Here is a 57,251-nt window from a genome sequence, read left to right as displayed (position 1 = left end):
ACGATAGGAGCATTCGAGGGAAAAATGATCTGAATCACACCTCCGTTGCTGCCAAATTGTACACATGAAGTGAAAATGAAATGATGAATAAACAAGTAGCAGACGCCATTAAAATGAGGCTAGTCGGTCGTATAATGCCATTAGAAGCAAGGAGGAGGCATCCAATAAGTGCCATAATATTAGACAAAAGTCTTATTTTCGACCCTTCATTCGAATACATGTCCTTCGTTACCATGGCAGCGATAAATATACTGAAAGCGATTTGTTCCCATACGATTGGTCCGATAAAGTTTCCTGCCATGGCTACTATTCTTTAGCGGATGAGCTATACTACTTGTTTCGGTATGAGGAGAGACCGTGATGTTCCCATTCCAGGGCTAGCATAATCTCGGAAATACGACCCTTTCGTATACAGCGCTGCTTCTTCAACCCTCTGTTCGTGGTAATCATCCAGATTCTCTACCACATAGCAAGTCCCCGAAAATGCTGCCCAACCCGTAGCAACTACTCCTTCATCCAATGGAATCACGTCCTTTAACGAAGCGGCAGTCAATACCGGAAATACAACCTTATTTCCGAGTTCGCAGATCTCCTCTCGTCTTTTCGCATCTTTCTTACTCCACCCCTCTAGTTCGGGATAATTTTCTAAGGTACAAGCGGACCAATCTCTTGCGTATGCACAGTCGCCCCAATCCTTCTCATAGCTACCTGAATCGCATTGTAGACAACTCGTAGAACCGAGCACGGTGTCTACTCCTGTTGTCGACCCTATTCCCGCCGCGATTGTCGTCAGATACTTCCTTCGATTCATTTTACTTTTCCAGAAACGTATTCCATGATCCCCCAATATAAATTTTATACTTTATCTCATATATAAATTTGTAATGTAATTATAGAGTAATATATAGCGATTAGATATGCGAATTTCTTTAGATGCCTATAGCGAAACGCCACGTATGGATTCGGCCGCGCCCGCCCGGCGATACTACGACGCGCTCGACGATCACAACTACGAGGCGCTCGTAGACGTCCTCACACCCGACTTCACCCAACGTCGTCCCGATCGTACGTTCGACGACCGCGACGCCTTCGTCGAATTCATGCGTGAGCAGCGGCCGAACCCGGACACCGACCACGAACTCGAGTCGCTCGTCGCCGCGGACGAGCAGGTCGCGGTCCGGGGCCGCGTGATCGAGGGCGGGACGACGCTCTTCGAGTTCGCGGACTTCTTCGAACTCGAAGGCGAGCAGATTCATCGCCTCGAGACGTACTCGCGATAACTCAGGCGGAACAGTTGTTCGGCCCTAACTCGAGTTCCACCCGTTCCTCGGGCGGAATCTTAGTTGCGCCGCGGTTGTACGCGATGATCTCCTCGTAATTTGACGGCTTCTCGCCGGCGTCGGCCATGCGGTCGACGAACGCGTCCTCCTCGAGATCGAGTAGGTCGATCCCCGTCCGGGCGTCGCGGATCGTCGTCCGGATCGGCTCGCCGGGCGCGCCGTGTTCGAACTCGCCGTCCGCGGTGACCGTCACGTGTCCCGGGAGAACGACGAGGCGCTCGGGTTCGGCCAGGATCGTTCGATGGAGCGTCTCGTAGAGCAGTTTCGCCCCTCGATCGCCTTCGTCCTCGTTGAACTCGAGTTCCGTCCGACCCGTCGAGTCGACGTGCAGCGTGTCCGCGGTCAACAGCGCGCGGTCGTCCACCAGCAGATTGATCATCTCGCTCGTGTGACCGGGCGCGAACACCGCTTTCACCTCGCGCTCGCCGACTGAGAGAACCTCGTTCCGCTCGAGCGGCGTGTACTCGCGTTCCACGTCGCGTTCGCTGGCGCGTTCGCCGAGGTAGTAGGGGACGCCGAGGTCGTCGGCCACTCCACGACCACCTGAAATGTGGTCGGCGTGAACGTGCGTGTCGATCGCGCCGACGATCGAGAGGTCGTGCTCCTCGGCGGCGACCTCGTATTCGTCGGTGTCTGCGGTCGGATCGACGACGACGGCCTCGCCCGTCTCGGCGCAACCGACGACGTACCCGAGACAGCCCTTCGCGCGCCGCTGGATCTGTACGATCGTCAGATCGCCGCCGACGTCGATTTCGACGTGGTCGTAGACGCCGCTCCAGCCCTTCATTCCGCCGTCGACCGCTGCGACGTCGAACTCGTCAGTGGCCGACTCGAGGCGCGTCGCCAGATTACTCGAGGAAATTCCCTTCGCGCAGACGGCGATCACGCGGTCGGCATCACCGACGGTCTCCTCTAAGTCCTCGAGGCGGCCGTCGAGTTCCTCCTCGGGGCCGAACGGAAAGTGGATCGCACCCGCGATGTGCCAGGCTTCGTAGCTGTCTTCGGGCCGGGTATCGACGAGGACGTAGTCGGCGTCCTCGTCTTGCAGTTCGGCGAGTCGACTGGGTGAAATTGTGGTAACCATGCACTTCTATAACGGAGCGAGCGACGTAAACGCTGGCACGTCACTTCCAAGGTCGGTGGCTGTACAGCCGACGGTGATCGTCGGCGTCGCCTATCTCACGCTCGCCAAGAGGGTTCATTTAACTGATAGCCGTTCGAAGGAGACGATATGGCTCTATCCGATTACGTCGCTGCTTCAGTCGCCGTTCTTCGCCGTCGACCCGGTGATATCCTCCCGATATACCTGCTCGGATCTGCGATTCCGGCGATCGTCCGCGTCGTTCCGTTCCTCGCGGTCGCCGTCGCCTACGCCTTTCTGGCGACGACCGGCCGACTCGCGGCGATTCAGACCGATCTCGCCCAACTGGAATCGCCGCCGAGCGCCAGCGCCGACCCCGAAGCGTTCGAGGCGTGGGCCAGCGGCCTCGATCCGATCGTCGATCAACTCGCCGCACCGCCGCTTTTCGCCCTCGCTGCAGGAGCCGCTCTCATCAGTTTCCTGCTGTTCGTCGGTCTGACGGCAGTCGTCGCCGCGGGACAGCTCGCGACCTGTTACAGCCGGCTGCGCGACAACCGCGGCCTCCTCGCCGGACTCGACGGTGCGCGCCGCTACTGGCTCCGGTTTCTCGGGCTGTTCGTCCTCGAGTTCATCTGCTGGGCCGTAGTGCTCACCGGTATCGGGATCATGACGGCGCTAATGGCCGGCGTCGCCGCGATCACGGGCGGCTCGTCCGCGGCGGCCGTCCCCGTCGTTCTACTGGCGGGCGTTGTCGCACTCGCGATTCTCCTTCCCATCCGTGCGGTGTTTGCGTTCGCACCGGTCGCGGTCGTCGTCGACGACGCGGGCGTCTTCGGCTCGCTGCGGAACACGCTCGGGTTCGTCCGCGCACGGCCGGGCGGCGCGGTGTTTTACTATCTCGTCGCGCTCGTGACGATCGTCGCCTTCTCGATCGTTACCAGATTGCTCTCGGTCGTCGACATCGTCACCGTCGGGTCGCTATTGACCGCACTGGTCGTGTTTCCGGCACTCGATCTGCTGAAAACGGCCGTCTACTGTGACTATCGGGAACGGCTCACACCGCCGGCTCCGCCGGAGCGATCGGTCCGACAACAGCTGCGAAACGGACTCCGACGCGGCTGGGACGACATGCTGTCGTTCGTCCGGTCGACACCGGGCACTCACGGGCTCGTCGTCGTCCTCGGCCTCGCCGGCTTTGGAGCAGGCTGGGTGGCCGCCGACCCCTTCGCCGGCACGTTCCAGGCGTCGATTACGGCCCGCCTCGACGGCCGGCTGCCGCCGACGATGGCGATCGACCTGTTCGGCAACAACTGGCTGGTCGCGCTCACAACGGCCTACGCCGGCCTGGCGTTCGCGATCCCGGCGATCGTCTCGTTGCTGTTCAACGGCGTCTTCCTGGGGATCTACGCCCGCCTCGAGGCCGATCCGCTGGAACTGGCCGCCTTCGTCGTCCCCCACGGAATCTTCGAGATTCCGGCGATCCTCGTTGCCAGCGCGCTCGGTATTTCAGTGGGCGTCACGTCCTGGCGGACGTGGCGCGGCCGCGCGACTCGAACCGACCTCGCCGACGCGCTCCAGCGGGCGTTCTGGGTGCTGATCGGCGTCGGAATCGTGTTAGCGATCGCGGCGTTCATCGAGGGGTTCGTCAGTCCGTACTACTATCGGCTATTCCTGTAGAACGACCGGCCCTCGCTACCGATACGCTTCGAATTCCTCGCCGAAGACGAGGAAGTAGGCCGTCCCGAGCAGTCCGATCGCCGTCGCGGCGGTGAACGCGAGCGTCGGATCGCCCGCGAACGCCTGTGTGCCGGTCAGCGGGTTCGCGAACCCGTCCCAGAGCAGGCCGCCGACCGCGGCGCTCGGGATGACGATCACGTTCCGCAGGAGGTAGTACGCGCCGGTCACGCGACCGCCGGCGCCGCGCTCGGCCGGGCCGACGATCAGCGCCTTGTGGGCGGGCAACCCGGCGAACCGAAGCCCGGAGAAGGCGAACAACACCGCAAAGATAGCCGGATCAGGGGGCGCGCTAATGAGCAAAACGGGGAAGAGAGCGTACACCGCGAACCCGAGCGCAACGACCGGCTTGAGTCCGACGCGCTCGGCGGCCTTCGCGACCGGCACCATCGTCAGCAGCGCGACCAGCATCTCGAGGCCCAACAGGAGTCCGAAGTACGATTGCGGCGAGAACGCGACGGTGCCGATCGCCGGCAGAGAGACGGTAAGGCCGACCTCACGAAACCGGGTCACGACGATCACGAAAAAGACGTAGACCATGCCATTCGCGAACCTGACGAGGGTATCGCCCACCAGCAGCGGACGGAGCTCGTCGGGCATCGCCCGGAGGTCGGCGAGCAGTTGGGAGACGCCCTCGAACGCTGTGCCGATATCGTCCTCGTCGGCGCGGTAGAGGACGTGCTGGGCGACCGTTCCGAGGACGCCGAAGACGACGGCGACGAGCAAAATGACTTGGAAGGCCGTGACGACTTCGCCGCTGCTCGAGCCGAACGGATAGAAGAGCGCAGCGGCGACCAACGGGCCGACGAGGAAGGCGGTGCGCCGAAACGTCTCGGTGCTCGCGAAGCCGGCGGCCAAATGCGAGGGAGCAACAGATTGCTTGACGATCGCAAACGTTGCACCGAGCCCGAACGATTTCCACCCCTGAGCGAGCAATAGGCCGGCGAAGATGGCGACGATCGACAGCGACACCGGTCCGATCGAGACGCCCGCGAGCGCAGGGGCAGCGAGCCAGACGCCGAAGCCGAGCGTCGAACAGAGCCCGAACGCGGTCAGTGCGTACCGCGAGCCGATTCGGTCGGAAATCGCACCGCCCGGATAGGGGTAGACGGCGCTGACCACGTTGCTGACCGTCCCGAACAGGCCGATGACGACCACCGACGCGCCCAGCGCAGACATGTACTCGGCCATGTACCGGCTGGTCATCTGGAAGCCGAGGCTGAACGCGAACATCGCCGCCGAAAGAACGAGCACGTCCCGCTCGAGCGCGAAGAACTGCCGGAAGGCGTCCAGCGGATCGGCCTCCTCGTCGGCCGGCTCCTGCTCGAGGCTCATACGCACGACTGCTCACCGAACCGGCTTGAAATTTGGTCTGCCGGTCGGTGGCACGGCGCGCTCAGCGGCGACGGCCCACTGGCACAGCGTCCGCGTTCCGCCCGATAGTATCGCCACCGACCACCGAAGCTATCGCCGGCACGGTCGGCGGCGCATACGATAAAGGGAAGCGCTCATTAGCCAGTAGTGTGAGGTGACGGACATGGCTTCGTGGAAGCGGGATTTCGCGAGCGGGCTCATCGTCCTCGGCCCCATTCTCATCACGCTCTATGCGATCTACTGGCTCTACGGACTTGTCTCGGGTTTGACACCCGGTCTCATTCTCGACCCCGGCGCCCTCAAACCGCTTCTTCCCGGCTCGAGTGCGCAGGCCGTCCAGACGCGCGACCAACTCGCGCAGTTCCTCCGCGTGATCGTCGCGCTGACCGTCTTCGTTATCCTCACCTTCTCCGTCGGCTATCTTATGCGAACGACCGTCGGCGGCCTCGTCGAACGGCTTGTCGACAACATCGCAAACCGCGTGCCGGTGATCCGCGTCGTCTACAACGCCTCGAAGATGGCCGCCGAGACCGCCTTCGGCGAACAGGAGTCGCTCCAGAAACCGGTCAAGATCGAAACCTGGGACGGACTTCGGATGACCGCCTTCAAGACCGGCAAAGTGACCAGCGACGGCCGCGAGGTGCTCTTTCTGCCAACTTCGCCGAACATCACGACCGGCTACGTCGTCGAAGTCGAACCCGACGAGATCACCGAACTCGAGGAGGACGTCGAAGACGCGCTGACCCGCGTGCTAAGCGCTGGCTTCGGCGACGCTAACAAACGCGGCATGGACGCCGGCGTCGCGATCGACGTCATCGACGAGGCTCGAGCCGACCGCGCCGACGGGGACGGGTCGGCAGACCGGGACGACCGGCCGGATCAGGTCGAGCGGGCGAACGACGACTGAACGACGACCTTTTGCGCTGCGGTCTACCGCGCTGACGGCAGCATAGCTGCCGCACAGCGCGATGTCCCTCGGCAAAAGGTCGATCAAAAGCCTCCTCCCTCCCCGACGGGTCGGTCGTCGGCCCGCTCGCTCGTTTCACTCGCTCGCGGTCGGTGACGGGCGACCGCCTGCCCTCCCCCGGGTCGCGCGCCTCTCGCGGTGCTCAAGGCGCGCTCCCGGCCACGCAAATCACTGTAGAAAGAAGCGAATCGCGTCAACGTTCGGTCGCTATCTCGGGGTCGAGTAGGCAGACGCGTTCGGACCGAGAACCGCTCTCAGACGTCGACGTACTCGAACCACTCGTCGTATTCTTCGGGGGCTTCCTCGACGATCTCGAAGAATCGCTGCTGGATCTCCTCGGTGACGGGGCCGCGGGAGCCGTCGCCGATGACGACGTTGTCGACTTTCCGAATGGGCGTGACCTCGGCCGCGGAGCCGGTGAAGAATAGTTCGTCGGCCGTGTTGAGTTCGCCCCGCGAGATGGAGACGTTGTCGTGGACGGTGTAGCCTAACTCTTCGGCGATCCGGATGACGGAGTCGCGAGTGATGCCGTCGAGGATCGACTCCGAGAGCCCGGGCGTGTAGAGTTCGCCGTCGCGCACGAGGAAGACGTTCTCACCGGGGCCCTCCGCGACGTTGCCCTCCTTGTTGAGCACGATCGCTTCGGCGTAGCCGTTCCGGCGGGCTTCCTCGCCGGCGAGCATGCTGTTGACGTAGAGGCCGGTGGTCTTGGCGTTAGTCGGAATCTGGCTCGAGGCGTGTTTCCGCCACGAGGAGATCATCACGTCGATGCCGTTCTCTAAGGCCTCTTCGCCGAGGTAAGCGCCCCACGGCCAGACGGCGACGGCGGTCCGTGTCGGACAGTCCTTGGGGCTGACGCCCAGCGAGTTGTAGCCGTAGAAGGCGATCGGCCGCACGTAACAGGAGGGCAGTTCCTGGCGCTTGATGAGCGCTTTCGTCGCCTCGGTGAGCTCGTCTTTCGTGTACTCGATATCTAGCTCGTACGGCTTTGCGGACTGGAACAGGCGCTCTAGGTGCTCCTCCCAGCGAAAGAGCGCGGGGCCGTTTTCAGTGTCGTAACACCGCGCGCCCTCGAAGACGCCGCTGCCGTAGTGGAGTCCGTGCGTGAGGACGTGGACTTGCGCGTCGTCCCAGTCGACGAACTCGCCGTCCATCCAGATCGTATCGACGTCCATCTCGTCGAATCCCATTATCGAACGTGTTGCAAGCCCCTGTACTAAGTGTTCGCGATTCCGGGCGCGACTGTCTATCAGGCCCCATCACCGACCGATCGATCGAGTAATACACTCGCCCGCGACGGGTTCGGGGTTGGACCCGGCCTCGAGCGACGGATCGGCGACCACTCGGCGATTCGACGAGGCGCGGACCGTTACGCGAGTCGCTCGAGTACGTCTCGCCCCTCGAGATACGCAAAGCCGTGTCGGTCGGCGTAGGCGCGGGCGTCGGCGGGGGACAGCGCCTCGCCGGTCTCGTCGTCGAGCATCTCGCAGACGACGACGGCGGGGGCGAGGTCGGCAGCGTCGGCGAGTGCGAGGCCGAGTTCGGTGTGGCCCTCGCGCTGGGCGAGCAGGTCGGGCGCGGCCTTGAGCAGGTGGACGTGGCCGGGGACCCGGAACTCGTCGGCGAAGTCGGTCGCGTCGGGGGTGATAGCGGCCTCGCCGAGCGCCCGGATCGTCGTCGAGCGGTCCTCGTCGGTGATCCCGGTGTAGGTGTCGCGGTGGTTGACTGTCAGCGAGAACGACGACCGGTCGTCGTAGCCGAGTTCGTGGTCGGCCGTCGCGGGGTGGTCGACGGCCTCCGAGTAGAAGGGGAGGTCGAACGCTTCGGCGATGTCGTGGCCGAGCGCGACGCAGATCAGCCCGCCCGCGTCGTTGCGCAGTCGGGCGACGGCCTCGGGGGTGACGGCGTCGGCGTGGTAGATCAGATCCGTCTCCCCTTCGCGGTCGGCCGCGTCGTGGACGAGGATCGGCTCACCGGCCCGCAGCGACTCGAGCGCCCGGTCGAACGCACTCGCGGACGCGTTCGGACTCGAGCCCGTCGTCCCGCCGTCGGCGTTCGACTGCGGCCCGGCGTGGTGGCCCGTCATTCGCGATCACCCACGGAGACGGTGACGTGGTCGCCGTCTTCGAGATCGAGTTCCTCGCGGAGCTTGTCGGGGGCGATGACCTCGAGCTGGTCGTCGTCGTGGTGGGTGCGCTCGGGGGCGATGGTGTGTGCGTTCTCGTAGACCGTGCCGTCGGCGGTCTCGATCGTCGCGGCGTAACAGACCGCGGGGCCGTACGTTCGCTCGTCGGACTCCCAGCCGTCGATGGGGACCGGCTCGAGCGAGGCCATGGCGCTGCGCCGGCGGACGCTGTCCTCGCGGAGGTCGACGTTCAGCGTGCCGGGGAACGGCTCGTAGCCGAGTCGGTCCTCGAACTGGCGCTGGTAACCCGACAGGGAGATGTAGTGACGACCCTCGCCCATCCCGCTGGTGACGGTGCCCTCGAGTTCGATCGTCGAGTCCGTCTCGAAGATGCGCCGATAGTCCTCGTACTCCCCGTGAAGGGTTCGCTCGCCCGTCTCGGTGATCGCGACCCACTGACCGTCGCTGACGGTGTCGCGCTCGAGCAGATCCGCGCTTTCGAGGCGCTGCAGCCGTCGCGAGGCGGTCTGGTTCGATGCGTCGAGGCGTTCGGCGAGGTGAGAACAGGAGATCTTGACGTCGCCCTCGAGCCCCCCCTCGAGTGCGAGGAGTTTGAGCACGGCGAGTTCGTCGTGCCCGACCGCGGACTCGGCTATCACAGACATACGTGGAGGTATAGCGCGCCTCCCTAAAAGCATACCGAATATGGCATGCGTAACAAAACTGTGATGAGGTTTCCGAGCGTTTATCGCGTGCTCGGCTATTCCGAGCTGGATGGAAAAAGACTCCGGTCCGGCGACCAGATCGGCGATTGTTGGGGGTACTTTTCATACCTTTCAATGGTAAGCCATCGGATTTTGACCGGGTCCGTTGAGCGTTGAGGCGTACTCGTATGAAGCGTCTCGTCGAGGCCCTGTTCGGATTACTCGCACTGACGGGCCTTCCGTACTTGCTCTACCTCGGAATATATTACCTCCGACGGCCGTCCGGCACGCCGGCCGACACGTGGCCGGACGAACCCTCGGTGAGCATCGTCCTCCCAACGTACAACGAGAGCGCGATCGTCGAATCGAAACTCGAGGAACTGGTCGAACTCGACTACCCCATGGAGAAGGTCGAAATCGTCGTCGTCGACTCGAGCGACGACGGCACGGCCGATGTAGTCGAGGGCTTCTTCGCGGGCCGATCGGCACCGGACCTGACGCTCATCCGCGAGGACGAGCGTCGCGGGCTCGCGACCGCACTGAACGAGGCCTACGCCGCCGCGGACAACGATGTCGTCGTCAAGACCGACTGCGACTCTCGAATCGCGCCCGACGCGGTCCGGAAAGCCGCGGCGAACCTCGCCGACCCAGACGTGGCGGGAGTGACCGGTCGCAACGCCGAGGTCATCGGCGACAGCGAGGTCGAGCGGGGCTACCGCGACCTCCAGACGATGATTCAGGTCCTCGAGTCTCACATCGACTCGACGCTGATCTTCCACGGCCCGTTCTCGGCGTTCGAGCGCGACGCGATTGTCCCGATCGACGAGGACTCGATCGCCGACGACAGCGAACTCGCGCTCAAGATCCGGCGCAACGGCGGTCGAGTGATCTTCGATCCCAATATCCACTACAAGGAGGCCGCTCACTCCGCGTTCGGCAAGCGCCGCGAGCAGAAAGACCGGCGCGCGATGGGACTGTTGCGGCTGCTGTGGCGACAGCGCGACGCGTTGGGCCGCCACGGGGCCTACGGCCGCGTCGTTCTGCCATTCAACTGGTGGTTCATGGTGGTCTCGCCGTGGCTCGTCGCGACCGGCGTCGCGCTGGCGACGATCGGTTCGATGGCCGTCCTCGGGCCGTTCGGCCTGGCGACGCCGGCCGGCGTCCTCGCCTTCACGGCGCTCGGCTCTCGCGACGCGCTCGGGCCGCTCCAGCCGTTTTACTCGCTGTTCGACACCCAGATCTCGCTGTTGCGCGCGAGCGTCTCGCTGCTCCGCGCTCGAGCAAGCGGCGACGCGGAGACCCACGACGGCACGTGGTCTCCCGACCGCGAACTCAGGGAGGTGTTACAGTGACCGACGTCGCGATCCTCCACGACCGCTTCCCCGGTATCGGCGGCGGCGAGGAGTTCGCCATCGAGGCCGCGCGCGTCCTCGATGCGCCGATCTACACCACCTACGTCGCCGAGGGGACCGAGATTCCCGACGACGTGTCCGTCTTCCCGTTCCGTCAGGAGAAATACACCTCGCTGCCGTGGCGACCCTTCCTCGAGTGGAAAAACGAGGGGATGAACCCGCTCGAGACGCTCAACGTGGCGCTCGACATGACTGACGCGCACCCGGATCTGGCCCACTACGACGTGGTCGTAGAGAGCGCGCCGCTGTCGAAGTACTACGTCCCCGAAGTCGACCAGCGGATCGTCCACTACCCCCACAGCCCGCCGCGGTGGCTCTACGACCTCTACCGCGACCGGCTCTCGGGCTTCCGGAAGCCGTTCGTCGAGGCCGGCGTCAAGGCCTACGCGAAGGGGTGGCGGGCGCTGGACAAGGAGGCCAACGACTACGTCGATCAGTTCGTCGCGAACAGCGAACTGGTCCGCGACCGGATCCGTCGGTTCTACGACCGCGACGCGACGGTCGTCTATCCGCCGGTGACCGGCGACTGGCACACCGAGGGCGACGACGGCTACTTCGTCACCTGGTCCAGACTCGCCCCCGAGAAGCGGATCGATCTGATCGCGAAGGCCTTCGCAGGGCTGGACGAACGACTCGTGATCGCCGGCGACGGGCAACAGCGCGAGCGACTCGAGGAGTTCGCGGCCCGCCACGACAACATCGAAGTGCGGGGCTACGTCGAGGACATCGAGTCGCTCGTCGCGCGGGCCACCGCGGTCGTCTACGCGCCAAAACAGGAGGACTTCGGCCTCGTCGGGGCGGAGACCATGATGGCCGGCAAACCCCTGCTCGGCGTCGACGAGGGGTTCACTCGCTACCAGGTTCAGAGCGGCCGGACGGGGCTGCTCTTCGACCCCACTGTCGAATCGATTCGGGACGCAGTTCGGCGGTTCGATCCCGCCGACTTCGACCCGGTCGAGATCCGACAGGCCGCCAGACGATACGAGTACGACCGCTTCGCGGAGAATCTCCGCGCCGTCGTCGCGGAGACGGCGGCCGCCGACATCGGTGCGCCGGACCTCCAGCCGGACCGCCCGCCGGCATCCGAACGGGCGGCCGGATCGCGATCGGCCGAGCCCGACCGCGAGCGCGATGAACGGCAGCCACAGACTCTCGAGGAACTAACACAATCCGTCGACGCCGACGACGCCGACCTCGAGGGGGTGACCGATCAGTGATGGCGACCGCGGACCGCTCCCTGTTGCGGCCGGTCGAGCATCCCAACCCCGCTGTCACCGTGATCGTCCCGACGATTCCCGACAACGACCACAGCGCGGTCGTCGCGAGCCTTGCGCGCCAGACCGCCGACGCCTACGACGTGATCGTCGTGACCGATCCCGACCTTGGCGTCTGCGAGGCCCGGAATCTGGGCCTCGAGCGCGCCGACGGCGATATCGTCGCCTTCACCGACGACGACTGCCGGCCGCCCGCCGGCTGGGTCGAGGCGATCCGCCGGGCCTTCGACGAGCGCGAGGACCTCGTCGTCCTCGAGGGGCCCGTCGAGGGCGGGATGACCTACGAGGGCCGGCGCAAGTACCCCACCTGCAACCTCGCGGTCGACCGCGAGGCGGCCCTCGACGCCGGCGGCTTCGACGAGCGTTTCGAGTACTGGCGCGAGGACACCGAGTTCGGCTGGCGACTCGAGGAGCGCGGGACCGCCGCCTACGACGAGCGCGTCCGCATGGTCCACCCCGAGCGGCCGCGCTCGTCGATCGTCCAGAAAAACGAGGCCCTGCTCAAGCGGCGCTACCCGGAGAAGTACGAGGACGTGATCGTTCCGGACACGCTGTCGGGCCGAGTCAACGACTGGCTCTGGCGCAAGGGCGTCTGGGACGCCGTCGATTCCGTCCGCTACGGCTCGGGGGTGAGCGGCCGTGGCTGACGTGCTTATGCTCCACCAGTTCCACCAGCCCCACCACGCACACCGCGTCTTCGGCGACGCCGTCGACGCCGACTACCGCCACTTCGAGACGGGCGCGGCGATCGGCGGCCCTGAGGAGAATCGCGACTCGATGCTCGCGCGGCTACGAACCGCCGTCGACCTCGAGTCCTACGACGTGGTGATCGGCGAGGGGACGACGCCGATCTACACGCTGTTGTTCTACAAGCTGCTGAACCGGTGGGACGCCCGGGTCGTCCCGCTGATCGCCGACGAGACGTTCCTGAAGATCCGCGACCAGCGAACTCACTCCCTCTGGCGGTCGATTCTCGGACCGGTGATGAGCCGCGTCGTCGCCGGGGCCATCGCTGTCGGCGATCTCGCGCGCTCGTGGGCACGAAAATACCTCGAGGTGCCGTTCGATATCGTCCACCCGCCGATCGCCGACGCGAAGTACGACGCGCTCGAGCCGATCGGCCGCGGGCTCGAGGCGGCCGGTTCGGACGCCGAGGGAGCCGATGCCACGACAGCGTCGCCACGAACGGACGGGGCCGGCGTCGACGGCGGAACGGAAGCTGACACGACCGACGATGCGACCCGCATCCTTCACGCTGGCACGGTGAGCGATCGGGCCGCCGTCGCGAAGAAGAACGTCGACCTGCTCGCGCGCGTCGTCGCCTCGCGACCTGACTGGGAGTTGCGGCTGCTCGGGGCCGGCCACGACGAGTTCGACTACAGCGACCTCCCCGGCGTCGAGGCGCTTGGCTACCTCGAGCTCGAGGCCTTCGCCGCCGAGTTCGCCGCGGCGGATATCTACGTCCAGCCCAGTTCCGGCGACGCGTTCCCGGTCGCCAGCCTCGAGGCGATGCTCGCGGGGGTCCCGACCGTCGTTTCGACGGGGACGGGGACGCGCGAGCTCGTCGAAGACGTCGATCCGCTGCTGGTACGCGCGCCGACCGCACGCGATATTCGGTGGGGGATCGAGTACGTGCAGTCGCTGTCGCCCGCCGAGCGCCGAGAGCGCGGGGCCGCACTCAGAGCGCGAGTGAAACCGCTGACCGAGGAGCGACAAGCCGCAGAGTTTCGGCGCGCGCTGACGGAGGTGGTGGCGTGACGCGAAACGTTGTCCTGGTCTGTCTCGACACGGTCCGCAAGGACTACTTCGAGGAGTACGCGCCCCGGTTGCAGGGGCTTGCCGACGTCTCCTTCGAGCAGTGTCGAGCAGCGAGCGCGTGGAGCACGCCGAGTCACGCCAGCATGCTGACGGGCGAGCTCCCCCACCAGCACGGCATCCACACTCACAACCGGGACTTCACCGGGCTCTCGCGATCGGAGACGTTCCTCGGAGACATCCCCGACCACGCCGCGTTAGGGGCCAGCGCGAACGTCTACGCCAGTTCGACGTTCGGCTTCGACACCGTCTTCGACCGCTACTCCGATATCGCCCCCCACCGCCGGTTCCCCGCCGGCATGGACATGGAGAAGTTCATCCAGGATCGGGACGAGGAAGGCGTCCAGCGGTACCTCGAGTTCCTTCGGGAGGCCGTTCGCCACGATTACACGCTCGAGAGCCTCGGCAACGGCGTGCTGTTCAAGGCCAACGACCTCTTTCGGCGCGCGCCGCTGCCGAAGCTGCTCGACGACGGCGCGTCGATCGTCTCGAGCGAGGGGCTGTCGATGGTCGAGTCGACCGCGGAGCCGGTCTTCCTCTTTACGAACTTCATGGACGCCCACGGGCCGGTCCACCACGTGCTGGGCTACGACAGGGAGTTCCACGACGCGCCCAACGACTGGACCTCCTTCGCGTTCGACGACTGGGAGATCAACACCGAGGGCGTCTCGGCCGAGCACGAGCAGGACCTCCGATATCACCGCGACCTCTACGCCGCGGCAATCGACTACCTCGACCGGAAAGTCGCCTCGTTCGTCCGCGAGGTCCAGCGGAAGACGGACCGCGAGACGACGTTCATCGTCACCGCGGACCACGGCGAGAACCTCGCCTTCCCCGAGGACGAGGAGCTGTTCGGTCACACCAGCAGCCTCACGGAGTCACTGTTGCACGTCCCCTGCTATCTGATCAACCCGCCCGAAGGGTACGAGGCGGCCGAAACGGAGTACGTCAGCCACCTCGAGTTGGGCGATCTTATCGTCGGTTTAGCGAACGAGGAGACACCCGACGTCTTCAGGGAGCGCGTTCCGGCCGAACTAATCGGAATCGGCGTCGGCGGCGCGCCTCGAGATCCCGAGGAACACCGCTACTGGGACCGGATGCTCCGTTGTGTCTACAACGGCGAGACCAAGTACGTCTGGGACTCGCTTGGCGGCAGCCGGGAGTACGAGATCGATCACGACCGGCCCTGCTGGCAGCGACAGGTCGGCGAGGACGTGCCGCTTCCGTCGTGGGCCCGCGACTGCTTCGACGTCGAGATCGGCGAGTACAAAGAGCGCGCGCAGGCAGCCGACGCCGAGAGCGAGCAGGACGTTGACGCGACCGTCGAACGGCGACTCGAGGAGTTGGGATACCGATGAGCGAGGGACCGAGCCGAACGACTGCGGCGGGCAGCGAGTCGGCGGACGGCGATTCACCGACTGCCGCCGACTCGAGTGCAGATCCGCGAGCGACCAGCGGAACCCGAGCGATCAGCGACACCGTCCTGAACGTCGGCGCGGGCGAGCAGGGCGACGGCAACGTGACCCTCGACCTGCTCTCGGCGGTCGGGCCGGACGTGCAGGGGACCGCGACGACGCTGCCCTTCGCCGACGAGACCTTCGACGTCGTCGAGATGGACCAGGTGCTCGAGCACATCGCCCCCGAGCGACTCGGCGACGTCTTCGAAGAGTGTTACCGCGTCCTCCGCGCGGACGGCCGCCTCGAGGCGTGGGTCCCCCATGCGGCCTCGCGGCTGTACGATCAGGACCCGACGCACCGATCGCGCTGGACCCACGGCACGCCGGAGTACTTCGCCGACGGCAACTTCTCGTGGTACTACGACAACCGCGCGTTCGCGTTCGACCTCGTCGACCGCGAGGTGACCGTCTGGGTCCTCGAGGATGCGCCGCTAAGCGGCGTCCGCTCGGTGCTCTTGCAGACGGCCCACCGGCTGCTCGAGTGGGACGACGGTGTCGTCTACCGGCCGTCGGTCAGCGGTTCGATTCACTTTACGCTACGGAAGGTGTAACGATGGCACATGACACGATCCACGACCGAACGTTGCTCGTCACAATCGACTCGCTGCGCCACGATCACTTCAAGCATATGCCCCGGACGACGGACTTTCTCGAGCGCACTCACGACCGGGCGTTCGCGACCAGCACCGCGACGCTGGGCAGTTTCCCCGCCATCGTCGGCGGTGAGTACGCCTCGGGTGGCGGACTCGAGCGCGAGCGCAGCGTCGCCCACGAGTTCGAACCCTACAGCGCGGGCGTCACGACGAACCACTTGCTCTCCGCGGAGTACGGCTACAACGCCGGCTTCGACTCCTTCGCGTCGCCGAAAGGCGGCGGTGAGTCGCTCAAAGACAAGGGGGCGGTCTTGCTCCAGCGCGGGACGCTCCCCCACCGCGTCGCGACCTGGGGGTGGAACCGCTACCAGCAACTCCAGGGGCTCGTCGGCGAGGTCGAGAAGTCGTTCCGCCGGGCCAACGACGTGATCGACGCGTTCCGCCGGGAGATCGACGGCCGCGAATCGTGGTTTGGCTGGCTCCATTTCATGGAACCCCACCACCCCTACGACCCCGACGACGCGCCCGTGAGCCGCGACGAGGCCCAGCGCGTCACGCGGAACGTGCTTGCGGGCCGGGGCAGCGAGTCCGAAGCGGAACTCGTTCGCAAACTCTACCGTCAGGAGATTACCGAACTCGACGCGGCGCTTGGCACCCTCTGGGAATCGATTCCCGACGATACGCGCGTCGTCTGCTGTGCCGACCACGGCGAGTTGCTCGGCGAGGACGGCCTGTGGGGCCACCCCGGCGAGTTACGCCCGGAACTGCTCCACGTCCCCTTTGGTACCCGGAACGCCCCCGACCTCGGCGAGGTCGTCTCGCTGATCGACGTCCCCTCGGTACTGACCGGGCGCGAACACGGCGTCGGCCGACTCGAGCGCGAGCGGGCCTTCGCGGCCTACGGTGACCGAAAGGCGGCGACGAACGGGGAGCTACTGGCGACGAGCGAGGGAACGATCTCGCTCGAAACCGGCAAGCCGGCCAGCGATCCCGACCTCGAGCGCGCCCTCGAGCGGTTCGATCCGGAGTACGTCGTCAAAGAGGAGGCGCTGCAGGAAGATCTGGAGGATCTCGGCTACGTATGACGGTGCTCGTCCTCGCGCTCGACGCACTCGACGAGGGCCTGATCGACCACTTCGATATCGACGCCTTCCGCCTCGAGTCGTCGGGCTCGCTCGAGACATACGCCCACACCAAGCCCGTGCCGTACACGCCGGAGGTGTGGGCGACCGTCGCGACCGGGTTGGGGCCGGAGGAACACGGCATCTCCGCCGCCGGGACAAGCGAGTGGGACAATCCCGCCCTCGAGTTCGCCTCCCGGTTTACGGGTCGCCTCTCCGAAGGCACGCGCGGGACGCTCGGGAAGTTCGTCCGGACCCGAACGGGGGAGCGCGAGCGCATCGGGGAGACCGACCGCGAGTCCATGTTTGACGCCGACGACGCGGTCGTCCACAACTGGCCCGGCGTCCACGACGGCCGGCCGCTCCAGTATGCCTGGGATCTGATGAACGCCGTCTCCGAGGGGATGGGCCGCAGCGAGTTCGAGCGCGACCTGTTCGGCCAGTCGGCCGAGCAGTTCGGCTGGGCCCGCGAGATGCTGCACCACCCCGTCTCGGTCGCCGGCGTCCACGTCCACGCGCTCGATGCGGCGGGCCACGCCTACGCCGACGACGAGGCTGCGTTCCGGCGCGCCTACGAGCGGATTGGCGGCTTCGTCGACGAGGTGGTCGACGCGCTCGGCCCCGACGACGAACTCCTCTTGCTGTCCGACCACGGCATGCGAACGGCCTTTTACCCGCCCGACGCCGGCGAGGACCCCGCGAGTCACTCCTGGCGGGCCTACGCGAGCGCGACCGCCGAGAGCCGGCCGAACTCGGTCTACGACGTCCGGGCGTGGGTCGAATCGCGGGCCGCGACCGACACGTCTACGGGCGCGGACGTAGACGAGGCCATCGAGATGCCGACCGACCGACTACGCGAACTCGGCTACATCGAATGACCGACGCCTCGAGCGTGAGCCTCGGCGGCGAGACCGTCAAGGCCACCGTCGCGAAGTTTACCATGGCGGCCGTCGGCTTCGTCGGAACGATCGTCTTCGCGCGCATCCTCGGCCCGACGGCGTTCGGCGGGTACTACCTGCTGTTCGCGCTCGTCAAGATCGCCGACCGCGCGGTGATCGGCTGGGGAACCGCGGTCAAGAAGCGCTACTCCGAGACGGAGGCCCCAAAGGAGGAACTGCTCGGCAGTCAACTGCTGTTTACTGCGGGCTGGATCCTCCTCAGCGCCGGCGCGGTGGCCGTCGCCGCGTCGTGGCTCGCGTCCTACACGGGGCTGCCCGACGCCCCGATCCTGTTCGTCGTGTTGATGGCCGCCGTCGCCCTCTACGAGCCGATCGACAGCGTGGTGCAGGCCCGGGGTCTCGTCGGCGCGTCGACGTGGACCGACACGCTGCGCTCGCTGCTCACCTTCCCGCTGCAACTGGGGCTCATACTTCTCGGGCTCGGTGCCGCCGGGATGGCCTACGGGCTCGCCGCCGCGACGTTCCTCTCCCTGCCCGTCCTCTGGTACTTCGTGCCGACGTCGCCCGCGAGACCGTCGCGGGCGACCCTCGAGGACCTCTGGGCGTACGCCAGGTACAGCAGCGTCAACTCGCTGCTGGGCACGGCCTACGACCGGTTCGACGTGCTCTTGCTTGGCTGGCTGTTGGCCCCCGCCGCCGCCGGCGACTACGAGGTCGCGTTCAAGCTCACCGTTCCCGCGACGTTCGTGATGATGGCCGCCTCGAGCGGCCTGATGGCCCGCATCAGTCACCGCCACAGCAAGGGCGAGGGTCTGAGCGAGGACGTTTCGAACACGCTAGCGTTTGCCAGCATCGTCGCGATCCCGATGTTCTTCGGCGCGCTGGCGTTGTCAGAGCGGCTGGTGGTCACCTTCTACGGCCCTGAGTATGCCGACGCGGCGGGGCTGTTGGTCGGGCTGGCGCTCTACCAGCTCGTCCGGACCCAGAGCGGGACCCTCTCGCAGGTCGTCGACGGTATCGACCGTCCCGACAGCAACACCCGCATCTCCGCGCTGACGCTCGGGCTTAACATCGTCCTCGGGGTCGCGCTGACGCTGGCAATCGGCGCGATCGGCGTCGTCATCGCCACGATCGCCGCGGAGACGCTCCGGTACGTCCTCGTCGCGTACGTCGTCAAGCGCCACGTTCCGGAGACGGACCTGTTCCCGCGGACGCTGCTAGAGCAGTTCGGTGCCAGTGTTCTCATGTTCGTCGCGGTCGTCCCGACGGCCGACGCGATCACCATCGACCGCTGGTACCACCTGCTCGCCATCGTCGCACTGGGTGCGGCAGTCTACGGCGTCACACTGGCGATTATCAGCCGCAAACTCCGCGTGACCATCGAGGGCGTGGTTCGGAGTTCGCGACTCGAGCTGTAAGCGTCGGCGAGCGCAAAGCCGACACAGTTGACGGCCAGCGCCCAGCGGATCACGTTCTGTAGTCGCCCGTCACGGATCCGGTGACACGGCCCTTCGAACGGTTCCGCGTCGCGGTTGCCGATCGTATCCGGCGATCTCCGCGGCCGAGACGATGTCCGTGCGAACGCCCCGCCAACACCGAACCGGAAAAGACGCCGTGAGCGAGGCAAATGAGGCGTTTAGTCGCCGGTGACGGGATCGCGCGCCCAGAAGTCGCTTCCCTTCTTCAGTTTCGGAACCCACGTATCGGCCGTTTTCGAGAGCAGTGCGACGCGGGACGCGGGGACGCCCTTGACTTCGGAGAACTCGGGCATGTGGGCGGCTACCGATTCCGCGAAGTCGACGACGTCCTCGTGATCGGGCATCGCCGAGCGGTCGAGTCGGCCCTGCGAGTGGCCGACGTGCATGTACGCCTTGAGCTCGATGAAGTCGGGATCGGCCTGCTGGTAGAAGCCGGCGTACCAGTCCGGATGATGCATGTTCTCACCGTTGACGAGGGTCGTTCGAAGGACGGTGCGCGTCTCGTCTTTCTCCGCGAGGACGGCCATCGTCTCGAGGAGGTTCTCCCAGGCGTCGTCTTCCATCGCGCCAACGACCTCATCGAAGGTGTGGCGCTCGGGGGCGTCGACGCTGACGTAGAGCTGGGTCGGATCGCATTCCCGGAGCACTTCGGGCCGAGTGCCGTTCGAGACGAGGAAGGTGGTAATATCGCGGTCGTGAAAGGCCTCGATGAGTTCGGGCAGGTAGGGGTACAGCGTCGGTTCGCCGTCCAGCGAGATGGCGACGTGGCGCGGCTCCATCGCCTGGTCGAACACCTCGCGTGGGACCTCGTCGTTGCCCCCGAATCCCGAGAGGAGTTTCTTCTGGAGGTCGATCGAGGCGTCGACGACGGCCTCGGGATCGTCCCACTCGACGTCGTCCAGTTCGTAGGCGTGGCCGTTGTGGTCGCGCCAGCAGAAGACACAGCGCTCGTTACACCGGACGACCGGCGTCATCTGAATACAGCGGTGTGATTCGATCCCGTAGAAGATGTTCTTGTAACACTTCCCTTCGCCCCGAAGGGCGTTGGCCGTCCAGCCGCAGGTCTGGGCGGCCGTGTGGTTCTCGCTGTGATAGTCCGGACTCGAGACCTGTGCCGGCCCGCCGTCAGCCTCGGCGTTCGCGCCGTCCCCCCCGGAGTTCGCGGAGTCGCTCATGGTGCCGGCATTAGACCGGCGCGGGCAAAAGGCGTGTGGTGTGTCGGCCCTCGAGCGGTCGGCGGCACGATCCGCGACAGCCGACCCGGGGCGACCGGCTACTCGTCGTTGCGACGATCGCGTGCCGACTCGTCCGCATCGGTCGCGTTCGGCAGCGCGTGTGGATCGGCCGGCTCGTCGCCGTGCTGTGCGTCGTCCCGCTCGAACAGGTAGAGCGCCGGTCCGGCAAGGACGATCACGAGCAACCCCGGAATCGGCACGTCCAACGGCGAGAGATAGAGGGCCAGCCCGCCGCCGCAGGCGAGGAAGACGAACCCCGACCAGAGGCGTGGTCTCGAGACTCCCACGTCCGTCGCATCTCGATAGACGGCACCTGCACAACCCAGCGCGACGACGACCCCGAGGAGCCCGACAGCGACCCCCTGCAGCGCGACCATATCCGAGATTACGCGAACGACGGGAAAAGGATTCTGAGAGTCGGTTCCATTCCGCGATCCTTCCCTACGAAAGCCGCGCTCTCTTCCCCGTTCCGATCCAGTTTCCGGCTATGATCGGCGCATACACGATCGGCAAGAAAGCGGTCACGTTCGGCTACAAGCGCTACGGGATTCCGGGCGCGGTCGCCTCCGGCGGCGCGGCGCTGGCGGGGTATCTCATCGTCCGACGCGCGCTCAAACGGTCGACGAACGCCGACGCCACCGGCGTGGAGTCGGCGATCGACGCCGGCGAGGTCAAATCCGCCGTCGAGGAACGGGGGCTGGGTGCGGTGACCGAATCGGAGACGCTCGAGCGGGCGATCGACGAGGAAGACGTCGGCTCCGCCCTCGATATGAACGACGTACAGTCCGCGGCCGAGTCGGAGACGGACGCGATGACCGAGGGCTCGGAGGGCGACTCGAGCGACGAGCGCTGAGCGCAACACCGAATCGCGACGTTTCGAATCCATGCGTTATACAGATACGAACACCGAGATCGACGACGAATCCGTCGGAAGCGCCGAGGAGAGCGACGCAAGCGGCGGACGCTACGTCTCGCGAGCACGTCAAGTCGTCCGAGATGGGGGCGGACTGGGCCTTATCGTGGGCGTCGGCGGCGGTGTGAGCCTCCTCGGTGCTGTCTGCGCGTTTCGGCGCGGCGACCGTGAGCGCGCGTTCGGCCAACTCGCACTCGGCGGCGTGCTCGTCGCAATCGCACTCGAGTTGGGGCGGCCGATCGACGAGCACGCCGGCGACGGAGCCGCCGTCGACCAAACCGACATCGTCAGCACCGCGCCTGATATCGGCGATCTCGAGGAGGGTGATTCCGGTGGCGACCGCCATGCCAGCGGTGCCGAGGCGCAGCAGGTCGTCGATTCCACCACCGACCTCGAGGAGGCGGCCTCGAATGCGGCAGCTGACGTCGAGGAGGCAGTCACCGAGACCGAGGCGGCGTTCGAAGCAGAGACCGAGACCGAACCCGAAACGGAAGACGAGATTCCCGAATCCGAAACAGAGGCTGAAATTCCCGAACCCGACGCGTACGAGCGACTAGGTGCGGCGGCGTTCGACGAACACAGTAGCGAGATTCCGGTTCCACAGGAGGCGTTCAACCGGAACGTGCTGTCGCTCAGTGCCGAGGCGTTCTGGGGGATCCGCGACGAGGACGACGCCGTCGTCATTTCAGAGCGCTTCGATCCGATTCAGGACCGCGACGGGATCCGCTACGTCGCGAGCAGCGAGATCGACGGCGACCGGCTGTTGACGATCCCCGACACCGTCTTGAACCACTGGGACGCCGTGGCGGGCGGGGGCACCGCCGTTACCTCCGGTGACGAGATCGCGTTCGTCACCGCCGAGTCCCTGAAAGCGGACGGGCAGCTCCGTCTCGTCCCCGAACAGTGGTTCGACGACGTGTTCGAAAACGGTGAGTGACGGACGGCCGGCGCGACGGTCCCGCGTCCGCGGGTCGCTCGCACCGTCAGAGACGAGACCGTCGTGTGATGGTCCGAACAACAACGGCGTTTATTCAGCCGATTTCGACGGAGCATTCATCGTCCAGATGGCTGTGAGAATCCTTGCGACGAAAGGGTATAGGCTCAACACGACGCGTCCGGTAGCTCAATCCGATGATCAATGACCTCCTCACCATCGTCGCGAACGACTACCGACGCTGCCTGTTACTCGCTCTCCTCGAGCGAGACTGCACTCGACAGACGGGTGGCCGGCTCCCCGATGACATCGCGATCAGCGGCGTCATGCGTGACGCGCAGGTGGCCGAGCTACGCCACTGTCACCTCCCGATGCTGGCCGAGGGCAACCTGATCGAGTGGCACCGTGAAGAAAACCGGGTCGCCAAGGGACCCCGCTTCGACGATATCGAACCGCTGCTCGAGATGCTCTCCGAGCACGCAGAGGACCTTCCATACCGGATACGAGGGGTACAACGCCAGTCGCTGTCGGTCGACTGAGGATCTCACCGGCCACCGCCCGCCGAACGGACACGGCCACTATGACGAGTCGCGAATCCGATCGAAGACCGCCAGCGTCCCGTCGGCGTGAACGTCGTCGAGCACCTCGTCGGCCGCGTCTGTGGCGGCCGCGTCGGCGTTCCCGACGGCGAAGCTCCGGCCGACGACGTCGAACGTCGACGCGTCGTTGATCGAGTCCCCAACGGCGACGCAGTCCGCGAGGTCGACGCCGACGTGGTCGGCGATCCGCGCGACGCCGTCGCCCTTGTTCGGCGCAGCGTCCTTGACGTGGTAGGCGTAGCCGGTGTCGATCACCTCGAGGCCGTGGGCGGCGGCGATCTCGCGCAGTGGCTCGATCGGCTGCTCTAAGTTGACGGCGATTTCGGTCTCGCGCCAGCGGTTGACGGTGTCTTCCTCGCCCCAGCCGAGGTCGTAGCCGGCGGCGCGGTACTCCTCGGCGACGGCCTGAGCGGCCTCGCGGTCGGCGGTGAAGAACACGTCGTCGCCGGTGTAGACGACGCCGCCATTTTCGGCGACGACGAGTTCCGGAATCCCGACGAAGTGACAGAGCGCGACGGGGTAGGGGAAGGCCTTCCCCGTGGCGATCATGACGGGCGCGTCCCACTCGCGCAGCGGGTCGAAGACGCGGGGGTCGATGCCCCAGCCGTCAGGGCGAGTTAGGGTCCCGTCGACGTCGAGAACGAGCGGCGGATCGGCTGCCATAGCGTCACTCGAGGGCCGGGCAGCCTAAAAGAGTCGGTTCGGACGCTCGAGGATTCCCATCGGCTGCCCGGTCGGAACGACGCTTCGCGGTCTCGTCGACGTCCGTTTCCTCCGGGACCTGTGTTCGGTCCGGGTGTGGACTGTCCGTCTCTTAGAGCCCTCACCGTTCACCGCTTTTCCCAGGGTAGAGGGGGTGAGAACGCGACTAACGACGCTGCACGTGCTACGAGAAGGTCTATGAGTAGCGGACTGTGTGATTTTATTGTTATGGTCTCGCCTGGCACGTACGACGGCGAACGACATCACCTATACGTAGTCGACGAGAACCGACCGCTGAGTGCGGCAGTGTTAGACGCGGTCGCCGAACACGAAGATATCGACCTGATGGAGGCCGAATTTCGCCTCTACGACGTCATCGACCCGTCGGCGCTCAACAGGGTGTTTCAATTCAATTCGGATGTCGCTGCGGGCGTGTCGTTCGCCGTCGGTGATTCGTACGTTTCGCTTCGAGACATCGGCAGTGGCATCGAGATCTGGGTGAGCGATTTCCCGTACGATTGACCCTCATCGGCAAGTGCGTATCGCCCGCACGTACCGCTCGAGGCGCGATCGTAGCCACCGAGTGCGACGATAGCTTCACGTGACTCTCGAGAGTCGCTCGTATCGCGCATCGAACTGTTTCGACAATTTCGATCGCGATACGTCGTCGAGACGAATCGAAAGACGAATCGCGGCTAGATGCCGAGATAGGCCGAATTGGGGAGGATCCCGGCCAGATAGAGAACGCCGAGGACGAACATGAACGCCGCAATCGCCATCGCCGGCGGATCGACGTGCGTTCCCGAATGCGAGTAGAACACACGCTGGCTCACTTCGCCGATGAGACCGCTGATCGCGCCGAACACGCCGGCGACGAGCAGGACGACCGGTTCGCTTCCGACGACCGGCATCGCGATGACCGCGCCCACCGCTCCCAGCAGGGTGATGTGGTGAGTGACCGGGATCTTCTCGACGCCAAGGTTGAGAAAGAGGAGGCTCATCGCCGAGATCGCATAGCCCATGAAAATGCTCCCTGTCTCGAGCCAGATGAAGCCGCCGAGGATCCCGCCGACGATCCCGATTGCGGTGACGCCGCCCCACTCGTACTGGTGGGACAGCCACGGTTCGGTCGCTAACCGGTCGGTCTCGGTCCCGCCGTCGGCCGCGACGCGCGTCTCTTCGCGCTCGAACGGGGACATATCGAGTACGCTGGAGCCCCCGACCCTGCCGACGAGCGGGTAGCCGAAGACGAGTCGCGCCAGGAAGGCCGTCGCCACGACCGAGAGCGCGATGTTGTCCGTCGGGAAGCCGAGTCCGCTCAGTACCTGGGTGATGACCATTCCGAGCGCGCCGAAGATCGCGCCGACCGCGAGGATGTCGGGTTTGGTCCCGAACGCGTACAGGATGTCCTTCCCGAAGTGGTAATCCCAGTCGTCGGGCTCCATCTCGGGATACTTCCGCCCGGCGTAGGCCGTCGCCGCGACGCCGCCGGCGAAGGCGATGTGTGGGCCGGTCACCGCACCGAAGCCGATCGTGTCGGTGACGCCGGTCGCGATATCACCGGCGGGGACGGCCTCAAGCCCGCCGAGTCGTCCCTCGAGGACGGCCAGTCCCTCGCCGAGGAAGACGACAAACCCGGTGAAGACGAACGCGGGCAGCGCGCCAAGCGCCGCGCCGAACGCGCCGCCGGCGAGGGCGGCGATCAGCAAGACGGCAAACGCCTCGAGTTCCATTCCGACGACGGGAACTTGGAACAGCGGCACTAGCATGGGTTATTCCTCCGCGTCCCGCGCCCAGTCGCGCGATCGGTCGACGGCGTCCGACCAGCGGTCGTACCGACGGTCGGCCTCGTCAGGGTCCATCTCGGGTTCGAACTCCGCGTCGACCTGCCAGTTGCTCCGGAGTTCGTCGGGGTCGTCCCAGTAGCCGACGGCAAGTCCGGCCGCGTAGGCCGAACCCAGCGCGGTCGTCTCGTCGACGACCGGTCTGACGATCTCCGAGCCGATGATGTCCGACTGGAGCTGACAGAGATAGTTGTTCTTGACCGCGCCGCCATCAACCTTCAGCGAGGTCATATCGATCCCCGAATCGGCCTCCATCGCTTCCGCCACGTCGCGGGTCTGGTAGGCGATCGATTCCAGCGTCGCGCGGACGACGTGTTCCTTGCGCGTTCCCCGGGTCATCCCGACGATGGTGCCGCGGGCGCGCTGGTCCCAGTGGGGCGCGCCCAGCCCGGTGAAGGCGGGAACGACGTAGACGCCGTCGGTCGTGTCGACGCTGCGGGCCAGTTCCGCCGTCTCGGCCGGGTCGTCGATCAGCGTCATGTCCTCGAGCCACTCGATCGCGGCACCGGTGACGAAGATCGAACCCTCCAGCGCGTACTGGACCGGCTCGCCCGAGCGCTGGAAGCCGATCGTCGTCAGCAGGCCGTGATCGGACGCGACGGCTTCCTCCCCGGTGTTCATGAGGAAGAACGAACCGGTGCCGTAGGTGTTCTTCGCGTCGCCGGCGTCGAAACAGGTCTGGCCGAACAGCGCCGCCTGCTGATCGCCCAGCGCGCCCGCAACCGGGACCTCGGCCTCGAGAAAGCCCGCTGGATCGGTCGTGCCGTAGGTGGCGTCGTCGCTCGAGGGCCGCACCTCCGGGAGCATCGCCTCGGGGATCGAGAACTCCGCGAGGAGTTCGTCGTCCCACTCGAGGTCGTGGATGTTGTACAGCATTGTCCGCGAGGCGTTCGTGACCTCGGTGACGTGTTTGCCCGTGAGGTTGTAGATCAGCCACGTGTCGATCGTGCCAAACAGCACCTCACCGTTTTCCGCGCGGTCGCGGACGTCTGCCGGCCGCGAGCGCTCGAGTTTGATCGGATCGGCGTTGTCGAGCAGCCACTCGGCTTTCGTCGCCGAGAAGTAGGCGTCGGCCTCGAGGCCGGTCTTCTCGCGGATGGTCTCGACCAGACCCGTGTCTTCGAGTTCCTCGACGCGGTCGGTCGTCCGCCGGTCCTGCCAGACGATGGCGTTGTGGACCGGTTTGCCGGTGTCGGCGTCCCACAGCAGCGTCGTCTCGCGCTGGTTGGTCACGCCGATGGCCTCAAGTTGGTCGGGACTGATTCCCGCCTGTCCGAGCGCTTGCTCGATGACGGCTTTGGTGTTCTCCCAGATCTCCAGCGGATCGTGTTCGACCCAGCCCGGTTCCGGGTAGATCTGTTCGTGTTTCTCGTACGCGTTCGCGACGACCTGCCCGCCGTAATCGAAGACGATAAAGCGGGTCCCGGTCGTTCCCTGATCGACCGCACCGACGTATGTATTGTCTGTCATAGGTGGTCACCCGTCAACAACACGCGATTCCTTTACTGGCGATCGCATGATATCGATAAACGATTATGACGACCATTATAAATGTTGCCAAATACGTAACTCAGTTTTCATTACCTATGGTGGTGAGAACGCGGCCTTGATTCCCGATAAAACGGGCGCTTCACTGCCGTGAGGCCCCACCTTCGCGGTTACAGTGGCCGACTCGAGTGTGAAACCGACAGCGCCGGTCCATCGGACGTCGTGTGATCGTTATCGGAGCTCCCGCATCGTCGATAAAATGAAGGTGGGGGTGACCGTAGAGGCCGACGAAGAAATGGCACGCGATACCGAGGTCCTCGTCCTCGGCGGCGGCTCGACGGGCTGTGGCATCGCCCGCGATCTGGCGCTGCGCGGGCTCTCTGTCACGCTCGTCGAGCGAGGGACCCTCACCGACGGAACGACCGGACGGATGCACGGCCTGCTTCACAGCGGCGGGCGGTACGCCGTCTCCGACCAGGCCAGCGCGCGCGAGTGTATCGAGGAAAACGAGATCCTCCGAGAGATCGCCGGTCACTGCGTCGAGGAGACCGGCGGTCTGTTCGTCCAGCGCCCCGAGGACTCGGACGACTACTTCCGGGAGAAACTCGAGGGGTGCCGGGCGTGTGGGATTCCCGCCCGCGTGCTCTCGGGGCGGGAAGCGCGCAAGATCGAGCCCTACCTCGCCGACGATATCGAGCGGGCGATCGAGGTCCCCGACGGCGCGGTCGATCCGTTCCGACTCTGCGTCGCGAACGCGATCGACGCCGAGGCCCACGGCGCGCGAATCGAGACCCACGCCGAAGTGATCGACCTCCTGCGCGACGGCGACGAGGTCTCCGGCGCGCGGGTGCGCCACGAGTCCGGCCCCGGAACGCGAACGCACGGCGCGCCCGGCACCACCGAGGAGATCACCGCCGAGTACGTCGTCAACGCGACCGGCGCGTGGGCCGGGCAGATCGGTTCGATGGCCGATCTCGAGATCGAGGTTCGGCCCTCCAAGGGCGTGATGACGATCATGAACGTCCGGCAGGTCGACACCGTGATCAACCGCTGCCGGCCGAAAGGCGACGCGGACATCGTCGTCCCCCACGAGACGACGGCTATCCTCGGAACGACCGACGAGGAGGTCGCAGATCCCGACGACTACCCCGAGGAGCAGTGGGAGGTCGAGCAGATGATCGACACCCTCTCGGAACTCGTCCCCATTCTCGAGGAAGCCCGGACGATCCGCTCCTTCTGGGGTGTCCGCCCGCTGTACGAACCGCCGGGGACCGGCACCGCGGACCCGACTGACATCACGCGCGATTTCTTCCTGCTCGATCACGCCGATCGCGACGGCGTCTCCGGGATGTCGAGCATCGTCGGCGGCAAGTTCACCACCTACCGGGCGATGGCCGAGGAGATTTCGGACCACGTCTGCGAGAAACTCGGGGTGACCGCGACCTGTGTCACCGCCGACGAACCGCTGCCCGGCAGCGAGAACATCGAGACGCTCGAGGCCGGGATGGACGATTTTGGCCTGCGCTCGCCGATCGCCCGCCGGAGCAAACAACGGCTGGGAAGCCGGGCGCGTGAGGTGCTCGAGACGGACGATGCGAATCCGGTGCTCTGCCAGTGCGAGGGCGTCACGCGCGCGGAGGTCTGCGACGCGATCGAGGGATCGGGATCGGATCTGAACGCGGTTCGAATCCGGACGCGGGCCTCGATGGGGAACTGTCAGGGCGGGTTCTGCTGTCGGCCTGTGGCGAACGAACTACACCCCGAGTACGACGAGGCGACGGTCCGCGAGGCGTTCGACGACCTCGTTCGGGAGCGCTGGAAGGGACAGCGCCACGCGCTGTGGGGCGAACAGCTCTCGCAGGCGATGCTCAACTACGCCCTGTACGCGGCGACGATGAACCGCGACCGGGACCCCGCGGACGGATCGGCCGAGATCGACTTCGCGGCGTTCGACGGAGGGGGTCGCTGAATGGCCATCGAGGACGACGTCCTCGTTATCGGTGGCGGACTGGCCGGGGCGACCGCCGCGCTCGCCGCCGCAGACCGCGGTGTGAGCGTTCGGCTCGTCTCAGCCAAACAGAGCACGCTCCGCCACGCCAGCGGGCTGATCGACGTGTTGGGATACGCGCCGGCGGGTGACGGGCTACTCGACGACCCGTTTACGGCCGTCGACGACTGTCCGAACGGTCACCCCTACGAACGGGTGGGGCTCGAATCGGTCCGTGACGCCCTCGCTTTCTTCGACGAGATCGCCGGCGACGCGTACGAGGGTGCGCATACGGACGCGAACGCGCTCGTTCCGACCCACAGCGGCACCGTCAAGCCGACTGCACGGTATCCGGCGGCGAGCGCCGCCGGCCTCGCGAGCGACGACCGCGACGCGCTGCTCGTCGGCTTCGAGACGCTGCCGGACTTCGACGCCCCGCTCGCGGCCCCCCATCTCGAGGCGGCCGGCGTTCCCTTCTCGGCCCGCGGCGTCACGGTTCGGTTTCCCGGCATCGCCCGGGACGACGCGAAAGTCACCCGCTACGCTCACCTGCTCGACCGCGATGAGACCGTGGCGACGGCGGCGGGCGAGACGACCGCCCGCGAGGCCCTCGCCGAGATCGTCCGACCACATCTCGAGGGCGAGGCACGCGTCGGCTTCCCCGCGGTCCTCGGGGACGAACGCGCCGCCGATGTCAGAGCCGCCCTCGCGGACCAACTCGGCGTCGACGTCTTCGAGGTCCCGATGGGGCCGCCGAGCCTCCCGGGGATGCGCCTCGAGGACCTGCTGTACGACGCGCTCGAAGCGGCCGGCGTCCGACTGACGACGGGCGTGCCGGTCGTCGACTACGAGACCGGCGGCGAGACGGGAGCCGCCGATCCCGAGCGGATCGATCGCGCGATCGTCGACCGCAACGGCACCGAGATTCCGCATCGGGCCGAGCAGTACGTGCTCGCGACGGGCGGGCTGGTTGGCAAGGGCGTCCAGTCCGATCGCGAGCGCGTCTCCGAGCCGATCTTCGACTGCCACGTTCCCCATTCGGCCGACCGGTACGACTGGTTCGTCGACGACGTCTTCGGCGACCAGCCCTACGCGCGGTTCGGACTTCCCGTCGACCGCGATCTCCGGCCGCTCGACGCGGCCGACGCCCTGGAGTTTGCGAACCTCCGCGCAGCGGGCGCGGTGCTCGGTGGCTACGACTTCGCGGCCGAGAAGTCCGGCAGCGGCGTCTCGCTCGCGACGGGGTACGTGGCGGGCCGGCGCGCCGCGGAGGGGTGTCGATGACGGCGGGAGAACGCGACTCGAGTAGCGGTATCGAACGATCGCGAACGGGCGACGGACGGGATACCGACGCGCGATCCGAACTAACCGACGACGGACGGACACTGGTGATTCAATGAGCGACGCGGAGCGACCGGCCGACGACGGCGTATCGATCGAGAACGACGAACCGGGCGACGACGAGTTCGAGCCGATTCAGGTGTTCCCCGAGGCCGAGGAGATGGATCTCCGCCCAGGAGCCGACGGCTGTTACAAGTGCTCGACCTGCGACACGAACTGTCCCGTCGCCGAGGTCGACGACGAGTTCCCCGGGCCGAAGTTCCAGGGGCCCGAGCAGTGGCGGCTCAAACGGGGCGAAGACCACGATATCGACGACTCGGTGATGAAGTGCTCGAACTGCATGCGCTGTGACAGCGCCTGCCCCTCCGACGTCCCGCTCTCGCAGATGCATAACACGGCTCGAGGGGAGTACGTCGACGAACAGATGGACAAACTCTCGCGGGAGTACGTTCGCAACCGTCTCCTCGCGAACTACCGGCGACTCGCGCCGCTCGGATCGATGTTCCCGCGGACGGCCAACTTCGTGATGGGGCTGTCGGCGACGCAGTGGCTGGGCGAGAAACTGCTCGGGATCACCGGCGAACGGGAGTTCCCCACGTTCGCGACCGAGACCTTCCGGGAGTGGTGGGCCGCGAGGGGTGGCGCGAAGGTCCAGAGCGACGATAAGCGAATCGCTTACTTCCACGGCTGCTATGCGAACTACAACACCCCTGAGGTCGCGAAGGCGCTCGTGCGGGTCTACGAGCACTTCGGCTACGAGATTCTGGTTCCGGAACAGGACTGTTCGGGAACCCCCATGTTCGCCAACGGGATGCTCGCGGACGCGCGCCGATCGGCCGAGACGAACGTCCGCGAACTCCGCGATGCGCTCGCGGACGGCGCGGATATCGTCGCCTCCTGTAGTTCGTGTTCGATGTCGCTCCGCCAGGAGTACCCCGAACTGTTCGATTTCGAGGGGGTCGAGGACGTCGCGGCGAACACCTGGGACGCCCTCGAGTACCTCCGCGTCCACGAGGACATAGAGCGCGAACTCGAGGAGACCTCGGTCGACGACGAGTTCGACGACTTTGCCTATCACGCGCCGTGTCACGCCAGGAATCAGGGCCTCGACGGCCAGACGGTCGAACTGCTCGACCGCATCGACGGCGTCGCGGCTCACGACGTCGGCGACTCCTGCTCTGGCATCTCCGGCACCTACGGCTGGAAGGCGGAACACTACGAAACCTCCATGGAGATCGGGTCTGAGATGTTCGATCACATGGACGACGCGGACGCAACGCAGGGACTCACCGAGTGTCCCACCTGTTCGATGCAGATGGAACACGGGACCGGCTACGAGATCACCCACACGCTCGAGGTGCTCGAGGCGGCGCTCGTCGGACCTCGGGGGGACGACGCGACGTAATGGACCTTCAGGAACGCATTTCGCGGCGGCGATCGGCCCACGAGGGACGGATCATCGTCGACCGCGACCACCTGTCCCCGGTCGTGCACCGACCGGAGCCGGTCGGCCGAGGGCCGGTCCTCGAGCAGTTGCTTGATGCGCTCGAGCCGCTCTTCGCGGGGACGTTGCCGCCGCCGGTCGCGGTCGTCGGCCCGCCCGGCTCCGGGACGTCGGCGGTCGTGACCGCGCTGTTCGACGCGCTAAACGAGCAGTTCGGCGGAACGGACCGCGCGATCGCCACGACGACGCGAGCCGGGAGCACTGACCCGGTGACGTGGTTCGTCACCGTCGACGGCCGGCGTGTCCAGAGTCCCTTCGCCTTCTATCGCGCCGTGCTCTCGGGGCTCTCGAGCGATCGCGTCCCCGAAAGCGGCGTCGGGACCGACGACCTGCGCGAGCGCCTCCGCGACGGACTCGCCCGGCCGGATCGGCATGCGGTCGTAGCGATCGATCACCACGACGAACCCGAAACCCTCGGAATCGACGCCGTTCGGGAACTGCTCGCGCCGGTCGCGGACAGCGTCGCCACCGTCGCGGTCGGCCAGCGAGAGCCGGACGAACATGCGGGGACGACCGTCACCGTCCCAGCATACCGCGATCACGAACTCGTCGACGTGATCACCGACCGCGCCTCGACGGGGCTCGCCGCCGGCGCGCTCGATCACGACGCCGTTCGCGACCTCGCCGCCTGGGCCGATGGAAACGCTCACGACGCGCTCACGGCCCTGTTCGGTGCCGCGGTCCTCGCTCGCGAGGACGACGCGGCCCAGATCGAATCGCACCACCTCGAGGCGGCGCGAGCCGACGTGCCCGCCGACGGCGTTCACGTCGGCCGTCCGCTCTCGCTCTCGGCGACCCGGCAGCGAACGCTACTCGTGCTCGCCGACCTCGAGCCGACCGACCGGCCGATCGACGACCTCGCGTCCGCCATCGCCGACCGATCGTCGCTGACCGCCGGGACGGTCAAGCGGTTCCTCTACGAACTCGCGGACCGCGACATCCTCGAGCGAGTCCAGTTACCGGCCACGGGCACCGGCCGGCGGCCAAGCACGGTCGAGTCGCGGTTTCCGACGATCGCGTTCCGGGCGCTGACGACGGCGTCGATCGACGACGGCGCGTGAGCCGAGTCGATACAATCCTTTTTGACTGTGCGCCGGAATGGTTGGGGTGATCACAGGCGAGCCATGACGATCGCGTTCGAGGAAACGACGACTCCCGCCGGCCTCGAGATCTACGATTCGATCGAGCAGCGTCGCCTCCAGATCGAAACACCGGGATCAGCGTCGGTCAACGCCGTCGACCCGGACGAGTTCGGATTCCCCGTCGATCGGACCTGCCGACTCGAGACCGACAGCCTCGCGTTCAATCAGCTGTACTCCGTCACCGTTCACGACGAGACCGGGCGCACGGAAGCGAACTTCGACGCGGGCGAGACGACGCGGCTCGCCGATCGCACTCAGTTCGTCGGTCTGAGCGGCCCGATCAAGCTCTACTGCCGGATCGATGCGCCGGGCACGATCGACATCGGGATGACGTCGATCCAGATCACAACCGACCGGGAGACGACGATCGACCTCGGCGCGCGGTCACTCCACGACCGACCGGTAGGGACGATCACCACGCCGGCCGATATCGACTCGCTGACAACGGCCGTCGACGCGCTCCCGTCCGCCCTGAAAACGACCTCACCAGAGCGGACGTGGCCGACGCTGCGCGGCCATCCGCCGCTGCTCGAACTCGGCGATGAACTCGCCGTTCCCGACGCCGTCGAGCCGGCAGACAGCGACATTACCCTCACCGTGCCACGCGACTACGCGTCGCTGTTTCAAGCCGCACCGCTCGCGTTTTTCCTCGGAGCGACGATCCGGACCGGGCCCGAGCCGATGCTCGAGACGCCGCAGTTCGACTACCCGCTCGCGACCGACCGCTCGTTCGAAGACGACGTCGCCACCCTCCTGAAACGGTGTTTCTTTTTAGACTGTCTCACGCGAACCGAGGGCGTCTTCCGGTACGAACTCCTCGAGCGGGCCTCTCTGGCGGACGAGCTATCGTTCGACTTCGCGGGGCTGTACGACCGGCCGCTGGCCCAGCGCCTCGAACGGTATCTCGATGTCCCGTTTGAGACGATCGAGCCGTACGTTCCGCGGTGGCCACTGACCGCTCACGTGCCGGCCGAGCCGGAGAGCGCCACGCTACTGCCGTTCATCGTCAACGAACTCGGAATCGTGCGCGATACCCACGGGCACCCGCCGAACGCCGTCCCTCAGCCGGAGACGGCGAGTGCGGGGCTGGTTCGGGAGGCGACTACGGCCCGGTCGGCCTCGTCGGGTCCGGACGAGTCGCGGTTCATCGTCCCGGCAGTCACCGACGAGGCCATCGAACACGCCTGGTTCGGCGATGGGATCCCCCAGCGCGCGTCGAAAGCGACGCTTGAGGCATACCGCAATCAACTCGCGCACCGCGACCCCAGCGAATCGATCGAGATCCTGCTCGTCTGCAACGACGTGCGCATGATCGACGAACACGACCTCCTCGACGAAACCTACGGAAACCGGGACCTGCTGCCTTTCGAGATCCGCTCGGAGTTCGGGATCGACACGGATCGCCTCGCAACTCTCCTCACCGACGGCGGGTACGACTTCCTCCACTACATCGGCCACGCGACCGCGGACGGGCTTCAATGTCCGGACGGCGACCTCGATATTCGGACGCTCGACTCGGTCGACGTGGGCGTCTTCTTCCTCAACGCGTGCCGGTCGTACGAACAAGGGCTCGCACTCACTCGCCGCGGCGCGTTCGGCGGTGTCAGCACGTACGCCGACGTCATCAACGACCGCGCCGTCACGGCGGGCGAGACCATGGCCAGACTCCTTAACCGCGGTTTCCCGCTTCGGGGCGCGCTCGAGATCGCCCGGACGAACGCGGGCCTGGGTGATCAGTACCTCGTCGTCGGCGACGGCTCGGCGGACATCGCCCAGTCCGACGGCGGCGCGCCGGCGATCATCGACCTCGACCGCGACGGTGACGACCTCGCGTTCGCTATCCGCTCGTATTCGACCAAAGAGTTCAAACTCGGCACGGCGACAGCCTCGACGCTCGAGGCGGTCGAAGATCGCCACCTCAGTCCCGGTACGACGCCGTTTTCGGAGGTCGACCGCGATTCGCTACAGGAGTATCTCACGTGGACCGAGTTGCCGGTGCTCGTCGACGGCGATCTGCAGTGGAACGACGGCATCGGCTCGATCGAAATCGACTAACAGTCCTGGTTTCTCTCCGTCTCGCCTTCTTGGGTAGCGACTTCTCTTAGAAAAGGACGACTTTGCCGTCGGAACGACGCGTTTCGGCTGACGACTGGGACGTTAGGGCCCAACCTGCGAGGTAGTGCCCGCCGCGACCGATCCGGCCTGGCTGAGCAGGACGAACAGGGTGAACAGGGCACCGATCATTCGGGGATGCTGTGCGAGGTAGTTCTTCATGCTGTCTTTCGAAGGCATCACACGCCAATGGTTGTCGCCGTTGGAAATAAATTTATCTTATGCTTGCGCATATGTATTATTATGGATCAACGAACGTCGGAACTGAAGTCGGAGATTGAACTCAGAATCGATCTCAAATAGTGGCCATCGAGGGCTCCCTCGATGGCCGTCGGCGAGAATACTCCGCCCGCGAGCTACTACTTACCGTCTACACGGTGCTTCTCAACCGCCGGCAAAAATGTTCGTCCTTCTGAACCGATTCTGTCGGCTGGTAGCGGTCTCCGTCAGCGGGCCGGCTTCGCTGCGATCCGCTCGAGCGAGGCGGCGGTCCCGTTGTCGGCCGTTCCGTCCGCCGACGAAGAGGAGTCGCCCGAACCGGTACCGTCGGTGTCGGTTTCGTTGCCGGTGCTCTCGTTGCCGGCACTCTCGTTGTCCGACGGGTTCTCGACTTCCTCGAGGGAGACGTCGACCGTCTCGCCGTTGATCACCGCGGGCTCGGGCACAGCCGTCTGCCCGCTGTACTGGCTGATACTGCCATTCTCGGCGGTGATGACGTTGACGGTGTAGTTGCCGGTCGCCTCGACGCTGCTGTTCGTGTAGCCGTCTTCGACGGTGAGTTCGTCGTTGGTCGCGTACGGGACCGTCAACTCGAAGCTCCCGTTCTCGGAGACATCGGCTTGTTGTCTATAGGTGAACGTCCGGCCGGTGTTGGTCTCGAGTTCGACCGCAGCCACGGCGGTGGCGTTTTCAGCGTCAATGCCTGCGGCATCGGCAACACTGCCGGTGATCGTCGCCCCTTCAACGCGCTCGAAGGTTTTCACTGACGAGACGACATGGGCATCCCAGATAGGCCGACCAAGCCCTCGATAGACCTGATTGTTATTGCGGGCCTGCGAGAGTTGGCGTTGAAGCGCTTGCGTCTGGTTGTCCCAGCCGGATCCCCGGAGCGGCAGTGAGTATTGGGGGATTTTCTGTTGTCCGAATGCCATCCCGCCGACAATCGAGTATTTGGCGTTTTCGTGGACTAACCGATAGTGTTCCATTCCTTCCGCATCTTGGAGATACAACGACGAGAGCGTCGTATTGTCGTAGTTTTCGTTCGTGGTCGGCAGTTGTGTCGTCTGGTTCCCGAATCGGAACTGCTCGTTGGAGACGTAGTGGCTGTAGCCGGGCTCGGTCCACCGTGTGATCGCGCTGAATTTCCCGCCAGCCATCTGATCGTCGATCATCACGTACTTGATCGGCTCGCCGGACTCGTTGTCCGACACCGCCTGCCGGAGTTCGTCAGTCGAGTTGCCGACGACGGGCTCGCCCTCCGCGATCGCCTCCATGATCAGCTCACCGCGCTGCTCGAACTCGGCGGTGAAGAAGGCCGACGAGGATCGCGCGTTCTGCTGGAATGGGTTCGAGTGGGGAATTCGCTCGGCCTGTGTGGTTATCAGATGGCCGTAGTCCCACCACGACATGACGCCGTATGCACCCTTAGGATAGTCATAGTTGTCATCGCCGGGTGTGTATGTCCCGTAGTAATCAAGCTGGTCAGCGTTGTTCGCCCCGCCGTAATTGCCCGGCGCGGGTGTGTTCTCTTGGAGCCACTCGTTCGAGCTGTCCCACGTCATCGCGCTGCCATGCGGCCCCGTAGCTTCAGCCTGCTGCCAGGCCGTCGCCTGGGCGAGCGGCGGCAGCAAGGGCGCAAAGAGAAGCAAAACGACGAGGAGGACGACGATCACCTGGTAGGTCTCGATCTGCTTGAGCGAGGAGAGGCTGCTCTCGAGGTCGAGATTAAAGAGTTGGACGAGTTCAGCGACGAACGCCGCGTTGACGACCGCGACCGCAAGCAGCAGGTAGTACATGAACCGGACCTGCGTCGCGGCCATGCTGATGAGAAACAGCGACCAGACGATCATGAGCGTGTGTTCGGCCCGGAACTTCCGGCCGAACAGCGGTCGGATCACGAGGAACGCGAGGCCGGCGAGCATCGTGTAAAACGCCGCGCCGAACTCGGTAAAGACGCGGTTGAAGAAGTCCTCGGGCGGCTGGGCCTCGACGATGGTGAGCGTCCCCGTACTGGGATTGAGCGGGATGAGGCGGCCCGTAAGGTTTCCGATGAACGTACTGTAGAGGGTAGGCAGTGCGACCCGCATAACGAGTAGGCCGACGATGGCGATGCCGATGATCGCGGCCGGGTAGTAGCGGCGCTCTATGCCACGGTTGTTCCACTCGCGGGCGAACCAGGCCATGAAGACACAGCCGATGGCCACGAGGAGAGCGGTCAACGGCTGAAGTAATGTGAACCCAGTGACTCCAATACCAATTCGCTCGATGAGCAACGTCGTCAGGATCGCCGTGACGCCCATGCTGACCGCACCGACGAAGGCGATGTGGTCCGGGGAGACGCCGCGGACGTAGTCGAGGATGAGTTGGACGGCGAAGTAGACGCCGAAGATGCCGATCAGCAGAACCCCGGCCGGCCAGATCCAGATGTAGAGCGTGAGGGCGACGCCGGCGAGAACGCTGTAGATCGTGGGGGTACGGAGGGCAGTCCAATCGCGGTCGGCGATCAGTTCGTAAATCGGCTTCTCACGCTCGCCAGCGGTGAGGGAGACCATCATCGCAACGACGGCGATCGCCATAAAGAGGATCTCGCCGACGTGGTGGTCGAGTTGACCGACCGTCGAGCGCGCGAGGAACTGCCCCTTCACGAGCGCGAGCACGATCACGGAAACAAGTCCACCGAGCGTCCCGCCGAGTCGGCGGCCGGCGTAGAAAACCGGGATAGCGGTGAGCGCGGCCATGACGGGAATCGAAAGGAGTGCAACCGCGTACAGCGTCTGGGTCGAGGGATCGCCGAGGCCGACGATCATCGCCGCGGTGACGATCAGTTGGTCGTACAGGGTACCGAACTGGCCCACGTAGCTACCGGACGGAAACCCCGTCCAGACCTCGTACGGCATCGTATGGGGGTAGTTCTCAGCCGTCCATCGGATCGTCCGCCAGTGATACCACGAGTCGACGCCCGCCAGTGCGGGCGCGCCATCGTCTGTAACGAACCGGCTGTATGACTGGGTACGCACCCAGACCATAAACAGCATCACGACCCCGAGGACGGGGAGGTGATACCAGTCGCGCCACGACTCGAGGAAGGAGGTTGCGGTTCCCTCCTCGACACGTTCAGTGTCCGTACTCATTACGGTGTACCAACTCCAAGCGAAGAATAAGCCTTGTCATCTATTCGCGACTGTTTGATATCCAGTCTTCAAACAGTGTTGCTCTCGCGACGGTCTATTGTATCTATTTGTGGCGGGCAAAATAGTATCCCGAAGGAAAAGGCTTATTCTCGACTCACCGAAACGCGTCTTCGATGAAGGTCTCCGTCGTCATCTGTACCTACGCGATGGACCGCTACGATGTCTTTTCCGAGTGCGTCGACAGCATCCTCGCACAGACGTACGAGCCGCTCGAGGTCGTGCTCGTCGTTGACGGGAATGAAGACGTGTTTGAGCAGGTTCAAGAAGACTACGGCGATCTCGATGACGCAGTTTTCCACTGCAATAACGAGAACCAGGGAATCTCGCACAGTCGGACGAAGGGGGCAAAACTCGCGTCTGGTGAGATCGTCGCGTTTATTGATGACGATGCCGTTGCTGAGGAAGATTGGATTGCAGAGATAGTTCGAGTCTACCAAGAGACCAACGCGATCGCAGTCGGCGGCCATGTCGCACCAGATTGGGTAACTGAGAAGCCGGACTTCTTCCCAGAAGAATTCTACTGGTTAGTTGGCTGTGACGAACGTGGGATGGGCGAGCATATGGAAGAACTGCGGAACACTTACGGCTCAAATATCTCCTTTCAGCGCGACGTGTTCCTGAGCGTTGGGGGATACGACGAAAATACTGGTCGGCAGGGCGACCGCCATATCCAGGCCCACGAAGCACCGGTTTGTATTCGGATGGCAAATAAGTACGGCAAAGGTGTGATATACAACACTGACGCAGTGGTACACCACAAACTGTTCAACTATCGTGGCGATTTTCGGTGGCTCGTCGGCCGGTCGTTCTGGCAAGGGTACTCGAAACGGATTATGGATCTGCTGTTGCCCGAAGCAAAGGGGGACAAGAATCAGTACTTGGCACAGCTCATGTTCACGTTCGTTCCGATACGGTTGATGGAACTCCTCTCTGACCCATCTATCTCGAAAGTGAAACAGTTAATTGCAATTAGCATCTTCACTGTTACGGTCGGTCTGGGATATCTATACGGGGTTCTCCGAGTCGACCGCTCACAGCTGGCCACGACCGGCAATGCTATGGAACCCGTATGAGAGGGTCTTGAAGCGACGCTCATCCTCGATCTGGGTTGGAGGCAAATCGAATCAGAAATGACCATAGTATCGAAATTTTTGAAAGCGTTAATAAACTCGACTCATGGATATAAACTCCCCAGGGTGGACATATGAGGGTATCTAACGTGTCTAATTCGTCCTTCGAGGGGAACCCGAGCGAAACTCGCAGAAATTGGCTATCTTTACTTGCGAAGCTATCGCGGCGGCCAGATGTGAATGTCCATGAGTAGAGGTGCTTAATCGATTCGTTCGATGAGAACGTTTTTGTTCGAAACCCGAGAACGCTTCTCGTAGACGCAGTTGGTTCGGCTGCTCGTCCCTCGTCTCGACCATGTCCGAAGATATAGACGTTCGTCCACTGCTCGTAAACGCCTCGGATACCGGCGGCTCAGCGACGGCGACGAAACGGATTCACCATGCACTGAGATCGATCGGCGTCGATTCCCACATGCTCGCTCAGGAGAAGTCGACTAGCGATGCCACGATATCGGGTCCGGAGTCGAAGCTAGAAACGGCGTGGAGCCTCGCTCGACCACACGTGGACATGCTGCCACTTCGCCTCTACGGGGAGCAAAGCGGGTTCATGGTCAACTGGCTCCCCGAACGGATGAACCGACGGATTGAGACAATCGATCCGGACGTCGTCCATCTGAACTGGATGGGACGAGGAACGATGTCGATCCGATCGATCGGCAACATCGACCGACCAGTCGTCTGGCGGCTCCCTGATATGAGTGCGCTCACCGGCGGCTGTCATTACGCGTACGGCTGTGATGGTTTTGAATCAAACTGTGGATCCTGTCCACAACTCGATAGCAACTTCGACTACGATCTCTCACGACTAACCTGGCATCGGAAGAATCACCATTGGGACGACCTTGATCTAACGGTCGTTACTCCAAGCACATGGCTGGCCGATCAAGCTCGTAGAAGCTCGTTATTCGGCAATCACCGAATTGAAGTGATTCCGAACGCGCTCGATACTGATATCTACAAGCCTCGAGATAGCTCGCTGGGGCGGGAGTTGTTCGATCTACCGACTGAAAAACGCCTTCTACTGTTCGGTGCGGTGGATCCGATGGGAGATCACCGCAAAGGCGCAGATCTACTCCAGGCGGCGCTCAAGAACCTATCATCCTCACTCAAGGAGATGGAGGTAGTGATATTCGGATCCGACGAGCCAAAGGAACCGCCCGATTTCGGTTTTCCGTCGAATTATGTCGGGTATCTCCACGACGATGCTAGCCTTGCACTATTATATAGTGCAGCCGATGCAATGGTGGTCCCGTCGCGGTATGAAGGATTCGGTCAAACCGTTTCGGAATCACTTGCATGCGGTACCCCTGTCGTCGCATTCGATGCAACTGGCCCGAGGGATATTATTGATCATAAAGAAAGCGGTTATCTCGCGGATCCATATGACATAGATGATCTTCAAACGGGAATCCGATGGGTGATAGAAGACGATTCGAGGAGTTCCTCCCTCGGTAAGATGGCACGAGAGCGTGCAGCAGATCAATACAAAATGGCAGATATTGCTGAGAAATATCTTGGTGTTTACCGGGGTATGATCGGCTAATTTTGGTTGTCTTCGGTGGGGATTCATGTATGTTTAGGTATGTCCGATAAAACCAGATTTTATCATCTTTGAATCGCCCTCTATGATTGATGGTCGAATTGATTGGGGACTCCACAGGAAAATCTCCTGTCTTCTCCTCTAAAGAGCGGTTTCAATATGAATCGTGGTATGAGTACGATGAGTCGCACACGGACACGTTTCAACTTGGCTTCTATCATCACGGAGATCGAGATCCGGGTGATTGGTCCGTCGTCTCAACTGACTGGATCGAAGGCATGGTTTATGGCTACATACTTCACCCGAATAGTGATGCGAGTTTGGAGGGCATTCTTGAAGCAGTTGTCGAGAAACCAGATGAAACTCTCGCTCTGTTGAGTGGATCCTTTGCACTAGCCGTTGCAACGGACGACGAGCTTATTATTGCCTCTGACAAGATCGGATCCAGACCCATCTATTATACGCCACATCGCGAAGGTGCTTTCTCTACACATCCTGGTGCACTCGTCCCGGCGCTTGACGATCCCAGCGTCAATACGCGAGCAATAAGTGAGATGCTCCAGACTGGGTTTTCTTGGGGAGAAAAAACTCTCGTCTGTGGAATCAACTGTCTTCCAGTCAGCTCATATCTTCGGTGGTCTGATCACACACTTGAAACAAAACGGTACTGGCAGTTTAACGCAACTGTTTCGGACGCAAACTACGTATCTGACGTTTATAATACGTTTACCAGCGCGACATCCGATGCTGTGGAAACTGTTCCTGACGAGGCTCGTGTAGGAACATACCTTTCAGGAGGACTTGACAGTCGGTTATTAAGTGGAGTACTAGCGGAGTACGAGAGCGATCTAACGTCGTACACGTACGACGCTAATCCTGGCGGTGGAGTAAATCTCGAGCTTGCAAGGCAGTTGGCCGATAGAATTGGGATCGATAATACATCTCTCGAGTATGATCCACAATCTACTGCGAAATTCATGGAAGAAGCGATACGACGGACAAGCGGACTCCAATCATGGCATGAGTTCCATGGTATATCAGGAAAGCTAAAACAGTTCTCTGACGAACTTGATGTCGTTTTCTGGGGAGCAGGCCAGGGGGAACTCTTTGGCGAGGATATTCCTCATGATATTTGTTGCGGTAATCCGATAAAGAAGCTTTCGTCGTACTGGTCATCAGACATATCGGACCAAATCTTAACCGATGCACCCGATATACGAGATACCATTGCAACGGAGTATAGAAAATCAGAACATGATACGGAGTATGCACGGTCGACCGATCTGATACTTAGGAATTATTATTCGAACGGTCATGCGAGAGGGAATATCGAAAGAACAGTGGCAGGCTTCCGCTGTATCCATGCAGATACCCGCGTGATTGAGAAGTCAACCCCTGTTCCACCTGCGTACCGGTGGGGCCCTGTTGCCGAATACGGGAGAATCTTCAGCCATAGTATGTCGAAACTGAAGTTAGAACTTGTTCGTCGACACGCTAGCGGTATTGAACAAGTATCGTATGAACGAACAGGCTTTCCGCCGAAGAGGTCTGTTTACCTACATGATATGGCCGAGAAGTATAAAAAAGGGATAAAAAAGAGTTCGCAGTCCCTTCAGGGGAAATGGTATCGAGAGAGTAGTATTCTCCAAGATACTGTCGATCCCTATCTCAATGACGTAATGTATCGAGAGTTCATAAACGCGGATGCGGTAAGCGATCTCCGCACGGAGCATCTATCTTCTACAAAGGACCATATTGATCCGCTTGCGAAACTTTCTACAATCGAAATTTGGCTTCAAGAGTACGTTGACTAAATTAATAAGGATGACAAATATTATTCCACAGGAACAGTTAGAACCCATCATTAGGTGAGAAACCGAAGGAATCAATATTCGGTCACCGCTGGGCTACGTATGGAACGGCCTACGTTTCTGGAACGATCTATACTTTATTCGAAAATCCGCTCAGCATATGACAATTACATACGCCCTCATCTTCCACGAAAGATTGGTGTCTATAATGGTGTACCTGTCCGAGATCGGGCACTTTTTGATATCACTGACGAACAGCCAGACTATGAAGGAGCACTTATTTCTGCCCTCCGGAATGCCATTATGACTTCCGACAGATGCGTCGTCGTTGGTGGTGGTCGGGGGGTTTCCGGCGTGGTCGCTGCAAACTCAACCGGCCCAACTGGCCAGGTCTGGGTATACGAAGGAAGTCGGGACCAGGCAAAGCTTGTTCAAGAAACACTAGAACTCGCGCAAGTATCTAAATGGACGAATGTAAATCACGCGGTTGTTTCAAAAAGTATGAATATATACGGCGACCCAGGTAGCGCAAATACAGTTTCGGCGGATGAACTTCCAGAGTGCGACGCGCTCATTCTTGACTGCGAAGGGGCAGAAATTGATATTATTAACGACCTTTCTCAAAAACCGAATACCATTATCGTTGAGACACATGGCATATTTGACTCACCCGAGTCAGATGTCCGTATCGCTTTAAAAAACGCTGGGTACAATGTCGTAGATAAGAAAACGGAATACGAAGACAGAGGCATTCATGTATTAACAGCAATTTCCGATGGAAACTAGATTCTCCGTAAAACAGCATCAGAGAAGTATCTTAGTGCAGCTATCCGTTCCCACCATGACGTCCGCAGTTTATGAAACTCCCTATCGAATTTCCGATCGACAGCTACGTAGTCATGACTATCGATAGGAAATTCAATATTTCCCCTAGGAATGTTTGCCATATTTGAACTTTCGTCAGTAGTGTTTGTCGCATTATCTCCGAACCCAACGTTTGTTACCAAGTTCTGGGCAGGAACGACAGAGAGTCCAGAGTTGATATGTCTCGCGAATCCCCATTGGTAGTCCCAGGTCTCAATCTCTCCCTCATACGTCCGCTCGTATACTGTCCGTAGATACTCGTACTGGCTCCTGCTAGCAAGAACATCCTGGAGACGGCGTTTCACCGTTTCTTGGCCCCAAAGATCCATTTCCGGGTCGTACTTCTCCCACGTTTGTCGCCAAGTGGCCCAGCCCCAAATCCCACCGTAGTACGAGAAATGATAATCCTGTTGTTCAGACTGCCATTCTCCTAGATAATTCGTCCCGCTGATATCCCAAATCCGTTTATCACCTTCGTACTCTTCCAGCATTATGTCACAGAATCTGAAAAAACTCCGATTTGGCACACAATCGTCTTCTAGAATAATTGCACGATCCTCGTTCGAGAAAATCGTTTCAAGACCAGTTACGAACCGTTGCTTTAGACCGAGGTTTTCAGTCGCGTATTCACGATGGACTGTACAGTCCCAGTCGATTGACTCTGTTATCGCGCGCGTCCGTTGACAATTTTCTCGATCGCTAGCGATGTCCGCACGCGGGCCATCGGCCACAACATAAAGCGTGTCAGGCTCAACGTCTCGGATCGTTTCGAAGACTTTCTCGGTCGTCTCAGGCCGATTAAAGACGAAGATTGCGACCGGACTGCTCAACGAGGACATGGGTTACTCAACACCCGAGAGCCACTCTGCATACCGCGTGATACCGTCGTCAAAATCGACTTGCGGCTCCCAGTTAAGATACTCTTTCGCTCGAGAGATATCCGACACGTACACCTTCTGGTCGCCCTCCCGCCACTCGTCGTAAGTTACATCCGTCGTCCACCCGTGATCCCTCTCCAGAAGATTGAGGAGTTCGACGAGACTCGTCGTGTTCCCCGGTCCACCCCCCATGTTGAATACGGCTGGTTTGTCTGTCGGATCAGAGAGGAACGCATCGTAGGCGCGGATCAAATCAGTTACATAGAGGACATCCCGAACCTGTTTTCCGTCCCCGAAGATGGTAATCGGTTCCGCTCGTTTCGCGCTGATTGCGAAGTGAGCAACCCATCCTTGATCCTCGTTTCCGAACTGTCGGGGACCATAGATGCAGCTCATTCGAAACGCGGCTGCATCCACCTTGTTCCGTGTGGCGTAATCTTGAACGTAGAGATCACCGGCTAGCTTCGACACGCCATAGGGTGTATGTTCGCAGTCATCGATAGAGAGGGACTCGGGAATGCCACCATCATACTCCGGAGTATCATACCAATATCTCGTATCTTCTTCTCTCACCGAAATCCCATTTACGTTGTCGCCATACACCTTGTTGGTTGAGGCGAATACAACCGCTGGATCACTTTCTGCCGACGAAGCAGCATCTAAGACGTTAAACGTCCCTTCTGCGTTCACCTGAAAATCATAATGTGGCTCCTCCAAAGAGGCAGTTACCGCTACTTGTCCGGCGGTATGGACGATCGCATCGTGGCCTTCAACGACATCAAAGAGCTGGTCGCGATCGCGAACATCACCATCGACGAAAGAAATATTGGGATAGTTCTCCTTGAGGTAGTTTCGGTTAAAAGACCCGGTATCTCTCGTTTCGTCGGCTGTTTTGAGGGATGAAACGCGGCTCATATTGTCATATACAGTTACTTCGGTATCCCGTTCTGCATAGAACTCCGCGGCGTGACTACCGACAAACCCGGCGCCGCCTGTGACCAAAACCTGTGAAGGCCGACTCATAGAACAAAGAGAGAATCTGAGGCCAAAAAGCGTACTGTTTATCGGACGCTATTGTACATTTCGACGTGACTTTCTGCTACAGTTGAGATATCAAAGTCTCGAATCCGATCAGCGGCGTTCGAGAGCTTGGTCGTTCGAACAGTTTCGTCTACGAGCAATGTTCGGAGAGCATCAGCGACCGTTTCTGGATCATCTTCGTCGTCGACAACGATACCCGCATCGTCGATTGCCTCCGGTGCACCACCGTGTTTCGACCCGACGACAGGAGTTTCGGCTGCTTGCGCCTCAATATATACGATTCCAAATCCTTCCACGTCGTAACCATCTCGATGAGGGACCATCGCAAATGCATCGGCCTCCGCAAGTAATTTACGTTTCTCTTCACCGTTGACCCATCCGGGGAAGCGGACATCGTCTCTTCCGAAAACGAGTTGCTCTAACTCCTCTCGATTTGTCCCATCTCCCGCCACGACGAGTTCCCGCCCGTCCCGAACATCGTTATCAAGTTGCGTCCAGGCTTTGATCACCGTCTCGATGTTCTTTCGGTCGACGAACCGTGACATCGTAACCACCGGTCCACGTCCGTTGGTATTCGTCTCTCGAACCGTACGCTGATATTCGTCGATGTCGATTGACGGCGGAATGATCTCCGTTCGTACCGTATCCGGTGCGACATTGACTACCAGCGATTCCGTAAATTCAGTGAGAGCATGAACGATGTCGACATCTCGAGTCGCTCGAGCGGCCAAAGGACGGTTCCCTAACTCCAGCGCGTACGTCGAGAGCACCGTTGGAATCTCCTGTTCTCGAGCCGCGACGATTGCAGGCCAGTCCATCACGTGCATCCCGTGGACAATGTCGGGATCAAATGTGGTAATCGCGTCAACGGTTCGCCGATAGACGGCGTTCATATAAATGTAGTCCCGAGAGGTGATACCATCGATCGAATAGTACCACTGCGGTCGTGGAACTAAATCACTCACCAACCAGTCAAAGTCTCCGCGATCAACGTGAAGAACCTCTACCTCGTGACCTAGCTGTTTCAAGCCTCTCTCGAGGTTTTTTACGATAGTTTGAATGCCACCTGGTGGCGGCGGATAGTCTACCGTTACAAGGAGAACTCGCAGCGATTCTGCCATGCATGAACGGGAATTCCGGAATGGCAAAAAGAATTCTCTTTGGAATTTCGAACGGGATAAGTATCCCGGGTGAATTAATCGCGGTATGAATTCGCAGTCCGCACTTGTGGCTGGCGGTGGCGGCTTTGTCGGGAGCCACCTATGTGAATCACTTCTGGAGGATGACTACGACGTTTTTTGTCTCGATAATTTCGGAAGCGGAAGGCCGGAAAACCTCTCACACCTAACCGAGAGAGATGACTTCAAAACGATCGAGGCGGATATCCGTGAGCCGCTTGACTTACCCCCGGTTGACGAGGTCTATCATCTTGCTTCCCGTGCTTCTCCGAAAGATTTTCAGCAATATCCAGTGCGAATCGCATTGACGAACACGAAAGGAACGAAAAATCTCCTCGACTACGCAGTTGACCATGACGCGACGATGCTGTTCGCATCGACTAGCGAAGTATACGGCGATCCAAAAGTCCACCCTCAGACGGAGTCCTACAATGGAAACGTAAACATCCGCGGTCCACGGGGCTGCTACGATGAATCGAAGCGATTCGGCGAGACGCTTACCGTCGCATATCACAACCAATATGATCTTGATGTACGGACAGTGAGAATATTCAACACATACGGCCCCCGTATGCGAGCTGACGACGGGCGGGTTATCCCAAACTTCCTTACTCAGGCGATCCGCGGTGACGATCTCACGGTATACGGAGACGGTACGCAAACACGCTCTTTCTGTTATGTTTCCGATCTTGTTCAGGGGATACGTCAAATAATGAAAATAGACGAAATGGCGGGCGATGTGGTTAATTTGGGGAACGACCGTGAGATCACCATCAAAGAGCTTGCGAAGACAATACTCGAGGTTTCCAAAACGGAAAGTGGTATTACGTACGAACCGCTTCCGGAAGATGATCCTACCCGACGTCGTCCTGATCTGTCAAAATCAGACCAACTGTTCGATTTTGATCCGACAGTCGGCCTCGAGATAGGACTAAAACGGACTATCGACTATTTCGAAGATCAGATCTAAAGTTACCGAATCAGACGATCGCATAGCTGTTCAAAATCAGACGGATCAATATATATATTAGGCCCAACACTGTCCCCCTTTACAAGTCCGTATTCTAATCCGCTACCCGCAAATAAGGCGAAATAACACGGATTATCGTTTGAGCCGAATAGTTCTAGAATCGTCGGATCCGATGCATACATCGCGTTCGTTAGGCCGCCGCCATGCGGTCCTGCAATAACGGTGGCGTTCGCAAACGTAGCTATCTGTTCGTCAAGTGACCACTCCTCTGGATGAACGACATCAAACGCGTATGCGTCAAGGAAAGGGTGTAATTTATCCTCGTTAACGATCTTCCGTGCGTGCGCACCCTCGCGAGAAACATACAAATGAGAACCGACATCAGTCCGTTTATGCGTTTGCGATACAGACCCGCGTAGTCGCTTGCTCACCTGATGAACCCCGCTTGGAGAGTTGACGTATCCCGCTGACGAGGCAGTTGTCTCCGTCTGCCGTAATAAAGACGGAAGAAGTAAGCGTTGAACATCCACACGGCCAGACGACCACGGCACGAGATCGTCGTCCGAAACGCCGAAGAGTTCCAGCGAACGTAACAGCCACTTCGGTGCATCAGCAGGTATAAAATAAACGGGTTCAACCTCAAATTGTTCACTATATCTCTCTATTGATATTATACGCGGAAGATACTCCACGAACCAGTGAAAGAATTCATCGCTCCACGGACCTGCAAGTGATACTGCCAGTTCGTACTCAGAAGTCGTTGATCGTCGGATAGGAATCTTCTCGGCGGCTAAACATCGTATGCAGGCATCCATCGCCCGATCAAAGCTCCCCTCTACTCCTTCTAGGACAACAGAGCCGTCGGGGAGTATTGGCAATGCGTCTGGACCGATCAACTGAACGTTTTCGAGTTCGGCTACGAACGGTGCACTGAGCTCGAACGGGCGTATTTTCTCGCGAATCCCATCCGGAAGTGTGCCGACGCACGGTGGTTCGTAAGGCTCTACTGTCTCTGCTTCTCCGACGGTGACTGTCCGGACCACATGTGGGTTCGTTTCGGACGCCAACGACTCCCGAGTAAGGGTAGAAATAGTCCCGCGTTCAAAGAGAAGTGAAGCAAGGTAAGACCGAACGTGGTCAGCGTAGACGGTCCGACCGAACTTGCATATTTTAGAGGAGACCGTTGAAACACCGTTCATAACTACTCGATGTATCCGAGCTCTCGAAGGTTTTCTGCGACGGACTGGTCAATATCGTTCCCGTATCCTTCATCACTCGTATATTCAGTTCCGAGAACATCGAAAAGACGGTCCCGGAGTGGCTCGAACTGTTCGGACGATGGATCCAGATCAGTCACTTCCTTCTCATCAGGGAGTTCGTAGAGGGTTTCTTCGCCCTTTGAATCACGAACAAATAGGAAATCGTCGGTTCGAATCGATTTCAGTCCTCGCTCGAACTGATCCATACGTTTGGAACTCAAATGTTTGCCGTAGAAATCCGGGAGTTCGCGGATGCCGTTCTCGGCGAAAACAGCATCCCGTTCTCGTCCGTCGAATACCGAATGCCCTGACGTAAAGTCCGGACGCGCTATCCCCGCAAGATCACAGAGCGTATCGAAGATATCGACGAGCGAAACGTAGTCTGTGCGAATCTCGTCTTCGGGGACTCCTGGTCCTGCAACGATGAGGGGAACATGGAGGGCCTCTTCGAAGTGGAAATACATGTGCTTGAGGAGGCCGTGTTCCCCGAGATACTCACCGTGATCGGCCAGAACGACGAAAACTGTATTCTCTGCTTTTCCGCTATTCTCGAGCCAGTTCCATAGACGTTGTATGTGTGTGTCGAGGTAGTTAACCGACGCACGGTACCACCCCCGAAGAACGCCTAGTTCCTCGTCGGTGAGCCACTCCTCGTCGGCGAAAAATTTCGGATCACCGTTTCCGGTTTGAACCTCTCGGATGCGGTCTAGCCGTACGTTCTCTTTGTTTAGCGTTTCGTCCGTCCACGGGAGCCAATCTAGTACACCGATAGCCGGTCGATCTAGCTCCGGCGTCGCCTTCTCTTTGTACGGTCGAGGGGGATCGTAGGGTGCGTGAACGAACGGGAAGTTTGCGAACGCAAAAAATGGCTCGTCGAAATCCCGCTCTAGCTTTTTCATGAAGACATCGACGAGATATCCCGTATGCTTATCGTCGCCTTGTTTTGCCATCCGGTAGAAGTGTTCCGGCATCGGTTCGACGAGCGTCGGATCGTCGATAGCCTTCTGAAGATCCTCAAGCGTTACTGCCGACGGAATGTCTCGCCATTTCTCGAGATATGTGTCAAATCCTTTGTCGTATCCCCAATCGGAACCGATGCGGGACGGGCCAGGAATTCCGAATGTATCGTATCCCGCCTTCCGGAAGTGCTCTGCGATCGTTATCTCGTTTGCTGGAACCTCTACCTGTCCAACGATGCCCGATTCGGAAGGGTATTTGCCGGTGAAGAGAGCGCCGTGAGAGATAGACGACCCTGGTCCAGCGGCGTATGCTCGTTCGAATAGCGTACCGTCTGCGGCTATCGAATCGAACCCAGGTGTCTCTACAGGGCCGCCGTAACAAGAGAGGATATCGGGTCGAAGTGTATCACAGACGATGAGGACGACGTTCGCTGAGTCAGGAGTTTCTTTCATGGTATCTTTACGCATATCCGAGATCTTTAAGACGGTCTTGAACGACGTCTTCATTTATCTCTGTTTGCTTCTCGGAGTCGGTTCGTCGCACGTCCCGTCGTTCGCCATTGGTGAATGTATGCCAGGGGACACTGACTAGCTCAGGGGTGTAGAGACCTTCCGGATGACCGTAGAGTTTGTACGGGATCGGTCGCGCCCAATCGTTGAGCATTTCACCGTGGTCTGCAGTTACCACTGATTTTCCGGGGACTGCATGTAAGAGTTCCTCAACATGGGGTAGTGTTTCCTGCAAGTTCTCACGATATGCCTTTTTGACGATGTGCTCGGGGACATTATTGATTTTTGTTCCGACTGTATCCCAGAACTTTTCGTTCGACTCATCCGAGTCAATTGGATCGTCATACCCGACGTAATTGAAATGCTCACGTCCTATCTGACCGATAAACGGATAATGGGGCTGCAGAAAGTGGACGAGAAGTCGCTTGTGAGGGTACTCGTTGTGAGCTTTTATCGCCGCCTCGGTTACGACCTCGGGATGGACTGTCCGCAATTCATCGTCCCAGTTGTCCTCCCACAAGTCGATTACAGCGTGAAAGTCTGGATCAACGCCGTCTGTGACGTGGATGCTCGGCTGTGCAGTGACGTACACTGTATCGCGGAGATCCTTTGTTCCAACATTGGCTTGCAGAAATTCGTTGGTCGTCGATGCACGTGACTCCCGGTGCTCAAGAGTCCCCGGCAAGTCAGCAAGTTCAACGAAAGTATCGTATCGACATGCATCAAGGATAATGAGCGTATCCCACTCTTCATCAAAGATGTCTACCCCAGATGGATTAAACTCATACGATCCGAACCGACTGTAATACGCCCTATTTAAGCGAAGCGGAAATTTCGTTGCCCAAAGTTTCACGCGCTTCGAAAACGGCAACTCTGACATAGTTATATAGCGTAGTTTAGCCAAGCCAAATAGATGTATCGCTTCCTTCTACGTATTCTTATAAGCATAACAATACGTTGTTCGAATCAAAAGGGAGCATTTGATCGGACTGTTTTGCGGAATTCCGTAGAAATCCCAAGTAAAGTGGCAAAGTAGATCACCGCGCCCGTCATGATTAAGAGTACAACTTCCGCAGTATTATTGTCGATAGTTGTATAGTGTCTTTCAAAGAAACGGATGACAAGAAGGAGTCCCCCCATTGTTGCCGCAGCAAGCCATTGCCTAGCTATTTTCGTTACGGGTACATGGAATTCCACTAGCGAAGATAGATAGTGATACGAAACACCAAGACTGACTGCAACAGAACCTGCAGTTGCTACGGCAGCGCCAACCCATCCAAAGACATAAATAAGGGAAATATTTGTTATAATATTTGATAGTATGAATATCAAATTCGCTCGAAAAGCAAGCTCAGGACGATCAATAGCATTGAGGACGTTCGTAAACTGGTCTTGATATGCTTGAATAAGAGCTGCGACGATGAGTATGGATAAAACGACCTGTGCCTGGGCAAAGTCATCACCATAGATTCGCAATATTTGGTCTCCGAGTAAAGTTCCCCCAACAAGCCCGGGGATTAGAAATAGGCCTGCGAAGGTAAGTGAAGTGTTAAAAAGGTCTGTGATCGATTCGGGATCGTTCTGCGCCGAAAGTTTACTCATTTCGGGGAAGAGAGTTTGGCTCAAAGAAGTTCCAAAAAGAATGAGAAACATAGCAATATTCCACGCCGCTGTATAATAGCCAATCAGGGAACTGTTGACAAAAAGCCCAAGAACAACTATATCGACCCAATTAAACGCCCGTGATCGAAGACCACCAAGCCAGGAGAACTTCGCATAAGAAGCGATTCGCCGAAAGTGATGCTTGTCTGGCGTCATAACCTGCTCGAAATTCCGCACCACGATCATTGATCCAAGCAAAATGACGAGTGTGTAACCAGCAATATATCCTCCGAATAACCCAGCGATCTTAAGGCCGAAAGCTAATGCACCGATTTGCAAACCCGCGCGGGTGCCAGTTTTAACCGGAGAAAGTAATCCAGAAACATGGACCAAGTGCTGTCCGTTCAATGTTGCTGTGATAAGATCGAACCCCAGCGTAACTGCCAACATGGCGACTATATATTTGGCTGCAGGAAATCCAACATAGCTGTTGACAACGTTTCTAAACAGGAAAATAGCTAACGTGAGAATGACGAACAGCACTCCTGCAGACAATACGCCAGCAAGGGCATGTGCTGACGGTTCTTCAAGTTCGCTTACTCGTTTCTTTACTGCAGCTGTAATCCCCATGCTCCCAACGATCCCCAGCCATGACACGACCGACAATGCTACCGAATAAATACCGAGGGCATCGGCCCCGAGCAGTCTAGCAATATACACAGTCGCGATGAATCCGAGGGCGGACGCGACGATCCTAGAAGCGAAATGAATGGCGGATTTTTGACCTAGCCTCATGTTGATAGTATCACACCAGCTGTGGGCCGACTGATCTAATTTCTTTGTTGGTCCTACTCGGACGGACAATATTTGTAGCGACGGTTTATCGCTCGTGAAGCAGCGTCTCGAGATTCTCGCGGACGTACTCCTTGTCGCGATGGCCGGTGTACCAGTCAATCGTCTCGGCGAGTCCCTCTTCGAGCGTGTATTCGGGTGTCCACCCGAGCAGTTCTTCCGCTCGAGTCGTGTCGGCGGCTCGGTGGCGGACGCCGACCGGTTTGTCGGTCATGTGGTTGATCGATTCAGGGTGCCAGTCGAGTCGCTCGAAAATGGCGTCGACCACCTCGTTAATCGAGATATAGTCGGCGATACCCGCGTTCACTGGGGTGCCGTCCGTGATGTTCTCGTTGGCGAGACGGAGAGCTTTCGTGATGTCTTTCACGTAGGTGAAGTTGCGGGTCTGTTCACCGTCGCCCCAAATCTGGTAGGGATCTTGTTCGGCGTACGCTTTCGCGATGAGTGCGATGATTGCGTGCGTTTCGTTCTCTCGAGGACCGTACGCCGTGAAGATGCGAACAGCGCTCGCGTCGACACCATACTGTTCGTGAAACGCCTGTAGTGAACGCTCGCCCATTAGTTTCGCCCACCCATAAGTCTCGTCGGCATAGGCACCACCACGCTCGTCGAAACTCACCATGTCTTCCTGCAGGCGCTGCCGTTCCTGCTGGATGTCCGTCGGATACGTACACGCGCTTGAGGCGAACGTGATCTTCTCGACGCCGTTTTGGACGGCCGACTCGAACACGATGTTGTCGAGGGCCATGTTCGTCGCGCAGTTTGCCGGATAGTTCGAAATGTATCCGCGGCCGCCGTGATCGGCAGCTAGGTGGAAGAGCCGATCGATCCCTTCGGTAGCTGTGTTGGCAAACGAGCGGTCTTTGAGGTTTCCATCCAGGAATTCGATCTCGTCTTGAACCGCTGCGAGATTCTCTGTTTCGCCGCTCGAGAGATCGTCAGCGACACGCACGTCAGCGCCATCGTCGACGAGTTCTTCAACGAGGTGACTGCCGATGAACGATGCACCGCCAGTAACGAGTACGGTTTCCCCGTTGAAACTCATTTGGAGGTCACCCCTGCAAACGCCTTCTCTTCCGCATCTAATTCCTCGACAGCCCACTCATAAACTTCTTCAAGGCCGGCTTCGAGAGTCGTATTCGGTGTCCAGTCGAGTGCCTTTTGCATCTTTGTTGTGTCTGCTGCGTACTTGTCTGTCCCAGTTGGCATTGAGAGATCGTGCTCGATATCGATGTCCTTTCCGCTAATCCCGATTATCGTTTCCGCAAGCTCGTTCATCGTGACGACCTCTTCGCTGTTCCCCAGGTTGATCGGTTCACCGTCTGCTTTCGACTCGATTGCACGGATCATGCCGTCGACGAGATCCGTTACGAAAATGAATCCGCGCTGTTGGCTGCCATCACCGAACAGTTCGATGGAGCCACCGTCAGGCTCTTCGATAACCTTCCGGCACAGCGACGGGATTACGTGACTGCTGTCTGGATCGAGATTCTCTCGAGGTCCGTAACAGTTGAAAATGCGGACCATCGCCGTATCGATATCACAATCCTCGTGGTACGCTTGGCAGGCCACTTCGCCGAGTACTTTCGCCCACCCGTAGGTGCTGTGTGGATCAGCGGGAATAGCTTGGTCTTCGGAAAACTGATTCAGATCATCGTGTTCTTGACGGTAGATGCAGGCGCTCGAAGCGAACAAGAACTTCTCGATATCGTTGATTCGGGCTCCCTCGAGAAGTTGCTGGTTCATTAATACGCTTGGCGTTAGTCCACCGACGTTTTCGCGCTGGATATAGTGGATCCCTCCAACGCTTGCAGCGAGGTGGAAGACGTAATCGATATCCTCAGTCGCTCGAATTGCACCGGCGCGAGTTGTAAGGTCAACAGGTCGTAACTCAATCTGCGTAATGACGTGTTCTATGTTGTCGAGGTTACCTCGCGAGAAGTCGTCTGCGACAACGACGTTTGCGTCGCGGCGAAGTAATTCATCGACCAGATGGCTACCGATAAATCCTGCACCGCCGGTAACCAGAATGTTGGAGTCGGCCCAGTCCATATGCGCATTCGGGGAACTCCCCTCTTATACTCACCGGAACGACAAGCCGTCTTTGTCGAGATAGTATTATAGTTCTAATTCTTCGACGAGTATTTTTCCGATCTTCTTCTGCGAAAACTCCGATTTAAAGACCTCGTATGCTCCAGTTTCGAGGTCTTCAATCAATTCCGGATTGCGCTTGCAATCAATAATTGCGTCAGCAAGAGCGTCGCCATCTTCCGGAGGAACGAGATATATATTTTCCTCATGTTCGAACCATTCTTCGATGGCAGGAGACCGCTCAGTAATAACGGCTTTCGCCATTGCAACTCCTTCACTCACCTTATTCGTGATACTTGCCATCGCGCGCTTGTCCGAAGAGAACACTCCAAGACAAACGTGAGAAGTGGCAATCCATTGTTGGAGAGCTTCCATCGAAACGAAACCTTCGAAGCGAACGTTGTCAAGTTCACGCGCTTCAGCGGCAGTTTCCGTTGCTTCCTTCTCCGGCCCTTTTCCGACGAATACGATAGAGATATCATCTACGTCACGACGTTGCAACTGCTCGGCAGCGTCAATGATCGTCTCAACACCGTGGTGTGGAAGGAAATTACCCCAATAGAGTGCTGTAAATTCGTCTCGTTTTGACTCATTTAGCGGGTAATACCACTCCTCGTCAGCACCCGGTGGAAGACGAATAAACCGTTCTGCTGGAATCGAATACATCTCAGAGTATAGATCTATGAACTGATCTGTACCGACGGTATGGAAGTCGGGGAACCTAATCAATAGATATTCAATTACGAAAAGTAGTTTAACGAGTAATGGATTCACATCTCGCATTTCTGCAGTTCTATATAACGAGACAAATAGATCGTAGACGAGTGGACAGCGAAGTTTCTGTGAACACATCCACGCGAGAGGGAGTATAAGTGGGTTAAATTTCGTCACAAATATAGCATCTACCTCATTGTTTTTCGTGATACCTATCATCTTGTAAACGACACGGGCATAAAACAACGGCATCAGGAGGATCTTTGTCAGTCCAATAAAACGCTGCTCGGTGGAAAACGTACACTCTAGAACATCAACATTATGGCGTTCAAGGCCTTCTCGAATATTAGTTTCTCGGGGATACTCGTAATCATAGTCTCCGAGTAACACGACCGTTGAATCACTTACAGGCATAATTGGGGAGTCCTTTCGGGGTCGGTGAGACAAATACAAAAAGATAGCGTCAGGGGGAGGAGAACCTTAACCGAAGTGATGACGAAAAGAGAAACCGAACCAGGACATAGAGAATTCTGATCCTCGTTCTCATACCTATCAGACAATACTCAATTTCTGTGCCCAAAAGCATATATTACCCGACTACAGTTACCATCGCTATGCAAGCAGTTGTGCTGGCCGCTGGAAAAGGAACTCGCCTTCGGCCGCTCACCGAAGATAAGCCCAAGGTACTCGTTGAGGTCGACGGAAAACCCCTCATCGAGGATGTCTTCGATAACCTGATCGACATCGGCATCACCGAGTTCGTCGTCGTCGTCGGATACATGAAAGAGAAGATTATTGAGCGCTACGGCGATGAGTACCGCGGTACTCCGATCACCTATGCCCATCAACGCGAACAGTTTGGGCTCGCCCACGCCATCCTCCAGGCCGAACCGCATATCGACAGTGACTTCGTGCTCATGCTCGGCGACAATATCTTCCGGGCGAACCTCAGCGATGTGATCAACCGCCAGCAGGAAGAACGAGCCGACGCCGCGTTCCTCGTTGAGGAAGTCCCCTACGAGGAGGCCTCGAGATACGGTGTCCTCGACACTAACGAGTACGGTGAGATCATCGAAGTAGTCGAAAAACCCGACGACCCGCCATCAAACCTCGTCATGACCGGGTTCTACACCTTTACACCGGAGATCTTCCACGCCTGCCACCTCGTGCAGCCCTCGGACCGCGGCGAGTACGAGCTTCCTGACGCGATCGACTTGCTCATCCAGTCCGGACGGACGATCGACGCGATTCGTATGGACGGCAAACG

The 57,251-nt window shown here is 60.6% G+C and carries 49 protein-coding genes (1 of these 49 cut by a window edge); 27 read left to right on the top strand and 22 right to left on the bottom strand.

The annotated features are described in order from the left end of the window. Nucleotides 1–956: 956 nt before the first annotated feature. Nucleotides 957–1,280, top strand: a complete 324-nt coding sequence (locus tag ACJ70B_RS14740; protein ID WP_408957749.1) for a nuclear transport factor 2 family protein — start codon at nucleotides 957–959, stop codon at nucleotides 1,278–1,280. Between the two features lies 1 nt (nucleotide 1,281). Here ACJ70B_RS14740 and ACJ70B_RS14735 read toward each other — a convergent pair whose 3' ends face one another. Further along, nucleotides 1,282–2,424, bottom strand: a complete 1,143-nt coding sequence (locus ACJ70B_RS14735; protein ID WP_408957748.1) for a rhodanese-like domain-containing protein — start codon at nucleotides 2,422–2,424, stop codon at nucleotides 1,282–1,284. Between the two features lie 147 nt (nucleotides 2,425–2,571). Between ACJ70B_RS14735 and ACJ70B_RS14730 the strand changes: the two genes are divergently transcribed. After that, nucleotides 2,572–4,098, top strand: coding sequence for a stage II sporulation protein M (locus ACJ70B_RS14730; protein ID WP_408957747.1), 1,527 nt, complete (start codon nucleotides 2,572–2,574; stop codon nucleotides 4,096–4,098). A 15-nt stretch (nucleotides 4,099–4,113) separates the two neighbouring features. Here ACJ70B_RS14730 and ACJ70B_RS14725 read toward each other — a convergent pair whose 3' ends face one another. Continuing rightward, nucleotides 4,114–5,490 carry an MFS transporter gene (locus ACJ70B_RS14725; protein ID WP_408957746.1) on the bottom strand — a complete coding sequence of 459 codons (1,377 nt, stop codon included), beginning with the start codon at nucleotides 5,488–5,490 and terminating at the stop codon, nucleotides 4,114–4,116. Between the two features lie 202 nt (nucleotides 5,491–5,692). Between ACJ70B_RS14725 and ACJ70B_RS14720 the strand changes: the two genes are divergently transcribed. Continuing rightward, nucleotides 5,693–6,436, top strand: a complete 744-nt coding sequence (locus ACJ70B_RS14720; protein ID WP_408957745.1) for a DUF502 domain-containing protein — start codon at nucleotides 5,693–5,695, stop codon at nucleotides 6,434–6,436. Between the two features lie 314 nt (nucleotides 6,437–6,750). On the opposite strand, the gene ACJ70B_RS14715 is transcribed toward ACJ70B_RS14720, so the two are convergent. The 3 genes from ACJ70B_RS14715 to ACJ70B_RS14705 form a co-directional block, all read right to left on the bottom strand. Then, nucleotides 6,751–7,686: a branched-chain amino acid transaminase gene (locus tag ACJ70B_RS14715; protein ID WP_408957744.1), complete on the bottom strand. Its 936-nt coding sequence runs from the start codon at nucleotides 7,684–7,686 to the stop codon at nucleotides 6,751–6,753. A gap of 179 nt (nucleotides 7,687–7,865) precedes the next feature. Then, nucleotides 7,866–8,582 carry a 3,4-dihydroxy-2-butanone-4-phosphate synthase gene (ribB, locus tag ACJ70B_RS14710; RefSeq protein WP_408957743.1) on the bottom strand — a complete coding sequence of 239 codons (717 nt, stop codon included), beginning with the start codon at nucleotides 8,580–8,582 and terminating at the stop codon, nucleotides 7,866–7,868. After that, nucleotides 8,579–9,286, bottom strand: a complete 708-nt coding sequence (locus tag ACJ70B_RS14705) for a DUF120 domain-containing protein (RefSeq protein WP_408957742.1) — start codon at nucleotides 9,284–9,286, stop codon at nucleotides 8,579–8,581. The genes ribB and ACJ70B_RS14705 overlap by 4 nt, the downstream gene beginning before the upstream one ends. Nucleotides 9,287–9,513: 227 nt before the next feature. On the opposite strand from ACJ70B_RS14705, the gene ACJ70B_RS14700 reads away from it, so the two are divergent. From ACJ70B_RS14700 to ACJ70B_RS14660, 9 genes are read left to right on the top strand one after another with little or no spacing between them, the layout of a single operon-like run. After that, nucleotides 9,514–10,677 (top strand): glycosyltransferase, encoded by a 1,164-nt coding sequence (locus ACJ70B_RS14700; protein WP_408957741.1) that lies wholly within the window; start codon nucleotides 9,514–9,516, stop codon nucleotides 10,675–10,677. Then, entirely contained in the window at nucleotides 10,674–11,954 is a 1,281-nt protein-coding gene (locus ACJ70B_RS14695) for a glycosyltransferase (RefSeq protein WP_408957740.1), read from the top strand. The genes ACJ70B_RS14700 and ACJ70B_RS14695 overlap by 4 nt, the downstream gene beginning before the upstream one ends. Beyond that, entirely contained in the window at nucleotides 11,954–12,658 is a 705-nt protein-coding gene (locus ACJ70B_RS14690; RefSeq protein ID WP_408957739.1) for a glycosyltransferase family 2 protein, read from the top strand. Before ACJ70B_RS14695 ends, ACJ70B_RS14690 begins: the two co-directional genes overlap by 1 nt. Continuing rightward, a complete protein-coding gene (locus ACJ70B_RS14685) occupies nucleotides 12,651–13,769 on the top strand; it encodes a glycosyltransferase family 4 protein (RefSeq protein ID WP_408957738.1) in 1,119 nt (372 codons plus the stop codon). Before ACJ70B_RS14690 ends, ACJ70B_RS14685 begins: the two co-directional genes overlap by 8 nt. Next, complete coding sequence (locus ACJ70B_RS14680; protein ID WP_408957737.1) at nucleotides 13,766–15,184, top strand: sulfatase-like hydrolase/transferase; 1,419 nt, start codon at nucleotides 13,766–13,768, stop codon at nucleotides 15,182–15,184. Before ACJ70B_RS14685 ends, ACJ70B_RS14680 begins: the two co-directional genes overlap by 4 nt. Next, on the top strand, nucleotides 15,181–15,834 hold the full coding sequence (locus ACJ70B_RS14675) for a class I SAM-dependent methyltransferase (RefSeq protein ID WP_408957736.1): 654 nt from the start codon (nucleotides 15,181–15,183) through the stop codon (nucleotides 15,832–15,834). The genes ACJ70B_RS14680 and ACJ70B_RS14675 overlap by 4 nt, the downstream gene beginning before the upstream one ends. Nucleotides 15,835–15,836: 2 nt before the next feature. Further along, entirely contained in the window at nucleotides 15,837–16,961 is a 1,125-nt protein-coding gene (locus ACJ70B_RS14670) for a sulfatase-like hydrolase/transferase (RefSeq protein ID WP_408957735.1), read from the top strand. Then, nucleotides 16,958–17,875, top strand: a complete 918-nt coding sequence (locus ACJ70B_RS14665; protein WP_408957734.1) for an alkaline phosphatase family protein — start codon at nucleotides 16,958–16,960, stop codon at nucleotides 17,873–17,875. The genes ACJ70B_RS14670 and ACJ70B_RS14665 overlap by 4 nt, the downstream gene beginning before the upstream one ends. Then, nucleotides 17,872–19,314, top strand: coding sequence for a lipopolysaccharide biosynthesis protein (locus ACJ70B_RS14660; RefSeq protein WP_408957733.1), 1,443 nt, complete (start codon nucleotides 17,872–17,874; stop codon nucleotides 19,312–19,314). Before ACJ70B_RS14665 ends, ACJ70B_RS14660 begins: the two co-directional genes overlap by 4 nt. Before the next feature lie 218 nt (nucleotides 19,315–19,532). Here the strand turns inward: ACJ70B_RS14660 and twy1 are convergent, their stop codons facing one another. Together twy1 and ACJ70B_RS14650 are read right to left on the bottom strand one after the other, a co-directional pair. After that, on the bottom strand, nucleotides 19,533–20,549 hold the full coding sequence (gene twy1, locus ACJ70B_RS14655) for a 4-demethylwyosine synthase TYW1 (RefSeq protein ID WP_408957732.1): 1,017 nt from the start codon (nucleotides 20,547–20,549) through the stop codon (nucleotides 19,533–19,535). A gap of 98 nt (nucleotides 20,550–20,647) precedes the next feature. Beyond that, nucleotides 20,648–20,986 (bottom strand): hypothetical protein, encoded by a 339-nt coding sequence (locus ACJ70B_RS14650; RefSeq protein WP_408957731.1) that lies wholly within the window; start codon nucleotides 20,984–20,986, stop codon nucleotides 20,648–20,650. Between the two features lie 110 nt (nucleotides 20,987–21,096). Between ACJ70B_RS14650 and ACJ70B_RS14645 the strand changes: the two genes are divergently transcribed. The 3 genes from ACJ70B_RS14645 (at nucleotide 21,097) to ACJ70B_RS14635 (ending at nucleotide 22,995) form a co-directional block, all read left to right on the top strand. Further along, nucleotides 21,097–21,462: a hypothetical protein gene (locus ACJ70B_RS14645; RefSeq protein WP_408957730.1), complete on the top strand. Its 366-nt coding sequence runs from the start codon at nucleotides 21,097–21,099 to the stop codon at nucleotides 21,460–21,462. Nucleotides 21,463–21,493: 31 nt separating this feature from the next. Continuing rightward, nucleotides 21,494–22,459 carry a hypothetical protein gene (locus ACJ70B_RS14640; protein WP_408957729.1) on the top strand — a complete coding sequence of 322 codons (966 nt, stop codon included), beginning with the start codon at nucleotides 21,494–21,496 and terminating at the stop codon, nucleotides 22,457–22,459. Nucleotides 22,460–22,653: 194 nt separating this feature from the next. Beyond that, nucleotides 22,654–22,995, top strand: coding sequence for an ArsR family transcriptional regulator (locus ACJ70B_RS14635; RefSeq protein WP_408957728.1), 342 nt, complete (start codon nucleotides 22,654–22,656; stop codon nucleotides 22,993–22,995). Nucleotides 22,996–23,034: 39 nt separating this feature from the next. Here the strand turns inward: ACJ70B_RS14635 and ACJ70B_RS14630 are convergent, their stop codons facing one another. Further along, nucleotides 23,035–23,718, bottom strand: a complete 684-nt coding sequence (locus ACJ70B_RS14630; RefSeq protein ID WP_408957727.1) for an HAD-IIB family hydrolase — start codon at nucleotides 23,716–23,718, stop codon at nucleotides 23,035–23,037. 267 nt (nucleotides 23,719–23,985) lie between these two features. Between ACJ70B_RS14630 and ACJ70B_RS14625 the strand changes: the two genes are divergently transcribed. Continuing rightward, nucleotides 23,986–24,279, top strand: a complete 294-nt coding sequence (locus ACJ70B_RS14625; RefSeq protein WP_408957726.1) for a HalOD1 output domain-containing protein — start codon at nucleotides 23,986–23,988, stop codon at nucleotides 24,277–24,279. Nucleotides 24,280–24,452: 173 nt separating this feature from the next. Here ACJ70B_RS14625 and ACJ70B_RS14620 read toward each other — a convergent pair whose 3' ends face one another. Beyond that, nucleotides 24,453–25,526, bottom strand: coding sequence for a hypothetical protein (locus ACJ70B_RS14620; protein ID WP_408957725.1), 1,074 nt, complete (start codon nucleotides 25,524–25,526; stop codon nucleotides 24,453–24,455). Between the two features lie 3 nt (nucleotides 25,527–25,529). Beyond that, nucleotides 25,530–27,071: a glycerol kinase GlpK gene (gene glpK, locus ACJ70B_RS14615; protein WP_408957724.1), complete on the bottom strand. Its 1,542-nt coding sequence runs from the start codon at nucleotides 27,069–27,071 to the stop codon at nucleotides 25,530–25,532. 313 nt (nucleotides 27,072–27,384) lie between these two features. On the opposite strand from glpK, the gene glpA reads away from it, so the two are divergent. The 5 genes from glpA (at nucleotide 27,385) to ACJ70B_RS14590 (ending at nucleotide 35,118) form a co-directional block, all read left to right on the top strand. Next, a complete protein-coding gene (gene glpA, locus ACJ70B_RS14610) occupies nucleotides 27,385–29,058 on the top strand; it encodes an anaerobic glycerol-3-phosphate dehydrogenase subunit GlpA (RefSeq protein WP_408957723.1) in 1,674 nt (557 codons plus the stop codon). Then, complete coding sequence (glpB, locus tag ACJ70B_RS14605) at nucleotides 29,059–30,360, top strand: glycerol-3-phosphate dehydrogenase subunit GlpB (RefSeq protein WP_408957722.1); 1,302 nt, start codon at nucleotides 29,059–29,061, stop codon at nucleotides 30,358–30,360. Between the two features lie 112 nt (nucleotides 30,361–30,472). Continuing rightward, nucleotides 30,473–31,822: an anaerobic glycerol-3-phosphate dehydrogenase subunit C gene (locus ACJ70B_RS14600; protein ID WP_408957721.1), complete on the top strand. Its 1,350-nt coding sequence runs from the start codon at nucleotides 30,473–30,475 to the stop codon at nucleotides 31,820–31,822. Beyond that, complete coding sequence (locus ACJ70B_RS14595) at nucleotides 31,822–32,982, top strand: Cdc6/Cdc18 family protein (protein WP_408957720.1); 1,161 nt, start codon at nucleotides 31,822–31,824, stop codon at nucleotides 32,980–32,982. The genes ACJ70B_RS14600 and ACJ70B_RS14595 overlap by 1 nt, the downstream gene beginning before the upstream one ends. Nucleotides 32,983–33,045: 63 nt before the next feature. Next, nucleotides 33,046–35,118, top strand: coding sequence for a hypothetical protein (locus ACJ70B_RS14590; protein WP_408957719.1), 2,073 nt, complete (start codon nucleotides 33,046–33,048; stop codon nucleotides 35,116–35,118). 102 nt (nucleotides 35,119–35,220) lie between these two features. Here the strand turns inward: ACJ70B_RS14590 and ACJ70B_RS14585 are convergent, their stop codons facing one another. Then, nucleotides 35,221–35,355 carry a hypothetical protein gene (locus ACJ70B_RS14585; RefSeq protein ID WP_408957718.1) on the bottom strand — a complete coding sequence of 45 codons (135 nt, stop codon included), beginning with the start codon at nucleotides 35,353–35,355 and terminating at the stop codon, nucleotides 35,221–35,223. Nucleotides 35,356–35,621: 266 nt separating this feature from the next. Beyond that, the gene (locus ACJ70B_RS14580; protein WP_408957717.1) at nucleotides 35,622–38,525 is read right to left on the bottom strand and encodes an oligosaccharyl transferase, archaeosortase A system-associated; all 2,904 of its coding nucleotides are present in this window, start codon (nucleotides 38,523–38,525) and stop codon (nucleotides 35,622–35,624) included. Nucleotides 38,526–38,698: 173 nt separating this feature from the next. Here ACJ70B_RS14580 and aglG point away from each other — a divergent pair, with 173 nt between their 5' ends. The 4 genes from aglG to ACJ70B_RS14560 all read left to right on the top strand — a co-directional run bounded on the left by aglG (nucleotide 38,699) and on the right by ACJ70B_RS14560 (nucleotide 43,852). Then, a complete protein-coding gene (gene aglG, locus ACJ70B_RS14575) occupies nucleotides 38,699–39,658 on the top strand; it encodes a glucosyl-dolichyl phosphate glucuronosyltransferase (protein ID WP_408957716.1) in 960 nt (319 codons plus the stop codon). Between the two features lie 352 nt (nucleotides 39,659–40,010). Then, on the top strand, nucleotides 40,011–41,258 hold the full coding sequence (locus tag ACJ70B_RS14570; RefSeq protein WP_408957715.1) for a glycosyltransferase family 4 protein: 1,248 nt from the start codon (nucleotides 40,011–40,013) through the stop codon (nucleotides 41,256–41,258). An 89-nt stretch (nucleotides 41,259–41,347) separates the two neighbouring features. Continuing rightward, complete coding sequence (locus tag ACJ70B_RS14565) at nucleotides 41,348–43,069, top strand: asparagine synthase-related protein (RefSeq protein WP_408957714.1); 1,722 nt, start codon at nucleotides 41,348–41,350, stop codon at nucleotides 43,067–43,069. A gap of 99 nt (nucleotides 43,070–43,168) precedes the next feature. Next, a complete protein-coding gene (locus ACJ70B_RS14560) occupies nucleotides 43,169–43,852 on the top strand; it encodes a hypothetical protein (protein WP_408957713.1) in 684 nt (227 codons plus the stop codon). Here ACJ70B_RS14560 and ACJ70B_RS14555 read toward each other — a convergent pair. The 3 genes from ACJ70B_RS14555 to ACJ70B_RS14545 form a co-directional block, all read right to left on the bottom strand. Then, complete coding sequence (locus tag ACJ70B_RS14555; protein WP_408957712.1) at nucleotides 43,849–44,421, bottom strand: hypothetical protein; 573 nt, start codon at nucleotides 44,419–44,421, stop codon at nucleotides 43,849–43,851. The genes ACJ70B_RS14560 and ACJ70B_RS14555 overlap by 4 nt on opposite strands. Nucleotides 44,422–44,772: 351 nt before the next feature. Then, entirely contained in the window at nucleotides 44,773–45,831 is a 1,059-nt protein-coding gene (locus ACJ70B_RS14550; RefSeq protein ID WP_408957711.1) for an NAD-dependent epimerase/dehydratase family protein, read from the bottom strand. Between the two features lie 38 nt (nucleotides 45,832–45,869). After that, a complete protein-coding gene (locus ACJ70B_RS14545; protein WP_408957710.1) occupies nucleotides 45,870–46,970 on the bottom strand; it encodes a glycosyltransferase family 4 protein in 1,101 nt (366 codons plus the stop codon). A gap of 85 nt (nucleotides 46,971–47,055) precedes the next feature. On the opposite strand from ACJ70B_RS14545, the gene ACJ70B_RS14540 reads away from it, so the two are divergent. Further along, nucleotides 47,056–47,997 carry a UDP-glucuronic acid decarboxylase family protein gene (locus tag ACJ70B_RS14540; RefSeq protein ID WP_408957709.1) on the top strand — a complete coding sequence of 314 codons (942 nt, stop codon included), beginning with the start codon at nucleotides 47,056–47,058 and terminating at the stop codon, nucleotides 47,995–47,997. Between the two features lie 2 nt (nucleotides 47,998–47,999). On the opposite strand, the gene ACJ70B_RS14535 is transcribed toward ACJ70B_RS14540, so the two are convergent. The 7 genes from ACJ70B_RS14535 to ACJ70B_RS14505 form a co-directional block, all read right to left on the bottom strand. Beyond that, nucleotides 48,000–49,196: a glycosyltransferase family 61 protein gene (locus tag ACJ70B_RS14535; RefSeq protein WP_408957708.1), complete on the bottom strand. Its 1,197-nt coding sequence runs from the start codon at nucleotides 49,194–49,196 to the stop codon at nucleotides 48,000–48,002. Nucleotides 49,197–49,198: 2 nt separating this feature from the next. Then, entirely contained in the window at nucleotides 49,199–50,683 is a 1,485-nt protein-coding gene (locus ACJ70B_RS14530; protein ID WP_408957707.1) for a sulfatase, read from the bottom strand. Next, nucleotides 50,676–51,605 (bottom strand): hypothetical protein, encoded by a 930-nt coding sequence (locus ACJ70B_RS14525; RefSeq protein WP_408957706.1) that lies wholly within the window; start codon nucleotides 51,603–51,605, stop codon nucleotides 50,676–50,678. Before ACJ70B_RS14525 ends, ACJ70B_RS14530 begins: the two co-directional genes overlap by 8 nt. 86 nt (nucleotides 51,606–51,691) lie before the next feature. After that, on the bottom strand, nucleotides 51,692–53,122 hold the full coding sequence (locus tag ACJ70B_RS14520) for a flippase (protein ID WP_408957705.1): 1,431 nt from the start codon (nucleotides 53,120–53,122) through the stop codon (nucleotides 51,692–51,694). A gap of 85 nt (nucleotides 53,123–53,207) precedes the next feature. Beyond that, nucleotides 53,208–54,224 (bottom strand): NAD-dependent epimerase/dehydratase family protein, encoded by a 1,017-nt coding sequence (locus ACJ70B_RS14515; protein ID WP_408957704.1) that lies wholly within the window; start codon nucleotides 54,222–54,224, stop codon nucleotides 53,208–53,210. Beyond that, nucleotides 54,221–55,231 carry an NAD-dependent epimerase/dehydratase family protein gene (locus ACJ70B_RS14510; RefSeq protein ID WP_408957703.1) on the bottom strand — a complete coding sequence of 337 codons (1,011 nt, stop codon included), beginning with the start codon at nucleotides 55,229–55,231 and terminating at the stop codon, nucleotides 54,221–54,223. The genes ACJ70B_RS14515 and ACJ70B_RS14510 overlap by 4 nt, the downstream gene beginning before the upstream one ends. A gap of 66 nt (nucleotides 55,232–55,297) precedes the next feature. Beyond that, on the bottom strand, nucleotides 55,298–56,398 hold the full coding sequence (locus ACJ70B_RS14505; protein WP_408957702.1) for a glycosyltransferase: 1,101 nt from the start codon (nucleotides 56,396–56,398) through the stop codon (nucleotides 55,298–55,300). Nucleotides 56,399–56,598: 200 nt separating this feature from the next. Here ACJ70B_RS14505 and aglF point away from each other — a divergent pair, with 200 nt between their 5' ends. Further along, on the top strand, nucleotides 56,599–57,251 hold the 5' portion of the coding sequence (gene aglF / locus ACJ70B_RS14500) for a UTP--glucose-1-phosphate uridylyltransferase AglF (RefSeq protein ID WP_408957701.1). 94 nt of this gene lie beyond the right edge of the window; only the first 653 of its 747 coding nucleotides appear in the window; it begins with the start codon at nucleotides 56,599–56,601; its stop codon lies beyond the right edge, outside the window.

This window comes from Natrinema sp. 74, assembly GCF_046097095.1.
Taxonomy (GTDB): domain Archaea; phylum Halobacteriota; class Halobacteria; order Halobacteriales; family Natrialbaceae; genus Natrinema.
Note: the sequence above shows the minus strand (reverse complement) of the source record. Positions and strands in the feature narration are given on the sequence as shown.

Bases quoted from the DNA above. Each gene is read 5' to 3' on its own strand.
- ACJ70B_RS14740 (WP_408957749.1), top strand. From the start codon at position 957: ATGGATTCGGCCGCGCCCGCCCGGCGATACTACGACGCGCTCGACGAT.
- ACJ70B_RS14735 (WP_408957748.1), bottom strand. From the start codon at position 2,424: ATGGTTACCACAATTTCACCCAGTCGACTCGCCGAACTGCAAGACGAG.
- ACJ70B_RS14730 (WP_408957747.1), top strand. From the start codon at position 2,572: ATGGCTCTATCCGATTACGTCGCTGCTTCAGTCGCCGTTCTTCGCCGT.
- ACJ70B_RS14725 (WP_408957746.1), bottom strand. From the start codon at position 5,490: ATGAGCCTCGAGCAGGAGCCGGCCGACGAGGAGGCCGATCCGCTGGAC.
- ACJ70B_RS14720 (WP_408957745.1), top strand. From the start codon at position 5,693: ATGGCTTCGTGGAAGCGGGATTTCGCGAGCGGGCTCATCGTCCTCGGC.
- ACJ70B_RS14715 (WP_408957744.1), bottom strand. From the start codon at position 7,686: ATGGGATTCGACGAGATGGACGTCGATACGATCTGGATGGACGGCGAG.
- ribB (WP_408957743.1), bottom strand. From the start codon at position 8,582: ATGACGGGCCACCACGCCGGGCCGCAGTCGAACGCCGACGGCGGGACG.
- ACJ70B_RS14705 (WP_408957742.1), bottom strand. From the start codon at position 9,286: ATGTCTGTGATAGCCGAGTCCGCGGTCGGGCACGACGAACTCGCCGTG.
- ACJ70B_RS14700 (WP_408957741.1), top strand. From the start codon at position 9,514: ATGAAGCGTCTCGTCGAGGCCCTGTTCGGATTACTCGCACTGACGGGC.
- ACJ70B_RS14690 (WP_408957739.1), top strand. From the start codon at position 11,954: ATGGCGACCGCGGACCGCTCCCTGTTGCGGCCGGTCGAGCATCCCAAC.
- ACJ70B_RS14675 (WP_408957736.1), top strand. From the start codon at position 15,181: ATGAGCGAGGGACCGAGCCGAACGACTGCGGCGGGCAGCGAGTCGGCG.
- ACJ70B_RS14670 (WP_408957735.1), top strand. From the start codon at position 15,837: ATGGCACATGACACGATCCACGACCGAACGTTGCTCGTCACAATCGAC.
- ACJ70B_RS14665 (WP_408957734.1), top strand. From the start codon at position 16,958: ATGACGGTGCTCGTCCTCGCGCTCGACGCACTCGACGAGGGCCTGATC.
- ACJ70B_RS14660 (WP_408957733.1), top strand. From the start codon at position 17,872: ATGACCGACGCCTCGAGCGTGAGCCTCGGCGGCGAGACCGTCAAGGCC.
- twy1 (WP_408957732.1), bottom strand. From the start codon at position 20,549: ATGAGCGACTCCGCGAACTCCGGGGGGGACGGCGCGAACGCCGAGGCT.
- ACJ70B_RS14650 (WP_408957731.1), bottom strand. From the start codon at position 20,986: ATGGTCGCGCTGCAGGGGGTCGCTGTCGGGCTCCTCGGGGTCGTCGTC.
- ACJ70B_RS14645 (WP_408957730.1), top strand. From the start codon at position 21,097: ATGATCGGCGCATACACGATCGGCAAGAAAGCGGTCACGTTCGGCTAC.
- ACJ70B_RS14640 (WP_408957729.1), top strand. From the start codon at position 21,494: ATGCGTTATACAGATACGAACACCGAGATCGACGACGAATCCGTCGGA.
- ACJ70B_RS14635 (WP_408957728.1), top strand. From the start codon at position 22,654: ATGATCAATGACCTCCTCACCATCGTCGCGAACGACTACCGACGCTGC.
- ACJ70B_RS14630 (WP_408957727.1), bottom strand. From the start codon at position 23,718: ATGGCAGCCGATCCGCCGCTCGTTCTCGACGTCGACGGGACCCTAACT.
- ACJ70B_RS14625 (WP_408957726.1), top strand. From the start codon at position 23,986: ATGGTCTCGCCTGGCACGTACGACGGCGAACGACATCACCTATACGTA.
- ACJ70B_RS14620 (WP_408957725.1), bottom strand. From the start codon at position 25,526: ATGCTAGTGCCGCTGTTCCAAGTTCCCGTCGTCGGAATGGAACTCGAG.
- glpK (WP_408957724.1), bottom strand. From the start codon at position 27,071: ATGACAGACAATACATACGTCGGTGCGGTCGATCAGGGAACGACCGGG.
- glpA (WP_408957723.1), top strand. From the start codon at position 27,385: ATGGCACGCGATACCGAGGTCCTCGTCCTCGGCGGCGGCTCGACGGGC.
- glpB (WP_408957722.1), top strand. From the start codon at position 29,059: ATGGCCATCGAGGACGACGTCCTCGTTATCGGTGGCGGACTGGCCGGG.
- ACJ70B_RS14600 (WP_408957721.1), top strand. From the start codon at position 30,473: ATGAGCGACGCGGAGCGACCGGCCGACGACGGCGTATCGATCGAGAAC.
- ACJ70B_RS14595 (WP_408957720.1), top strand. From the start codon at position 31,822: ATGGACCTTCAGGAACGCATTTCGCGGCGGCGATCGGCCCACGAGGGA.
- ACJ70B_RS14590 (WP_408957719.1), top strand. From the start codon at position 33,046: ATGACGATCGCGTTCGAGGAAACGACGACTCCCGCCGGCCTCGAGATC.
- ACJ70B_RS14585 (WP_408957718.1), bottom strand. From the start codon at position 35,355: ATGCCTTCGAAAGACAGCATGAAGAACTACCTCGCACAGCATCCCCGA.
- ACJ70B_RS14580 (WP_408957717.1), bottom strand. From the start codon at position 38,525: ATGAGTACGGACACTGAACGTGTCGAGGAGGGAACCGCAACCTCCTTC.
- aglG (WP_408957716.1), top strand. From the start codon at position 38,699: ATGAAGGTCTCCGTCGTCATCTGTACCTACGCGATGGACCGCTACGAT.
- ACJ70B_RS14570 (WP_408957715.1), top strand. From the start codon at position 40,011: ATGTCCGAAGATATAGACGTTCGTCCACTGCTCGTAAACGCCTCGGAT.
- ACJ70B_RS14565 (WP_408957714.1), top strand. From the start codon at position 41,348: ATGGTCGAATTGATTGGGGACTCCACAGGAAAATCTCCTGTCTTCTCC.
- ACJ70B_RS14560 (WP_408957713.1), top strand. From the start codon at position 43,169: ATGGAACGGCCTACGTTTCTGGAACGATCTATACTTTATTCGAAAATC.
- ACJ70B_RS14555 (WP_408957712.1), bottom strand. From the start codon at position 44,421: ATGCTGGAAGAGTACGAAGGTGATAAACGGATTTGGGATATCAGCGGG.
- ACJ70B_RS14550 (WP_408957711.1), bottom strand. From the start codon at position 45,831: ATGAGTCGGCCTTCACAGGTTTTGGTCACAGGCGGCGCCGGGTTTGTC.
- ACJ70B_RS14545 (WP_408957710.1), bottom strand. From the start codon at position 46,970: ATGGCAGAATCGCTGCGAGTTCTCCTTGTAACGGTAGACTATCCGCCG.
- ACJ70B_RS14540 (WP_408957709.1), top strand. From the start codon at position 47,056: ATGAATTCGCAGTCCGCACTTGTGGCTGGCGGTGGCGGCTTTGTCGGG.
- ACJ70B_RS14535 (WP_408957708.1), bottom strand. From the start codon at position 49,196: ATGAACGGTGTTTCAACGGTCTCCTCTAAAATATGCAAGTTCGGTCGG.
- ACJ70B_RS14530 (WP_408957707.1), bottom strand. From the start codon at position 50,683: ATGCGTAAAGATACCATGAAAGAAACTCCTGACTCAGCGAACGTCGTC.
- ACJ70B_RS14525 (WP_408957706.1), bottom strand. From the start codon at position 51,605: ATGTCAGAGTTGCCGTTTTCGAAGCGCGTGAAACTTTGGGCAACGAAA.
- ACJ70B_RS14520 (WP_408957705.1), bottom strand. From the start codon at position 53,122: ATGAGGCTAGGTCAAAAATCCGCCATTCATTTCGCTTCTAGGATCGTC.
- ACJ70B_RS14515 (WP_408957704.1), bottom strand. From the start codon at position 54,224: ATGAGTTTCAACGGGGAAACCGTACTCGTTACTGGCGGTGCATCGTTC.
- ACJ70B_RS14510 (WP_408957703.1), bottom strand. From the start codon at position 55,231: ATGGACTGGGCCGACTCCAACATTCTGGTTACCGGCGGTGCAGGATTT.
- ACJ70B_RS14505 (WP_408957702.1), bottom strand. From the start codon at position 56,398: ATGCCTGTAAGTGATTCAACGGTCGTGTTACTCGGAGACTATGATTAC.